Source organism: Nitrospira sp. Nam80, from assembly GCF_965152575.1.
Map to the genome: position 1 here is coordinate 3153677 of NZ_OZ224216.1, position 56054 is coordinate 3209730.

Sequence of the window (56054 nt, forward strand, 5' to 3'; positions counted from 1 at the left end):
ATAGGAGCGAATGAGGTCGGGCGCCCGTCTCTCTACGTACGTTGAGAATTACTTTGCATACACCTTGCAACGCCGCACCTGGCCTTCGATCTTGACAGCCTGTACGGCGACGGGCCGCAGGGCTCGCCGGAGTTGTACGACACCAGCGGCAACGACATCAAGCTTCGCGGCGAACCCATTCCCGGCTCGGACACCGCCTCTCGCAACCGCGAACTGCGATAGGATATCACGCGCGACTCGCAGGTCCGTCCCAACCTACCGGCTGAACTCGGCTCCGCAGGCGGCTCACCGTTCTTCGCGTTCGTGTTCGATGATTCGCTCAGTCCCGCCGGCCCGAATTGCTGGCCGATGCCGAATCCTACCTCTCCGTCGACCGCGACTGGACGCCGACATTGCCGTCGTCCCAGCCCGGCCGGTTTCGCATGACCGACCTGTTGCGGTTTGCCGGAGTCGTCCATCCCTGAATTGAGCGGCCATGCATCGATTTGTGAAGAGAGCGGGAATCATGGTATGAGACATCGCCGTCGACCCGCATATTTCGTTCTAACTGATGAAGATTTTTATCAGTTACTCCACGGCGGATCGCGATCTTGCCGATCGCGTCAGGCTGGCGCTCGTCGCACAGAAGCACAAGGTGTTCGTCGACCGGCACGACCTCGATCCGGGCCAGGAGTACGACGCCCGTATCGCTCAGGCCATCGAGCAGGCCGACCTGTTCATTTTCCTGCTGTCCCCCGAGTCGCTTACCGAAGGACGCTACACGATCACGGAATTGGGCATCGCGCAGCGGAAATGGACTCACCCCGATCCCCACGTGCTCCCTGTCATGGTTCGCGCCACTCCGATCGAGCACATTCCTCCCTACCTTAAAGCCGTCACGATTCTGAAGCCGGCCGGAGACATCCCGGCCGACGTGGCGGAGGAGGTGCGCCGCCGCAAGACCCGCTTTCCCGGTCGGCTGCGCTGGATCGCCGGAGGAGCGGCTGTCGTCCTGTTCCTTGCCGGGCTGCTGCTCGTCCTGTCCGGATCGGGCAGGCATGCTCGACAAGCCTCCGAACTCCTGCAGGCCGCCCGATCGCTTGAGACGGCCGGAGACTACGAGGCCGCCTGGTCTCAGATCCAAGGAGCACACGCTCACCTCACGGAAAGCATGCTCGGTTCGATTCTTCAACCTTCGCTCGCACAAGAGGTGGCCGGCCGACAGATCGATATCGCGATCGCGTGGCTGGAGCATATGCGCCTTCACGAAGGTCAGCACTTTTCAACGCTGGTGAATCGGTTGCTTCCATCATTGGATGAGGCTATTGCCACGGCAACGGGTGAATGGAAGGCGGACCTTCTCGCACACCGAGGATGGGCTGACTTTCTGCGCTCCCGAGATCACGATCAGGCGGCCGCACCGGAGTCTTATTACCGGCATGCGCTGGAGGTCGACTCCAACAATGTCTATGCGCATGCCATGTGGGGTCATTGGATCGCGTGGCATCATGGCAAGCTGGCTGATGTGCAGACGCACTTCAACGCGGCCTTGGCAAGCGGACGGCAGCGGCCCTATGTCCGGAGCATGCAACTGATTTCGATGCGCAACATGCGGGCGAATGATTCGGAAGCCGAAACCCTTCGCATCGTCCATGACATGCAAAGTCATCAAGAGCCGTTACTGGAGGAAGCGCGGTCGAATGTCCGGTCCATTTATTATTCCGCCTGCGGCCGAGCATCGAGAGACGACATCGCGAAGCTTCTCATGAGCTTGTCGGCGGGGGATCATGTGACGTTGCTCCGCGGCCTTTTCTTTGGCCCGAATCAACCGGACCAACCCGACATTTCTTTACGCCTCTGCCTCGCACGATTAGAAGAACAGGCCGGCCTAGCGGTCGACGCGTTGAAGACTTACCGGACCCTCCGCGCCAGCCTCACTCCCCACGACCCGATATGGCAATCGACGAACTCGGCCATCGCCCGTCTCTCACGAGTGAAATAGACAGGAGCACAGTCTCCGGTCTTGACCTCTCTTTCAGGATCATTCATAGTCCGTCGGCCATTATAGGAACATGTGTCCCTCTATAACAGAGGCGGATATGTTGTATCCTTGCCGGATCACCTGCCTGCTCTTGATTGCTGTGGCTCCTGCCCTGGCCGTATCGTATGAGGCGGCATGGTCCGCCGGCTCACACGAACAAGCGACCGCTCGGACGAAGGTCCAGGGGACCATTGTGGATCTCCAGCCGGATTGCGTGGTGGTGAAAACCTCCACGGGCAAATATCGGGTCAAAAGAAACACGATTCCGTTGAAAGCCGCTCCGGGAGATACCGTCATACTGTGGGTGACGTCCGGACATGCGGTCGTCGACCACCATCGACAGGACACTGGCCGGCGGCATCGTTTCGTCACGGGGACCTTGCTTGATGCGCCGCTAAAGGAGCAGATCCATCTCTGGACGCCTGAGGCAGAGAAGATCTATTCCCTCGCCGAGCATGAGGGCAAGACCATGCAATTGCCGGAAGGGACGATGGTCACGGTGGAGATCGATGAGACCGGCACGGTGGTCGATCTCCATCCCGTTGAAACGGAAGTGGCCGCCTGTGACAAGCGCCATCACTGCAAGGTGATGTTGCATGGCACGGTCAGGAAGATTGAGGATGCCATGATCTTCATTCAAACGCCGGTGGTCGAGTACGAAGTCCCGACGAATATCGCTCCCCCAAGCACAGCGCCCGGCGATGAGATCACGTTATGGGTGAACGAAAACGACGTGGTGCTGAATTACCACCAGGCGGGGGCCCAACCGCACCGACGCTTCGTCACCGGGCCACTTAGATATACGGACAACGCCAGGTCTCACGTCCAACTGTGGACTCCTGAGGGGAGAACGACCTTTTCCCTGGCTCACCTGACCAAGGCCGGTGATCTGCTGGAAGGACATCCGGTGACGTTGGAAGTCGGCGAAGGCGGGGTGGTTTTGGATTGCTGGCAAGCATCCTGAGACAGGCGTGTCCGTCCAAACGAACCATGGACGGATCAATCGTTCCCGTTACATCCCAACCGTCTCGATGTAGCGCATGTCCTCCTCGGACAACGTCAGGTGTTCGGCTGCCAGGTCCTCTTTCATATGATGGGGGTTCGTCGTGCCGGTCAAGGGCAGCATCCCGATCTGCATGGCGAACCGAAAAATGACTTGCGCAACGCCGGTCCCCAATCGCTGCGCGATCGCCCCCACGGTTTGGTCAGCCAACACGTCCCGATTGGCGGTCAGCAGCGAGAATCCTTGATAGATGATGGAATGCGCGCGGCAGATGTCCCGCACCTCCTTGTCCCAGCTCAGCGCGGCGTAACAGCGATTCTGCACGACCATTGGCTTATGCTTCGCGTGAGCGCAGAGCTCGGTGAGTTGTCCGGCCGCCACATTGCTGATGCCGATCATCTTGGTTCTTCCGGATTCGTAAAGCGCTTCGATCGCCGCCCACACCTCTCGGTCCGCCTTTCCCAAGCCCCACCGCTGATACGGCCCGTGGAGGACGTACGCGTCCACATGATCCGTGTGGAGATGGTGTAACGAACTGTTAAAGGATTGGTTCACCTGCGTGGTGAGATCAGCGGAAGGATCATACGGGGTGCGATGATCCTGGCCGTTGGCGGGCGTGAACTTGGTTTGAAGAAACAGCCGGTCCCGGGTGATCCCTTGCTCGGCGAGGGCAAGCAAGGCCTCCCCCACCAGGGCTTCCTGATAATGAATGAGTTGATTGGCCGTATCGATCGCGGTAAATCCCGCCGCCACGGCCTGCTGCACCAGCCGGGACGTGGCCTCTTTCTTCCACGCCGTTCCATACATGAACGATGGAATCGACACGCCGTTATAGGCAGTCAAGGACATGATGTGACCTCCATAGGCCATGCTTACATGGTTTCCCGGCTTCCTGTCTACCCAATTGGATAGAAAGCGCGAGTAGAGAGCTCTACATTCCCGGCCCGTGCGGCACTTGGGCCTCGACGACGGAAAGAGACACCACGGCGACGGGCTTCTCAGCCTGGTAGTGGGTCAGTTTCCTTTTGCGTCCTGCCCGCGAAGCTTGTCCGCGCGGAAGCGGGGAACGGGCATCCACTCCTGATCAAGGCCAAATGCTGTGGAGAAGGCCTTTGACTGGATTCCCGCTTCTGCGGGAATGACAGACTTCAGTGCTTCTGATGGCAAACTGGCCCACTACCACCCTCCGCCTGTGAGAGTGTGCCCGATAGCGCCGCTCATGCTATCATGCAAGCCGCTATGTCACTTGAGCGCTCGTCTCATCTGCCGGGAGGCTTTCAGGTCAGGCATCGAATCTTGGGGATCTACCAAGGCAGCGCCATTGAATTGGCCTTCTGGCATCCTTCCTCTGCGATGCCGGAATACGGGCTCTGCCGCTTTCCCACCAAAGAAAAGGCCGAGACGTTCATCGCGTTTCTCTGCTCACCGGCCTGCACGGAACCGATGGAGGCGGCGGACCTGACGATCGAACCCTACGATCTCATTGAACACGAGCGGCTGATCAGCGAGCACCCGCTCTCATCCGCTTGGGAAAATCCGCTGTGAGATAGGATGACAACTGAACAATCGAGTCATGAAGTGGAGCTGCGTTTTAGCTATCGCTATGTGCAGGAACATCCCTGGGTCGTCCAGGCGACCACCGGCTTCCTGTCCGCTTATTTTATGGAAAAGCCGGGCTTTCGGGTGCAGCGGCATTTTGAAGAGCTGGAGTCCGGCATGCACGTATGGGTGTGCGACGTTCCGGCTGACATGAACGTCCTCGCACTTCTGCGCCGGCTTCAGGAAGATATTCCGCCTTGCCGGTTCAAACAGGCGGCCATCGATCCGCCGGCCCATCCCCAATTTCTCATCGACTGTCCGTAAAAAGACGCCACCGTCTCAGGCGCCCGCCGGTTCGGCTTCATCCAGCGCTCTGAACTGAATGGCGGGATTCTCCTTCATGCAGTAAGCCAAAAGGCGCTCCGAGGCGAACAGCATGACCGAACGCCCGCTTCGATCGACGAGCCGGAGCGTGTCCATCGGCCAATAGACGCGAGCCAGTTTCTCGGCATCACCGGTAATCCACCGCGCGCACGTGTAGGGCAAGCGCTCAACGGTGGCCGCGACCCCATACTCGTTCTTCAGCCGTGACACCACGACATCGAGTTGGAGTTCTCCGACAGCCGCCAGAATCGGCTCCCGGCGGACATGGTCCGGCGCCAGCAAGACCTGCATGACTCCTTCCTCTTCCAATTGCCTGAGCCCCTTCTGAAATTGCTTGTACTTGGAAATATCCGCGCTGTGCAGCACGCCGAAACACTCGGGAGGAAACTGGGGAATCGGGTCGAACGCCAAGGACCCGGTGGAACACAGCGTGTCCCCGATGGCGAACAGCCCGGGATTGACCAATCCCACGACATCGCCGGGGTAGGCCTCGTCGATCGTCTCACGGTCCCGCCCGAAGAGCCGATGCGGCCTCGTCATCCGAATCTTGCGGGCCAATCGCGCGTGATACACCATCATGTCTTTTTCAAAGCGTCCCGAGCAGATGCGCAGAAACGCCATCCGATCCCGGTGCTGCGGGTCCATGTTCGCTTGGATCTTGAACACGAAGCCGGAAAACGCTTCATCGGTCGGCTCCACCAGCCCTTGCGCGCTCAGCCGTGGACCGGGGGGCGGCGCAAGTTGAAGGAAAGCGTTGAGAAACGGCTCGACGCCGAAGTTCGTCAGCGCGCTCCCAAAAAAAACCGGGGTCAACTCACCGGCAAGGAACCGCGTCCGGTCAAAAGAGGTGCCGGCGCCTGTCACCAATGCGACCTCATCCTGAAGCGGGCCGTAAGCCTCGCCCAATGTCGCCGCCAGATTCGGGTGCGGGAACGCTTCCACCTGCATCGGCGCCCGTCGCTCATTGTGGGCCGTCCGCTGAAAAAACAGCACGTGCCGCTCGCGAAGATCATAGAGCCCCCGAAAACCGGCTCCTTCTCCGATGGGCCAATTGAAGGGCACCGCCGTCATGCCCAACGTCTGTTCAATCTCATCCAGCAGGTCGAATGGATGGCGTCCCGGTTGATCCATCTTATTGATGAACGTCAAGATCGGAATGCCCCGCCGCCGGCAGACGGTGAACAATTTCTTGGTCTGCGGCTCGATTCCTTTCGCGCCGTCCAGTACCATGACCGCGCTATCCACGGCCATGAGCGTGCGATAGGTATCTTCGCTGAAGTCCTGGTGGCCCGGCGTATCGAGCAAATTCACCAGCATGCCCTGATAGCCGAACTGGAGCATGGTGGAGGTGATAGAAATCCCGCGTGCCTGCTCCAATTCCATCCAGTCCGATGTCGCCCGCCGTTGGTGTGAGCGAGCCTGCACCGCGCCGGCCAGATGAAGCGCCCCCGCATACAGCAGGAGCTTCTCGGTCAGCGTGGTTTTCCCGGCATCCGGATGTGAAATAATCGCGAACGTCCGCCGGCGGAGCACTTCACGGGATAATGTGTCGTTCGCTGCCTTGTCAATCATGAGCACACCGGTCCTTCTCGGGTCCTGTCATTCCAAGGCGCGCCGGCGGCGCCCCCGACGCAGCCTCGGCAAAACCTTTTCGGTATGGTTGATTCTTCGTCAGACGTAATCAGGTAGGTGTTTCGGTTGCGAGCGAGTCACCGAACGTGAGCGACCGTCGGCATGGCCCTCATCGTGATCTACCGGAATTAGAATACTCGATGGAAGCTCAACCTGCAATGCTTCCGGAGATTCGGCGCATGAGCGACGGGCCATACGGCATCGACAAAACGCGGCACGAGATCTACATGGGCTTATCCAATGGACGGTCAACCAGCGGCGCGAGCCGCCCGATGGCCGCCGTGTCGTATTCCTGTGTCGAGAAGACTTTGGCCACATTGATGACAGGCTTCCCAGGACGCAGCACCTTTTGCGCGAAGGTCGCCACCCACGACAGCGGCACGAGCACTACTGTCGGCAACCAGATTACCGACAGGTCGGGGTTCGCTTTACGGAGATGCCCCAAGAGCTCGCGCTTGGTCGGAGGCACCGGGTCGAGCAGATTCAACGGGCTTGGCACATTGTCCCATGCGTCAGCCATCCATGCCAGAAACCGGCCGGAGAAAGCGACATCCACCACGCCGAGCTGGTCGTCCGGCGAACCGACGGCGACGAAGACGTTGCCCAACCGCTTTCCGAGACGACCGGGCGGATCGAAATCGCGATAATCCACCAGCGCCCCTGGTCGGACCACCTTGACCGAAAGGCCGAGATCCTTTCCCAATTGGACGGCAAGCCGTTCGGACTCCAGCTTGCCCCACACGTACGGTCCTGACCCCTTGCTGTCCGGCTCGAGCGGATGATTGTCCCCGATCGGCTCGCTGCCGCCTTTCGCCAAGACCGCCAGGCTGCTGACGTGGATGAGGTGCCTAATGCCGGCGGCCGCGGCTCCCCGCACGATTTGTTCCGTCGCATCCAACGAATTGCGCTGATGCTCATCCCAGCCGCCGGCGGTTTCCGCCGCCGCATGAATCACCGTGTCGACTCCTTTAAACAGATGCGAGCCGGCTCCCGACGCCACATTCGCCACGACATACTCCGCTCCGGCAATCCGTTCCCACGGCGAGGGCTCCCGGCGAGCCGCCACGCGCACGGGGCGCCCGCGGGCCAGCAGGGCGCGCACGATTTCTTTTCCCAACAATCCTGTGCCGCCGGTCACGAGTACGCCTCGGCTGTCCACCGGCCTCGGCGCGGCGGCAATCAGCGCCTTCGCCTCCTTGTCACGCAGGATCAGCGCGACCCGCTCACAGATCCGTACCGTCTCCAGCAAACTCTCAGGCGACAGCGGGGATGGAGCACCGGTACGGATGGATTCATAGAAAGCGGTGAAGAGCTCCGCCAAGCCGGGATAGCTGCGTTGTTGCTTCAGGAAACGGCGGGCCATCGCAACTGTCGTCCCGGCCAACAATTGCCGGGCCTGTCGATAGGGCGCGAATAGCTTGTCAATGCCCGAGGAGCCGGGACCGATGGCCCGTTGCGTGGTGCTGCGGACGTAGTCGGCAAAGATTGATCCGTTCCGGCCGACCACGCGCACATAGCTTTCGACTGGACGACCTTCCAAGGTCACCACGAGCGTCCCAGTGACTCCGCCCCGGCGCACGAGCGCGTGAACCGTGCCCGCCTGGCTCACTTCGAGTGACACCAACTCCACCGCCCCTTCCCCCGCTTGTTCCAACACGAGCAATAAGAGATAGACGGGATGCGGCAGGATATCGAGCAATTGGTGATCGGCGCGCAACACCGTGCGCCCACCAGGCGCGTGGCGGACTGTGCGGAACGAGAAATAGCTTTCCACGTGCGCGACCTTGCCGATCGAAGGCAAATACTGCTTCAGCACCGCGGTGGGCGGCTCAAAGATGAGTTGATGGCCGGCACAGACCCGCAGATCCTTGGCGCGCGCCTCGTCGAGAATCTGTCGCGCGTCATCGACCCGCTCGGTAAAGGGCTTCTCCACATAGATATGACAACCGGCGTCAAGAGCCAGACGAGCCAGTGGAGCGTGCGATGCAGGAGGCGTGCAGATATGCACGACATCGGGTCGCTCCGACGCCAAGAGTTCTTCAGGCGTTCTGTACTCTTTGACATCCGGGGCAATAATCCGCATGGCCGTGGTAGCAACCTCCGAGGGATCTGCCACGGCGATCAATTCGACATGGGAACAACGGAGGATGGCCTGAGCATGATGTTGAGCATGGCGCCCGGCGCCGATCAGCGCAATGCGAAGCGGGCGGGTGGATGGAGCCGGCATGCGCTCGTTCATCACAACTCATACCTCACGCGAAAGAGTCTCATCAATTCGGCGAGTATACTACAGAACACCGAGAGCGAATAGTTTCTGATCGATAGCCGATTGTAAAAGGACAGACTCACCGGCGGTCGTTCGTTTACGACCAGGGCCTACGGCAGGATAAACGAGCGTTCGACGGCGAGGCAGGTCGCAGCAGCTTGGCACGCAGGCGAGACCTAACTCGAACGGCATATTGAACCTGACCGGCGTGCCGATGCGGCTGAGAGCATGGGCCGCCTTCGCTCGGCGGACGTCGGTTTCCACGATCTTCAACGCGGCGATGATTTCACCGGCTCGCGCCTTTTCCAGCACGATTTTTTCCCGCTGGGTTGATCGGTTTGCTCTCCGTAGCCATGCCCTATCCTAGCACTTCCAATCCAACAACGATCAGAGCAAGGCTGCATAGCCGGCTCGCTCCAATGTCCGCCGTACGGTGTTCATGACGGCCGGGCTGTCATTGTGCGGCATGACGGTTACTCCCGGCGCAGCCAGGAGTGCAGCCAGCAATTGCTCCGCTTCCTTCCCTGCCAATCCATCACACAATTCGTAGAGCCCGCCAGCCCCTTCCTCCACGGCGTTGTGGTCCGCGAGAATGCCATGAATCGTCTTGATGACCGCGGATGTGGGAGTCGGCATCAGCAATGCCGCAAGGGCTCCATGATCAAGCCGGAGCTTCGCCGCCATCGAGAGCGGTGTTCCGCCGTTCAGTCGCTGGGCCGCAGGCAGCAGGATCTTTTCTTCCATCCCGATATGCCGAAGCAAACCGGCTCGAAATTGTTCATAGCCTGCTCGATCGATGTGATGTGGGTCTGCCGCGGCCGATTGAAACAGCGCATCAAGCCGGCGATGGTCTTCCGCAAGATACCCGGTGAGCGGCCCCGGCATCGCTCGTCCCGGTTGTCTCGGCTCTGAGTTCATGCGCCTGATCCTTAGTCGATTACAGCCATCTCCGCACGCGCGAACGATAGGCTGCGAACTCTTTTCCAAACAGAGAGGCGAGCGCCCGTTCTTCCGGTTCAATCTGAAACCGGTTCATGTAGAGAATGAACAGCGCCAGGCACACAAAGCCGAGCGCATTCGATAAGAAGATCGCCCATCCGATCAAGATCACGAAAAGCCCCAGATACATGGGATTGCGGGTCACTCCATAGATGCCGGTCACCACCAACGATGAGGCACTGTCCGGCTTCAAGGGATTCACCGTGGTCTTGGCGCGGCTGAATGCGACGACGCCGAGTCCGATGATCATCGCCCCGGCAATCACAAAGAGGATCGCCACAGCCTGGCGTCCCGTAAACTCGACGGTCAACGCCGGAGCCGCCCGCTTGGCTAGCCACATAAGGCCGCCGACGATGAAGCCCACCGCGGGCGGAGGAATCTTTAGTTCAAGGGAGCGCATGACGAAGATCCTGTTTCTTGTGGGTCAGCAGGTAGAGGGCCAGCCAAGAGAGCAATCCGGCGATCGTGATAAGAGCCATGAGCTTTATCATTGTGAAACCGGCCAGGATCCATGTCGTCGTCGCATAGGAGGCCTGTGTTCCGGAAGGCTTTCTCAAAAGAAACAGGGTCAGGGCATTCTCCAGCATATCGCTCGTTATCAGCATCCACAGCGAAACCAGGCCCGCCCAATAGGCAACGGTATGCACCTTTACACTGCGACTTCGATCCGCCAGCCCGCGCCTTGCGTAAATCGCCAACCAGCACAAGGCCGATGCATAGACCCCGATGAAGACATAATCGACGATGTACCGGAGCCATAGCGTCAGCCTATCGACGGAGTCCCACACTTCTGCAATGGGCCTTCCCTTGAACAGGGCCGATAGAATACTCCAATTAAACTCTCCGCAGTCCTGTCCCAGACAAGCCCACTGATCCAGCTTGAAGATCACCACACATAGGCCGATTGCGCCAATGATGCAACCGAGCGCACGGAAATTCTCGCGCAACGGCCGCCAGACCCTCGCCGGTTGCCGGTCCCGCTCCTTCGCCTGTTGCCGGACCATCACCGACTCATGCCGGATCGCTCCGTCAGGAACGAAGCGCGTTTGCAGCCCGCTCAATGCCCACGTAGGGTGCGAAAAGACTTCATCGTGCGCCAGCCCCAACGGGTCGGGATGGATCGCTTGTACTCGGACGGGATCGCACCGTAATCCCTTGGCCATCGCCTCTTCCACCATCCATTGGAGGCTACAGTCCGATAACCCGTGCTGTGCATAGGAGCCCCCGACATCACTGTGCACGCCGGCAAACCACACTTGCTTGAGGGATCTGTCCCCCTGGTCAAAATAGACGTCCTCGTCTTCGAACAGCCGCGGGATATAGGTATGCCGGTATTCCTGGAGCGACACGGCGTGACGGACATGGTCATACCGCTTTCCCGTCACGGTGGCAGAACTGGTAATGCTTTGCTTTGACAAGCCTCCTACCGTGGACACGGTATCCCATACGCCCAGAAAATAGATCCGCGCATCGCGGCCATCGAGCGCGAAGACCTCCCTGATATCATCCCCATACTGATTGCGCGTCTTCCCGGTGCGCCCTTGCACATGGGTCGGCTCAAAATAAATCCGGGTCAGCGTGGGAATCATCGCTTCCGTGCCGCGGCGCACGATGCCGAACAGATTCACCATCCCCGCGACACAGCGGGCCGCAAAGGCGCCGCGGGAAAACCCAAAAAAGAACAGGCGATCACCGGGTTGGTAATGCTCGACTAAAAATTCATAGGCCTGTCCGATGTTTTCATAGATGCCGCCGCCGTCGGCCAGGGCCATGAGTTCTTTCGCGCGGGTCGTAAACCGGCTCCAGTATCCGATTGATGGATAGGTGTCGTTGGTCCCGACCCCCGGATCGTAAAACAGGATTTGCCGGTGATCGTTGATGAGAAGCCGCGTCAATTTGACGACATTCGTGTCGCGATCATTTCCCCAGATATTGCCGGTGCCGTCGCAACAGACCACAAGATTACGCGGTGCGGTGGTTGGGTTCATCGCGCCAGGTCCGGGTTGAGTCAGTACAGAATCGAAGGAAGGAACGAGCCGGACGGCTCCTGGTACAGACCAAGGCTCATCAACGTCGTCGGATAGACGACGCGCAATCCGTGCTTCAGACACCAGCGGAACAATTCACCGTTGCGCGTGGGAAGCAGAAAGCCCGGTCCCTGGAATGCCGGCGCCGCTCCAATCAGGGCTTTCAGTTCTTCATTCGTCCGGCCGACGGCGTGTCCGAAAAATCCAATCAAGGTCGCATAGCCCGTGACGGCGCCGCGATGTTCGACCAGCATGGCGCTCCCTTGCGTAATCGCGCCGAGCAATTCGCGCCCTCGGTCCGCCCCGTGCACTTGGAAACACAAGCGATTGCAGGCATCAAGGTCGCTTTCTTTCGCCGGTCGGACGTCATAGCCGGGAAGTTTGAGTTGCACCGCGGGCCCCTGCATCACCGAGAGCGGTTCGCGCGCATCGAATCCCAGCTTGGTATAAAGAGAAAGCGAGCGGTTGTGATACGCGCTCTGAACCAAACGCACCCCGACAAACCGCTTGGCGCGGGCACGATCCAGGACGCGCTCCATCAATTGGCGGCCGATCGAGCCGTTCTGCACCGACGGCTTGAGCGTAATCGGCCCTACCCCGGCAATTGCATCGCTTTCCCACAGGAAATTACTTCCGATAATAGTCTCGTCCGTCTCCGCGATGACGGAGTACACATCATCCCGAGAAAGAATCATCGTCAGGAGGCCGATCGCTGCTTCAAGTTCGGGGAAGTCGACAGGAAAGTTATGTTGCTCGGCTATACATTTGAAGGCCTCATGAAAGATCGTCCCACAGGCCTGAGCGTCCTCAGATCTGCCCGAGCGGAACGTTGGGTGCATGAACAAGTCTTTCATTTTCTATCCATCAATCCGATCGCTCAATTAAGCGTGCAACGAAGACAGCGTACGTATTCAGACACCTACTGTCAATGTGGAGCGCCCGTGATTCCGTGCAATGAACGGCGCCCCTACCCTCACTCATCGAGACTCGGTCGAAACAGAAACGGCCCATAGATCGCGGCAAACAGCAGATAGGCGCCGCTCCAGCAGACGGCGGCCACGCCGAGCATGAGATGAATCGGGAGATCGGTCGCCGGACCGAATACGCGCAGGAGCGCGCCGATGTTGACCAGCGTGTACAGCGCCACGGTCGCCGGACCGGCATGCCGCTCGCGTCCGGTATGGCCAAGACTGGCCCTTGTCATCACCGCCAGGGTCATCGCGCCTACCGCGCCTGTGGTCAGCGCATGAATCGCATCCGCCGGCTGTAAACCGACTCCAAGCGTTGCGGCTCCCAGCACGATCAATGAGATCGCGAGCCATCCGTACCCGACATGGAGCATCAGCACCAACGGCTCACGCCAGGTCAGCCACCCGTACCAGCGTGAGAGTCGGGCCAAATTTATGATACCGGCTGCGAGCAAGAGCCATCCTGTTCCCGTTCCCTCAGGCGCGATAATCCAGCCCAGAGCGGCGATACCGACAAGAGCGATCGACAGGCCGTCGAATCGCGAGAAGCGTGCCGGTTGCTTCATGAGGCGCTGCCCCATCAAAAATTCACGTGTAAAGTTCGGCGTGATGCGGCCACCGATTACCGCGAGGAGCATCATGACCAACGACAGTGCCGCTCGCTCAGCCGGGGCCGTCTCCCCGCCGGTCCGCGCCAGCACATGGAAGACAATGTTGGCTGCGGCATACAAACTGATGATGCCTCCGATCGGCGCATGACCCCAACTTTTCGCGGTCGCAATTTCCCGCCAAACCAGCCCCGCGAGCGCAACGAGAAACGCCGCGTCCACAACAGCGGATAGAACCGGCAACGGCCAGGGAACAACGATGGCGAGACGCCCGGCCAACCAGAGGCCGCTCAACAAAATGAGTTCCCTACCCCTGATCGGTGGACGATCGGTCCAATTCGGAATCGCGGTAAGTAGAAAGCCGGTGACGACCGCGGGCAGGAACCCGAAGATCATTTCATGCACATGCCATTGCCGGCCTGTATGGAACAAGGCCGAGTCGCCGGCTTGAATGAGCAGGAGGATCCAGGCCGGCACCGCCACGCCGGCAAACAGCGCCGCCCCGAAAAAGAACGGCCGAAAGCCGTACGAAAAGAAGGCCGGCCCGCGATAGGCTGAGCCCTCGCTTGTCTGGTCCGTCATGCCGCTTCGACCGTCACGTCCGTGGTCACCGAGTTCGCGATGAAGCACCCCTTGTGGGCGTCCTCGTGGAGCGCGGTCAATTGCTCGGACGTGGGAGTCGCGGGCCCGCTGAATGTGATCGACGGATGCAATCGCACGCGGGTGACGGCGAGCTTCCCCTCCGCGTTCTTTTCCAAGACCCCGACCGCCCGGTCGGTGTAGCGATCCACCACGAACTTCCGCTTCGCCGCCACCGCGAGGAACGTCAGCATATGGCAGCTCGACAACGCGGCGACAAACGCTTCTTCCGGATTCGCGAGAGCGGGGTCTCCGCGGTACGCAGCCGCCGCGGACGCCGTGATCTTTGATCCTCCCTCGAAGATCCACACATGATCTCGGTTGTACGTGTCGTAGGTGAAGGTGTCCGATGCCCGTTGCCATTCCAGCGTGATCTTATGCTCGGCCATTGCGTGACTCCTTTCGACTTCTCATTCTGTAAGGCTTATGCCGGGCGCGGTGTAGGCGTCGCAGCAATCAGCTCTCGAATGCAGTCTAGCCAGCCGGGAATACGAACGCAATGGAATCTCCGGCATGATTTTGATGTCGGGGCCTCATTTTGAGATCCCAACCGGCCGCATCCGGCGTCCAGGCTTCTGGTATGGCTCCAATGACTCGTGTACAATGCCCGTATGGTACGGCCGGTTGCTGATTTCTCACCTCGTTTCGGTCAGCGACGTACGAGCGCACTAAGCGAACGTTTGCGCCAAGACAAATTGACTGGAGCCCGGAACATGACTCCCGCAGAGCGAGTATTGCTCGCCCTCGAACTCTCAGATATCTGCTATGAGTTTCAGCGCGCGTGTTCGCTCAAGCGCTAGCAGAAATCATTCGCCGGCTTGATGACGCACGAGCCCGTCATCTGTTGGAACGGTATGCATTGATCGGCGGGTTTGCCGTTTCCGCCTGGGGCGCTCCACGGGCGACTCGCGATCTTGATTTTGCTCTGGCGCTCGGCTCTGCCGACCCTCTGTCTCTTTCACGCCATCTCCAGGCCGATTTCCAAGCAGGTGATACCGATGACCCACTGCGAGGCGTCTTCAGAACCAGTATTGTGGGCGACGATCGCTCAGTCCCGGTTCAACTGGTGCTGCTTCCCTCTCCATGGACATCGGTAATCTTCGGAAATCAGATTGAATCTCTGGAGATCCTCGGTTGTATGGTTCCTGTCGTTTCCTGGCAATCGCTGATTTTGCTCAAACTGTATGCCGGTGGTCCACAGGACTTCATCGATGCCCAAGAGGTTCTTGCTCTGCGACAACCGACCCGATCGGAATTGCAGACTATTTCCTCACTGGCCGCTCAACTGGATCTTTCCGCTGCGTGGGAGAGGCTCATCGCTTACTGACGACTTGCCTACGACAGCCGGACCATGGTCAAGTCAGCCGACGGTAAGCTCTATCACCGTAACAAGAGGCACGAGTCATGACAACGGCGGCGACCGCCTCTCCATCGTTGAATCAGTTAATGGCGGAACTGACATCCCATCCCCGGCAACAATTGCAGACCTTCTTCCGCCAGAACCATTACGTCTGCAAGCATTTCGTCAAAGCGCTGGAGGGACTCCTGTATGCGGCTTGCGCAGGTTGCAGCAGGCGCAAGACAAGCCGCCGACGCCTGGCATGAGTTCTGGAACAGCCTGTATCGGGAGGTCTTTCAAAAGCGAGGTCAGGGACGAGGGCTTGAAATATACGGTTCGAGAACAGCAATCTTAAATACTTGGCCCTCGTTCAACGTTGCGTCGGATGCCAAGCCGTTCGCAACCAATACCTCATCCTTCGTCCAGATCGAGTTCGACCGAACGGCCAATGCCGCGACGGTTTCTCCGGCGCGCGCCTTCACCAGACGAATGCGCTCTTCATTGATTCCGCTCCGTTCCGCTTGCGAGAAACTCTGTGCGACAGCGGCGAAGGTCGATTCGAGCGCCTCGAAGCGCTTTGTCGATGCAAGACCGGCGATCTGGTAGACAAACCCGCGGTGCGCGATCCATGTCAGATCCATCATAATCTTGCCGTCCGCGTGAATCCGCGTGTGGGCGGCGGGCAGATGTCCGATCCGAATGGTCTGCGTCTCCGACACGATGTCCGACTTGGCCGCCTGGCCGGCCACGCGGGCCCCTTCCAGCGGATCGTCGCCTTTGGCCCCGGCGCCCAGCACAACGGCGGCCCCCCATCCGGAGCCGCCGCTGCACGAGAATCAGATCTGCGTGATTGCCCAAGCCCACCTGGCACGTCGTTTCACGAGGGGTCCAATCTTTATTCCCCTATCGGGCAGTTCATACCTACCGCATGCCCAGCGGATGGCCTGGAGGAAGCGTGATGCCGTATGGCCCGAGGCGAGGACCTGCCTGGCTCTGATTCAAAGGAGTCGTCTGGCTTTGATTCAAAGGACTGACGCTCCGAAATTGGCCGCCGCCTTCAAAAGGCTGGGGAGGACCGATAGCTAAGGGATTGGACCAGGTATAAGGACTGCTCGGACTGGCACGCCCGCCGCCCTGGTTCCGGGGAGGAATCACGCTCCACGGGCCGCCCGAATTGAAGGGATTGCCGATGGAGTTGCTAAACGGATTCGGACTGAGATCGCCGACATACTGGGCAAAGCATGCAACCGGCAGGATCAGAAAGAAGAGGAGAACCAGGAGCCGCATGATGGCCTCCTTGTGAAAAAGCTAATCAGCCGCGCGCACCGAGATGCTTGTAAAACTTATTTCGAATTCGAGGCCGAAATCCTCCGCTCAGATGCTGACACGAAGTAATATTGCATTCAATAGAGCTGCTCGACACCATTGTTTCATTCTTGGCACGTCCACGTCCGGACCATTTCGATTGTCATTGGGATGCAAGCGGACCATCATCCACCTGACTATTGAGCAAATCATAAGACCCCAGAAGCCGCCTTTTTATTTTACTGTCGCGGGCCAGTCGGAGCAGCGACATGACTGTCCTCGATGCCGGGCAGTTGATTGCACACTATTCCTGGCAAGTTCCCTGTCATGGAAATTAACGATAATAGAATACAAAGGCAAAACAGATCCCTGCACTGATGATCAGACACCAAACGGCATCCACAGCTCCCAGACAGCATTTACCCCATACCCAGCGGATGGCCTGGAGGAAGCGTGATGCCATATGGGCCAAGTCGAGGACCGGTCTGGCTCTGATTCAAAGGACTGATGTTCCGAAATTGGCCGCCGCCTTCGAAGGCCTGCAGAGGACCGATGGCTAAAGGATTGGACCAGGTATAAGGGCTGGTCGGGCTGGCACGCCCGCCGCCCTGGTTCCGGGGAGGAATCACGCTCCACGAGCCGCCTGAATTAAAAGGATTGCCGATGGCATTGCTGCTGAACGGAATCGAACTGAGATCGCCGACGTACTGGGCAGAGGATGCAACCGGCAGGATGAAGCATAAGAGGAGAACCGGAAGCATGATGGCTTTCTTCCTCCTCTCTTTGGCGCAATAAGGTGGAAAATCATATAACTAAAGCGTCAGTCAAAAGACGTGTCCAGGACGAACGCTTCGATATGAATACCATCACGAGACAAAGCGACCGCCTGGGCCGCAAATTTCTCCTTGGCCTCGTCGAGAGTCAATTTTGGGGCGTCTCGTTTGCGATAGTCTTTTTCATCCCATTCGTCACAATTAAACCAACCCACCAAGTAAAGTCCGTGCTGACAATAATTGTTTCTTAGGTACTGTTCGGTCAGTTGTGTCCTCATAGCATTTTGTAACTCTCGATGCCAGGATCCTTTCACTTCAATTATCACGGATATGCGATTAACAAGCTCACTATCGCGGCATCGCACGAAGGTATCAATATGAATGTCTGTCTTCTCCTTTATATGAATCTGCACCTCGCGATTCACAATGATTTGTTTACTTTTAAGATCCTCGTCAAGGTGCAGTTTCACAAAATCTGAGAAAGCAGACTCGTCTCGAGGCCTGATGTTTCCTGGTTTCGTGGGGATCCAAAGGAATTGAACAGATGGTGTCTCGCCATGTAATTTTGCCGCGAGTCGATTCAAGGACTCTTTGATTACCTGCAAAAGATGATCACCGCTTTGAATAATCCGACTTTGAGAATTTCTAAAGATAGCCAGGAGATGTTCTGGCTGAGGTGGGTTCCAGCTGTCACGTCTTGCCTGCAACTCGGCATCCGCTTGAACCCACTTTAGCCAATCGAGTTCCGGAAGCTCACTTCTGATCCGCCTGATGGCTTCACAAGCTCTAAACGTACCTTTAAGCTTCAAGGTATTTAGGACCGCGTCTCGTAGGTTTCTTGCCCGTTCATTTGGTCCAACCCAATGTGCGCCACCGCGTTCTGGATCGGTTGAATGAGGGAACTGACGAGCAAGCCAGATGTAGAGATCCGCCAACTTCACTTCTTCAAGAGTAGACCAAGTGCCGTTCTTATTCGAATATGAATCAATTGATGACACTGCCTCCTTACCGAAGACTGGGTCCTGTTGAAGAATGGGCCAAATGACTGGCCAACCCGCATCTTTCGCTTCTGTCAGAAGCACCCGCATTGCCGCAAGCGATTTCTCCCTCAGTTCTCCACTTGATGCAATAGGAGGAGTGAGTAATCCCTCTGCGAATAATCTAGCCTCAGGAATACCCCGTCCAATGAGATCCTTCAGTAACTGAGCCACGCACCTAGGCTTAAGATTATGGTCAGTCAATTTGGCTGCAAGAGCTGAACACAATCTGCCATCCCAACACTCATCCATTTTCCGGATAACAAACACATCACCATGGTCTCGGTTCTGTACATCAATAAGGAGCAACAATGTTTGGATGACCGTCTCGGGGCAGGAGATATATGCCATTTTCACCAAACCGAGATGAATATGCTCCTTCTCTCCAAGCGCTGAGCTGGGGTAAGCCAAAATAACTGGCGCCCACTTTCGCCACGACTCCGCCGCGATGGTAGAGGTAAAATCTAGATCCATTATCACAAGAAGCATCAATGCTCGATATCCAGCAAATGCTGGTCGATAGAACGTATTCGTGCCGAGCCAATGCGTGGTACGGGGATCCTCGATCTCTATATATTTCTTCGCCGCCGACACTATTCTCTTTCTCGTCTCCATATCAGCGGCAGCCCATCCGGGCAAGGCAGTGATATCAGGCTCTAGTTCGTCACCGTCATGAGTACTTGTGGGCGTCAATGTGAGCTCTCGATTTAGACGCCACCATGCAGAGGAGTGGCCTAATTCGAACTCATCAAGCATTTTTCGAACCTGTTCTGCGGGAGCGGGTTCCAATACCGCTCGTTCAGGTCGCCTTCGCAGTATCTCTTCACGGTGGCGATAGAGGTTCTTCATCTCTTCAGCTTCTGGAGAGCGCAGAATGGTAGGTTTCAGCAGCCAGACGAACTCCTCTGCAAGAATTGGAACAATCTGAGCAGTGGAATATACCGCATCAAAATGATTTTGCTTCGATCGATCAAAGATAAAGTGTATTAGTCGCGCAATCACTCGTTGGATATGTTGGTCGTTCTCGGAACGAAGTCTTTCCATCATCCAATAGAAATCTCGTCCCTGGACTAGTGAATCACCTGTAGCTGTAAGGCATGCCACGTCAAGTTGAGGACTTGTAAGATGAGGTAGCAGAGCATCGACAACTTTTTGTCGCTTGACATCATCACTCATGACTATGGTTTCGGAGAGGTTGCCAAAACGACCTGCGAATACTTCCTCGTAGTGTTTCAACCTCGAAAACGCTGCTAGACCGAATGCCTCTGCCACACCAGGCACTTCCATCTGTTCCCAAGCTGCCCTCATGATCTGTCCAACGGCACGCTCAAACTCACGTCGCAACTCGCCTTCTTGACGTTGTAACTTAGCCACCCATTTCAATGCAGGCAGTAAATCTGCTGGCTTCAGGCCCTCAGCGAGTTCATAATACAAAAAGGCACGATACGCTCCTATGAAGCTATCTCTCTTGGGAGCAGTGAGACAGGTAAATAGTCGTTCGGCGCTGATTCCGCCTGGCCATACAGCCCTCAAACCACAGCCTTTTAATTCATCATCCGGATCATCCCCTGCCTCACCAAGAGCTAATGGCAGCAGAGCGTTGTTTGTTGACTCATCGCCAATTTTCTTAATGGCATAGGCAGCATTCTTTCTGATATCCGTCATTTGTTCTTGGTCCAGAGCAATCGCTAAAAGTTCCTTCTGCAGATCGCGCTGCTCACATCCCTCTGCTATCTCAATGGCTAGATACCTTGCAAGCGGATTCTTTGACTTGTCTACAAGGTATGGTCTTAATTCGCCAGACAACGCGGGGTGCGCGAGTTTTTTGTATCGAAATGCCGTTGCAACGTCTCGCGGATGAAAGATTTCCTTTTCGCAAGAGACGAGTAACGCTTTCACGAGTTTGGATCGATTCTCAACATGCGCAGTCGCAACAGGACTTCTGAGTAGCAAATCCGGCTCAGTTTGAATAATATGATCAAATACGGCAGCCGACATCTCTGCTAACCATGCCGCGACTTCCTGTAATTGAGGAATGATTTTTCCTTGAGGGTCACCTGAATGAATCAGCAACATCTTTAATTGGTCGAAAGGCAGTTGCTTGTCCATGAGATACCGAGCGGCAAGGAATTCTGCATAGGTTTGGTGCGCCCATCCCATACGGTATGGCCCTCTTGAGGAGAACAGACCTGTTCCTATTGCCTCAGTTATTGATTCTTCATTGACCTTAAACGCCTCTTCTCTAGCAGTCTCTTTTCCCCCGCATAACTCCAAAATCGCTACATCGTCATCTGTCACGTTTTCTTGTTCCCTGCCTGTCCAAACTGCATAGCGATTGGAAAAGCTTGTTACCGCTGCCACTCGTGCCGCTACCGCCATTCGCTGGTCGACAGAGTAGACGGGTTTCAACTTTGTTTCGCGGCGATTGTCGCTAGGCTCCTCACAAAGAAACCGACAACCCTGTTCATATAGCTCAGCTTGAGTGAATGCCAGCCGGCCTTGCCTTCGTGACTGCTTGACCAGAAATTCAAGGGTGACCGGTTTAGTCGCGAACGGCACTATCCCTGTCTTTTCCACTTCATGTACGAACTGCTGAACATCCAGTCCATTTTCTCTCGCAGCTTCTTCCACATCCTTTTTTCTCAATGGCGCAATTTCGTATGCCGCGACCTGTTTGTCTCCCCATAGTTCATTGAGTCCACTCTCCAACGAATTAGGCCACTCTGCCGTCCTACAGGCAATTCGCAGGAAGAGACGATCAACCGGACACTTCCTTAGCTCGTTTAGAAGGAGTGCAGAAAGCGTGTCGATCCTCATGAGGCATTCGTCGAGGCTATCCAGAAACAATTGCAATGACTCACCGCTATTTCTCCATTCCGCAAAACTCTGACTATGAAACAAATCTTTGACCAGCCTGTCTTCACTTCCATAGGAGCGAAGATCTTGAGACACTGTCTTACTCGTTTTTTCCTCAAGTGTATGTAGGCCACCAGATACTATGCTGGAAACGGCGTGCGTCTTCCCCATGCCTGGTTCGCCAAGTAACACCAAACATCTGAAGTCCTTAATCATTTCGAATGTGGCAATGCCGTGAAGGTCCTGATTTCGGACAACTTCAGGATCGAGAAGGTACCCTTCTGATGACAAGGGTAGGTGCCCGCTTCGCGAGCACCAGAACCTCTTCCAGTTATAATTTGTCTTACTCATGATATTTGTTGGGTCACGTAGAAGTGGATCGGCAACTGTTAATCGATGCTGTTAAATGGTTTTCGGTGGATGTAACGGATGCGCGGTGAGGCTCCCGCCATGGCGCCAATTGCCGACACAGTGGCCGACAGGGCGGCGAGTGCAACGGCATTGTGATGCTTCATCGCAGCTTTAGAGTTGGACTCGCGCACACATCAAGCTCAAACGGCCGTCACAATTCACCGCATCATGGCGCAACCGAAGCGCGCATTATTCTCACCCGCCCAGCCCCGGCTTGCCGAGACGCGCCTTCCTCAGCGTCAGCCACCAATCAGGCCTCTGCTCCGTCTCCCGCTTGCGCCACCGCCGGCGTGATGAACTTGGTGCAGAGGTCGCGTTCGCTCAAAAACGTTTTGTCAGGCGTGGGCATTCAACTTTCCAATGCCGATCAGTAGAAAGCGTGGGCCGGCGCCGTTCCGGCACTCAGCGGGCTAAAGCATACCCAGATTCACGTAGGAGAACAAGACCGCGAGGCCGGGGGGAAGCCCACACTGGCAGTTTTGAGTTAAGGGGTCTGAGTTATGAGTAATACCTAAAAGAGAAAAAGGAAGGGACCTGTATCGTTTGCTGGTGGCCGGACCAGTAAAGTTACGGGAAGCTGCTAATGCGGTGATAGACGTCCATGCGCGGCCCGAAGGGGTTCGGTGGATTGAACGGATGCGCGGTGAGGCTTGCGCCATGGCGCCAAACGACCGCACAGTGGCCCACACGGTGGCGATTCGGCCACCGGTGCGTGCTGGGTTCGGCTTAGACATTCGGCAAAGCAGCACTCATGCCGCATGGCGCGCCGCTTTCTCCAGAAGCTCATGGATCAGTGTCTGATAGGGCTTTCCCTGCTTGGCCGCCATTTTCCGCAAACTTGCCAGGAGGCGCGGAGACAGACGAATGGCAATGAGCTGCTTGGCCATTCCGGTCGTAGGCCTGCCGACCCGGCGCATGCGCTTTAATTGTTCATCGCTGGCTTCAGGAATATCAGAAAAATCAATCTGTGAATCGGGAATATGCTTCACGCTCCTTTCGGCTCGCCTGCCTCGCGCTGATGATCCGGATCGTTTCTTTCTCATCTTCCGCCCTCCTGAGCGTATACACCACGAAGAGGATTCGCCCTGTCATAGATCGTCCTATTCGCTGGGATCGATGCTCCGCTGTCGAATGTTGAAGATCTTCACCATCCAATCCATACGAATCACCGGTGGCTAGTGCAACGGCATTGCGCTGCACCATCGCAGCCCGGCCGTCACCATTCATCGCATCATAGAGCACCCGAGCCTTCGCCGGTTTCGCCTGCCCGACCCAGGCGCGCCGAGACACGTCTTCCACGATGTCAGCCACCGATAGCGTGTTCCATGGATAGACGAACAGCGCTTCTATTTAACTGTCAGGAAGGTCGCTGCTCCGGGCGGTTCAGCGCAGGGAATCCAGTGCACACGTCATGTCACTGAATCTTGTCCGCAGAGTTTTCGGCGCGAGTATAACCTTGAGACACCATACATTGTTGAAGCGCGGGCTCAAAGTCTGACTGAACATTCGGTCCAGTGGACAAAATACTGGCCTCCCGCTGACATTCTCGTAGGTCCTGCCACCGCTGGTAGCCTGATTTAGACGGATTGGTCCACCCCGGGCTGCCACAGGCAGTTCCACTGAGTATGATGAATCCTACAACGATCGCAGCCGCGGTCCGACTGATCATATGCCACCCTGTCTAGCGCGCATTATTCACGAACGCTTCTGCTGTAATCGCGGATTCGCCGCTACGATAAGCCTGGTCGCGATCCGAGCGCGTCCAGGCAGGCGGGCTCGCGGCTTGGTCGGTCGACATACTGCTTCAAGTATGCCTCCCTTCCTCACGGCTCCGCGCGTCTGTCTCGCTTGGCGACTGCGCGATTTCGCGACGAACCGCCGTGAATAATCCACGCTAGAAGCATACTCAGGTTCACGTAGGAGAACAAGACGGCCAGACTCGGCGAAGGCTGCCGGGAGTTTTGAGTTAGGATTTCGAAGTTATGACCTATTGCAAACAAGAAACGAGAGAAGGAGGCCTGTATTGTTTCCGGCTGGAGACTAGTACAGTACCGGAGGAAGCATACGCGGAGAAATGATGCTCATGCGAGGGCAGGCAGTATTTGGTGGATGGAACGGATGCGCGGTGAGTCTTGCGCCCTGGCCGATTGCCGGCCACTTAAGTTTTAGCGGGCTCAGATCGAAGTTGACGGCCTATGCCTTACAAAATACACTACAAGCGGAGGTTACAGATGCAGACCGCCAAACAAAGGATCCTTCAGGCTCTTGAGCAATTACCGGAAAACGCGACCTTCGAAGACGCCATTGAACGCCTCTGTTTTTTGGTCAAAATCGAGGAAGGTCTTCGGCAATCCAATACAGGCGAGACGGTTTCCCACGATGACGCGACACGCCAACTTCTCGGATAACCCCTCTCCTCTGGACGCCCCGAGCCATTAGCGACTCGCGATCCATTCGTCAATTCATCGCACAAGACTCTCCACAAATGGTGGAACTACGTCACGCGGTAACTGATCGCAGCGGTTGATCGCCTCTCCCAATTTTCACGATCGGGACGTATGGTGCCTGGAATTGGAGACCCAGCCATCAGGAGATAATCCATGGCTCATACCGCATCGTATATCGGCTGATCCACGAGCAGATCCACATCCTTACAATCCATCATGCGGCACGTCCTCTCCGGCCGCATCTGTAAGCCGGCAGGCCTTTGTCATTCATCTCCAGAAGTCCCGCTTGCAACCGCATCAAATGCACGTATTTCCCGAGGCGGCTGGACAGCTCATCTTCGACAGCGGTTGCGTGATTTCCCGGGGAGGAGTACCTTTCTGTCTCCCCCACTTCGAAAGGAGACTCCCATGGCCACCTTCCGATTGCTTTGCTTGACCGTCCTGCTGCTCTCTTGCTCCGCTCCTGTGTCGGCAGAACTGCTTGCCCTTCTCAATTATGAGAGCAAGCCGGACCAGTCCGTCCGGCGCGAAGGGATCGCAATCATGGACATCGATCCCGACTCTTCGGACTTCGGCAAGATTTTGATGGAGATTCCGCTTCCGCCCGATCTGGTCGCGCACCATATCTTTTTCAATCGCGATAAGACCAAAGCCTACGTGACGGCCTTGGGTCAAAGCCTGTTGCATGTCGTGGATCTCACCCGGTTCCCCTACAGGCTGCGCGCCATTTCCGTGCCAGACTGCCAGGTCTTGGAAGATCTGGTGGTGTCGGAAGACAACCGGACCTGGTTCCTGACCTGTATGGGATCCAGCACGGTGATCATGGGAGATGCGGTGAACGATCGGCCGACTAAAACGGTCCGCACGCCGGAAGGTGGGGCCGCTTTGATCCAATACCCGCACGGCATTGCGATTCACAACGGCATCGACCGGGTCCTCATCACCAGCACCATCAAGCCGGATGATATGGCGGAGGCAGGCGACACGGTTACGGTGTTGGAAGCCAGTACGGGAACCGTGCTTTCGACGCACAAGGTGTCATCGAAGCCGTCTCCGGCCAAAGCCGCTCCGGTCGAGATCATGTTCGCTCCGAACGCTGATCCGCCGGTGGTGCACATTACCAATATGTTCGAAGGCACCTTGTGGACGGGAACCTGGGATGCGACGACCAAGTCGTTTGCATTCCATCAGGTGGACGACTACGCCGCACGGCAACAAGGGATGCCGTTGGAAATGCTCTATAACGCGAAAGGGGACCGGCTGTTCGTCACTACCGCCAAGCCGGGATTCGTCAACCTGTACGACAATACCGACCCGCGACAGCCGAAGTTTCTCAAGACCATTCCCGCCGCGGCAGGCGCCCACCATAGCGTCCTGTCACCCGATGAGCGCTACCTGTTCGTTCAAAACAGCCTGCTCAATTTAGAAGGCATGAGCGACGGGTCCATCACGGTGATCGACCTGGCACAGGACAAGATCCTGGGGAGTATCGACACTTTGAAGGCGCAAGGATTCAACCCGAACTGCATCATGCTCCTGCCGAACCATTTCCGGCAGGTCGGGTCGCGTGCAAGCCTGAGTCGCGAGTGAACCGGCTTACTCTTTACATGGTGACGTGCTTCTTCAGGATCTCTGAATCCTTGATGGTCGGGTCGTTCGGCGCTAACTCGAGCGCCTTCTTGAACGACTTCGTCGCGTCCTCATGTTTTCCCATCTTATCCTGGGTCAGAGCGATGTTGTAATGCACGACGGGCGAATTAGGATCGGCTTTGACGGCCTTCTGAAAATGCTCCATGGCCACATCCCAATGACCTTGCTGATAATGGCCGACCCCCTCGTCGTTTTCCATTCGAGCGGCCGAACCAGCCGGAGCTGACAAAGGGGCATCGGCCGCTGTTCCGGCTTTTTTGGTCCCACCTCCGGTCTGGCTTGAGTCACAGGCGGCAATACTGCTGAGAATCAAAATGACAAAGCCGAGATAAAGACTTGCCTGTTTCATGGCATCCTCCTTGGTTGAAGACCTGCGATCTGCCGGAGCCCGGTATCGTAAAGAGAAAAGCAGCATTTCCTGCTTTTAGTCAGCGCGATACTCCACCTTGTCGACGAAGCGCACGGTCCGACCGGACGGGCCGGCTACACCGATCGTATTGTCGGCGACACCGGTCACGCTGGTTGACCTGACCGGGCTGCCCATGTCGTAGGAGGTCTTGAGGAGCGACAGTCCGCTGACGACACCCTTGTAGTCAAACGACAGAAACAGATCATATCTGGTGTCGAATAATCCGATTCCGTTGGTCCACAGGCCGTACAGCAAGAGGTACTCCAGCGGATTGATCGTAGCGGACGCATAACTGTAGGACCACGATTCTCTCCTCGCATCCCCGATCTCGATCGAGCGTCGCTCGGCAGGGGGGCCCAGGAATGTCAGGATGTCCGCCTTGGTCGTCTCCCCGACGGTGATCCGCTCCATGGCTTTTTCATCGGCCAAGGTGGCGTTGCCGATCGCGACACAACCCGCCAGGAGCGCGCACAGCAGACTCGGCCACACCATTTCTTTCATGATCACCCTCTGCAGTTACCAACCTATGCTTCGCTCATTGCAGCACCACGACGGACACTAATCAACGGGAAGCCCGTGGTCGAGCCCGCTGAAATTCGGGGTGTTTTGAATGGAGACGGAGATCGGCGGTGTGATAATCGATGGTGCGGATGACCGTCACGGCATGGTCGAACAGGAAAAAGGCGTGGCGGGATCTGCTCGCTTTGGGGCGAAACGTTGCCGAAGAGCGAGTACAACGAGAGCATCAACTCTTTTTGTAAGAAACGTCTCGGCAAACGAGAAACCGGACGTGATGGCGAGGCGTCCACATACCAGTATGAGCAGGACGCCGATTATCCAATTCTGCCATGCGTCCAGCTCCCAGCCATACGGCGTGTAATAGAACGTATCGCTAAGCGGCCACAGATATTGAATCGGCCATTCAACGCCGCTGCCGAGAAAATCGCAAACAAGATGGAGATGGAAGGCGGTAAACGCGAGCGCCCATACGGCGAAACGGTGCTTCGCCCACCAGCCTACGAGCAGCGCCATGACCAGTCCGGCAACAAGACCATGGGTCAGGGCGTGATGCCAACGGCCATAGGCATCCGGCCCGGCCAGAATCGCCAGTCCATCCAGATCGGCCAAGACCCCGGCCCACGCGACCAACACCCGATCCCGTCGCTCCCCCAGTCGGTGACCGACCACCCAGGACGCCATGAGATGTGTGGGAATATGCACGGCTGCCTTACCCCTACGGACGGCTCCTTGGCCGGCACTTCTGACAAGCCGTCCAAGAAAAGTATAGCAGCCAGATTCCGGCGCGCTGAGCCGCGCTGTCCCATGACGATTGATGCGTCCGTTCTCTATTGAGGGATTTCGCCGGTGGTGGCGGACACTGTGGCGCGCTTTGGCGTTTATGATGTGCGGTCAGCGAGGCCGGCCTCATCGGTGTCGCGTTTCTGTTCCAGGTAGGCCACCATCCTCCCCACGACGCCGATTGTTTAGTCCAGTTCCATGGCCCCCCATGAGCCATATCCGGGGGTCTTCTCTTCGATGGATCGCAGTGAGATACTCTGTGCGTAATGTAACCCCTGCACGGGAGCTCGACCTTGAAGCGAGCGGCGCTCATCGAACAAGAACTAGCGGTCGCCGAGGCGGCGTGGAAGGATGCTAATGAAGGACGGGCCAGAGTCTGTGCGCGTCGTGCTGTGGCATTGGCGACTGAATGGTGGTTAGACCGCCTTCATGTCCGCCGCTGGAGCGGGGATGCGATGGAACATCTCCGGCAGATACACCGGGATGCGTCCTTCCCTCTTCCCGTCCGTGAAGCGGCCGAGCGATTGAGCACCGCAGTGACGAAACGGCATGCCGCGCCTTTTTCAACCGATCCGATCAGCGACGCCAGGCTGATCATTGAACACCTGTTGCCGAAGGCAAGATCTGAATGCTGAGGGTTATCGACGCTCGACCACGATCTTCCCGATGGTCGTGGCAGATTCCAGCATCGTGTGGGCCGCTCGCAAATTCTCCGGCGACAGACCGGTGAGAACCGTGCGGACGACGGGCTTCAGGCGTCCCGCATCCGCCAGCCCGGCGACCTCGCCCAAAATCTGCCCCTGCGTCTCGGGCTTGTATCCAAACAACGATTTGGTGAACATCAGCTCCCAGCTCACCGTGATCGATTTTCGTTTGAAGTTGGCGATGTCCACCACGCCGGGATCGTCGATCAGCACGAAGCGTCCAAACGGCCGGATGATGTCGGGCAGCACCCCCAGATAGTCCTGGGAATGGGTGATGCCGAACACCGTGTCCACCTCGGCGATGTCGTGCCGTTTGAGTTCTTCTGGCAGGCCTTTCGAATGATCGATCACCAGATCGGCGCCCATGGTTTCGCACCAGGCCCTGGTTTCCGGTCGCGAGGCTGTGGCGATGACCTTGGCGTTCGTCTTTGCCTTGAGAAGTTGGATCGCGATGGACCCGACTCCGCCGGCCCCTCCGATGATCAGGACTTTCGTGCTCTTTTGATAAGTATTTTGACGCTCTTCAAGCAGCGCCTCCCAAGCTGTTAACGACACCAACGGCAGCGCGGCCGCCTCCGTGACGTTCAACCGCTCAGGCTTGCGGGCCGCCAACCGATAATCCACCGCATGAAGTTCGGCATTGGTCCCGTCGCGCATGAGGTCTCCCGCATAGTAGACCTGGTCACCCGGTTGGAAACCGCGGACCTTCGCGCCTGTCTTCACGACCTCGCCCACTGCATCCCATCCCAAAATGACAGGATGTGCGCTCGTCGAACTGCGGCTTCGCCGGATTTTGTAGTCCACCGGATTCACGGATACCGCGTGAATCTGCACCAGAAGATCGCCGTCGCCGACGGCCGGATCGGGCACCTCCATCTCCTTGATCGCAAACTCACTCACCTGATGCGCGGTGAAATAACCCCAAGCTTTCATCTCGTACTTCCTCTCACGGCGCCGGCCGTATGTTCGGCCGGCGCAATCGTCCCCCCGGCGTTCAAAACCGCGAGGCGGGCAATTGGACATCGGCCCGCGCCCAGGCTTGTTGGAATTCCTGCCCCACCGCTTTGGCCTCCGCCTGTTTCTGTTCCGCTTCCAGGCTTTTCTTGAGGCCGAACAGCGCCCAGCCATTATGCGGGTGGTGCATCAGATCTTCGCGATAGACCTGCTCCGCCTCGGCCGGACGGCCCGCTTGCAGCAACACTGCGCCCAAGGAATGGCGCACGGGAATATGCCAGAGGGGCGGTTCATAATATCGCAACCGATCTTCCACTTCCGCCGCAACCTTGAGGGTCTCAATCGCCTGCTCATAACGCCCCTGACGAGCCGCGATCTCGCCGGCCAGCACTCCCTCCGCAATTTTTGCCAGATCGACGACGCGGCTTCCTCCCATGACTCGATCCTCCGGAATTGACCCGACCAATCCCGTCAATGCCTTCAGTTCCTGCTGTGCTTCATCCGGTCGTTTCGTGGCCGCGAAGGCCATTCCGCGCGCATAGTGCCACACCACATTCGTGTAGGCCAATTCGGCCGGCGGTTTGGACACCGTGAGAACCTCGTCCCATTTGCCGAACCGCACCAATGTGAAGAGGCCCGTCGGCGCGAAATCCTCGAGTGCCGGCACTTTCACCGCCATGTCCCACGGGACAAGCTGCTGGAGATCATGAGCCGTCTTCATCGCCTCCTTGCTCCGGCCTTCCATGGATAATGCCGTCCAGAGAAAGTGCACGTTATGCGGATAGTAGCCGACCGGATAGACGCCGGTGAGTTTGCGATGCTCAAGATAATCATGATCCACCGCGGCCGCATGAACATTCCGTTCTACCGCTTCTTGATACATACCCAGTCGCAGATAAATATGACCGGGCATATGGACCAGATGGCCCGCCCCGGGCGCCAAATCCGGCAATCGTCTCGCGCAGGGCAGCGCCCGTTCCGGGTTCGATGACGCCTCTACGGCGTGAATGTAGTAGTGACATGCCCCCGGGTGGTTGGGATTGAGCTCTAATGTTCGTTCGAGCGTTGCGACGATCTGGGTGGCATTGCCCTTTGGTTGCCCATCCGATGTCCAATAGTCCCAGGGCTGCTGGTCCATCATGGCCTCAGCGTAGAGCGCGCCGGCATCGGCATCGTTCGGGTAGCGGGCCCATACCTTTCCCATCGCCTCGGCGTAGGCGGCATCGAGTTGCTCTCGGTTTTCTTGGGGCTCGGCGGAGTAGCGAACGGCCAGCGCATCGATATAGGCCCGCTCTTCCGGAGTGGCATTGGAAGCCAGCGCACGGGCCTTTTGCATCGCCTCGTACGCATGCTTGCCGGCTTCGGGACTCATCGGCAAGTTAATGTTCGGCCCAAGCGCCAAGGCGATACCCCAGTAAGGCATGGGCGCCTTGGGATCGAGACGCGCCGCCTCTTTGAATGAATTGATCGCTTCCTCGTGATTGAACGCAAACACCAGCCGTAATCCCTGATCGAAATACTGCTGCGCCTTGGGCGACGAAGTGGAGATGGGATGGTGCAGCGTCCCAAGATCGCCGAACAAGGGAGGGGCATTGTCGGGGGCCGGCTCGATGGATCGCTGGTCAGCCGGGGAAGCGCAGGCCGAAAGAAAGAGGATCGCACCGAGTCCGCACAGGAATCGTCGACGCAATGACCCGCCTGGCAATTTCATCCGCCCCTCCTTTCCATTCCTTTCATATGGGGAAACGGCAACAGGCTACGTCTCGGCAACAGTCCTGTCAACCGCATGTCATATGACGTTCTGTCACTTCTTCTTTCCTGTCTGATCCATCCCTTCAAAAACGTAGGGTGTATGCACAATTCAGCTCACGTCGAGCGCCGTGAGATAGGCCTGCAATTCCCGCCGTTGCTCCTCTTCGGTTCCCTTCAGGGTGTCGATCGTCTTTCTGATTTTTTCCAGTTCAGTCTCCTGCTGATCGAGCTTCGTGACGTAGCGGTTATAGAGCTCGGAATTGTGCTGGAGCCGCTGCATGTTGTCCCGAATGCGGCTATGCTCCGCGGTGATCTCCGCGATCCGCTGTTCCTGCCGGGCGCGCTGGCTGCGCGTGTCGTCCAACTTATTGCGGAGGATCACGACTTTCTGCAGCGCCTCCTTCACTCTCTGACTCACCTCTTTGGCTTGAAGGTACAGCAGGATCTGATTCACACCGCTGTCCATGAGCTGGACCGATTCCTGAATCGGCAGGGATTCCTTTACCCGTAGTGAGGCGCTCCCGCCCGGCTCAACCGGAACCGCAAACCGATAGACATCACGCGTGCGCTCGGCCGCTTCCTTCGGCTCGATCAGCTTCCAGTCCGCACGATAGGGATGCTCAATGAAGAGAGCCCGCTCCTTCTGATCCCGATTCCTGATCTGGTACGTCCGATCTTCCACCATGCGGCGAGTCACCCACAGCGCGCCTTTCTTGATGGCCACACTGACCAATTCTTGCTGCCCGCCTTCGAGCTTCGGCTCGACTTCCATCTTCAGATCCAGCGCGTAACTGATGAGCCGTCCCTGCCCGGGCGCAATGTCTTCGATCCTGGCATCGCCGGCGTAGGAGCCGCCATCAAACACCGTAATGGGACCCTGCATGAGATAGAGCGGCGATGAGTTCTGGAGACGGTATCCCTGAAGCGGATGCTTGACGTTCACTGTTTGGTTGTAGATCGATACCTTCCGGCCTTGAATCTCCTGCCCAAGAATTGGGACCATTGCTGATTGCTGCCGGGCGAGTGAGACCGGCGACCCAAGCCGGTATTCGAACAGTGATCCGGCTTCCCGGCCTTCGGCGACCGACTCCACGCCTTCGGACATGGCCCTCGCTTCATCGGCAAAGGCCGCGCCGGTCGCAGGCGGCGGAACGCCGGCCCGCATCGGTTTCTTGGAGTCGAGCCTCCGCCTGCCGTCCTTGACCGGATCCTCTCGCTTCTCTCCCTCCGCTTTTTCCTCCACGCGGGCTGCCTGGTCCATCGCTTCGCCATAGATTTGCGGACGCAGCGAGGCATAGAGGTCCGGTTCTACGATGGGCCGCGGATGATAGAGCGGCTGGTAGAGATCCATGATGAACGAGATCGGCCGCCCGGATACCAGCGACAGATTCACATCGGTCCAATCATGCTCGGTGGTGTTTTCGACGATGGCCCACCCTTGCAGAAACGCAGGACGGGTGTCATCGAGCACCAATCTATAGGAGGTCTTCCAGATCGGCGTTTCCGTGAGATATGCGATACGCGCCTGGCGAGATCCCGTTCCATCGAATATCACAGAGAGAGTCTTTTTCTGCGTGTCATGATTCATGGCCAACACCGCCAGCGCGGTGTGAACTTCCCGGTTCAACGCCGCATCGACCAGCGTGATCCGTTGAATCGAGGGCAGCGGAATCGATCGGAATCCGTCCTCCGTGAAAAGGTTCACATATTCCGTCTCGATCAGGCGCCGCTGGCCGCCGTCCGAAACGGATTCTTGCTTCTTTTCCACCCCGATCAAGGTGCCGGCGATGGGATTAGGCGAGGCTAATTCCACCGATTCACCTCGCATTTGCGTGAGAAGCTGCCCGAGGGTCGGATTTCCGTTCAAGTTGATGCTGAAACTTCCAAGAGTTTTCGCAACGGGATCTCGGGAACTGTACGTGACCGACGCAACCTTTCCGCCGCCAAGGTCCTGCACGACCAAACTCTTGAGTAGATCGTTGATTTGGTTCACGTTGAAACGAAGATCCAGTCGCGCGCGGTCCTGCACGGTCCCATCATGCTGGAAATAGCCCACCCCGCTGGAATAGAGAACGATCTTGGACAAGGGAAGAATGGGAGCCTCGGCCCCTTGCGCCGGTGTTCCGACACAGAGCAGTGCAAGAATGAGGATCTCCTCGGCTCGTCCGAGGAATGAACCGTTGAATCGCCACATGGAGGCCTCCCTTCGTAAGGCCGGCCCTCGACGCTGAGTTCGGTTTCTCTCAAACGTCCCGGCGTCCCTGTATGACTCATCCAACCGGTGGCGTCAACGGAGAGCCGTACGGGCCGGCACGGCTTCCCCAAGCTTAACGACTCCATTACAATGCCCAGAATCCTACACCTGCGAGGATCTATGGAAAGCGTGGGACGCATCATCCAATTTTTGAAACAGGACCTTTGGACCACCGATCTCGCGACTCTTCCCTTCCTTCAACGAACGCTCGTGCAGACGCTGCGTCTGGCCATTGCGGTGGGACTGGAGTTTCGCCATCGTCTGCTTGATGCCCGCGCCGCGGGCCTGGTCTACACCACACTGCTCTCGTTGGTGCCGTTTCTCGCCGTGATGTTTTCCGTACTCAAGGCGTTCGGCGTCCATCATCAAATTGAGCCGGTCCTGGCCCAAGCGCTGGAGCCGCTGGGCCCAAAAGGCGAGGAAGTGACCGGCACGATCATCGGTTTCGTGGACAATCTCAAGATAGGCGTGCTGGGTGTCGTCGGCGTCGCCGGACTGTTTTACACCACCTATTCGCTGATCGATAAGATCGAGCAAGCCTTGAACGCCATTTGGCTGGTGCGGCAGGGCCGGTCGTGGTCCCGAAAATTTGCCGATTATTTGAGCGCCGTCTTGGTCGGGCCGGTGCTGGTCGTCACGGCGTTTGGATTGCTGGCCTCGGTCCAAAGCAATACTTTGGTCCAGCATGTTTTGGAGATTGAACCGCTCGGCTATCTGATGGTCTGGGGCGCCAAATTGGCTCCGTTTCTGATGCTATGCGGCGTGTTTACCTTTCTCTACAAATTCATTCCCCATACACAGGTGCGGGCGACCTCGGCGCTGGTCGGCGGGATCGCCGCCGCGATCTTGTGGGGCATTGCCGGAGAGTTATTTGCCAAGTTTGTGGCCGAATCGGCGAAGTACAGCGCGATCTACTCTGGGTTTGCCGTCCTGATACTCTTTCTCTTGTGGCTCTACACGGGATGGCTCATCGTGCTCATCGGCGCACAGTTCTCGTTCTTTCATCAGCATCCCACCGCCTATCTGTCGCGCTTGCTCTGGCAGCAGCGGACGCAAGGCTTTCGCGAACGACTGGCCTTGACGCTCCTGGCCCTTCTGACGCGCCGCCATGTGGCGGGAGAACGACCATTGGCTGTCCAGGAACTGGCTATCGAGCTCAATCTACCGGTCTCGCTGGTGGAAGAGCAGGTGGACCACTTGGTGGAAAATGGTCTCCTCGGCCTCATGAACAAACCGCAGGGAGTGAGCCTGATGAAGCCGCCGGAACTCATCTCCCTCAAAGAAGTATTGGACGCGGTTCGCGACGGCAACGCGGCTGAGGCCCGCATTCCGCTTCATGACGGTGACCCGATTCTCGACGTGCTACGCCGGCGGGACGAGGCGGTGGAGCAGGCATTGTCCGGACAAACCTTGCGATCGCTCGTCATCGAGCGGCGTCACGGGACAAGAGAAGAGCCTGTGGCTTTTGGCACGCCTGAAACGTCGTTTCACCGATGATGCGAGGGTTCGACGAGCGGAATGTGGGGGCGCGATTGAGGAAGTCGGAAAGGTATCGCCGTCCGAATGGATCGAAGTGAGACTTACGGTTTGGCGGTCACGGACTTGTCCACGATATCGCTTTTCATCGGCCGGAGGGTATTCAACAATTCCATTTGCTCGCGTCTGCCGATCTCGAACTTATCCATGGTGACAACGAGATCGCCGACCAGTGCGTCGAATTCATCGCCGCCGATGGCCATATCGGCATGCGTCAATTTCATGTCCCGCCCCTCATAAGTACAGGGCCCGCCTGATGCCTGGCAGATCTGATCGACCAGCATGCTTTTCAGATGCGGGATATCGGCTGTGGCAAACCGACTATTGATGCGTAAGTCTCCGACCACGCGCGTGACGAAATCATCGACGACCGCTTCAATCCTGGGCTTCCCGCCCAGTCGCACAAACAACGATTGGTCCTGCATCGGTCTGCCGCCGGCCAACGCCATTTGAGGACGGGTGGACCGCCAGGCATACTCTCCCACGTAACATCCGGCCATGGTTGCAACCGACACGACGACTCCCAGCGGCAGCACGAATCTTCGGATCGACGCCACGATGGTCCCTCCTGAATGCATATCAATTTTTACCCTCTCACACCGCCTAGCCTTGCGCAAGAGGAAGCTGAACACTCGAGCGATCGGACGGAACATATTGAATATCATCACTATATCATAGTGCTAAGAATTCCTCAGAGAGTTCCGGCTTGGCCGGCACCGAGAACAGGCCTCCTCTCGGCAGCAGGGCGGTCGAAAACGAAATGCCGGCGATTGTCGCTTTTCCATGATTTTCAGAGGAGTTATTTCGCCCGGACCTTTGCGGCCCATATGTCATGCCTGATTCATTACTAGCCTTCCTTATTATTTTTTTGATCGGCGCGCTGCTTCGGTCTTCGTCCCTGCTCACGAAGGCCCATGCAAACCGACTGGCGAAGTTTGTCTTCTGCGTCAGCCTGCCGGCCACCATCATCATCTCACTCGATCGCATCACGTTCACCGCCGCAATCTGGAAGTTGCCGGCCGCCGCCTGCTTGGTGACGTTGCCCTTGGTCCTGATTGCCTGGGGAATCGCCCGGCTGTTGAACCTGCCTCGTCCCACGCAAGGGGGATTCCTGCTTGCGACCGGCCTGATCAATAGCCTCTATTTCGCTTATCCGGTGACCCTGGCGACGTTCGGTGAAGCGGGATTGGGTCACGCGGTGCTGTTCGACTTGGGCCAGACCGTCTTGACCTTGACCGTGCTGTACGGCCTCGCTCTCCGGCATGGAACGTCATCATTGGCTGCGTGGCCGTTCGTTGTTCGCTTTGTGTCCGCTCCGCCGCTCTTGGGCCTTTTGGGGATCCTGACGCTGAAGGCAGGGGCGCTCGGGCTCCCTGAATGGCTGCATGCTGTGCTGATGCCGATTCACTGGACCACGACGCCTCTGGCAAGTCTGGTACTCGGCCTGTCGGTGAGTTTCACGACCTTAGGGCGGAATATGCCGCTCGCAATCCTCGGCGTGGTCGTCCGCATGGGCGGCGGTTTGCTGTTAGGTGTCGCGGCTGCGTGGCTCTTACACTTGGATGGACTTCAACGCACGGTGGCGATATTGGTTGCCGCCATGCCGTCGGCCGTCAACGCAGTGATCTATGCGGCGGAAGCCAAGCTCGACGAAGAACTGGTGAGCTCCGTGGTGGCGCTTTCCATTCTTGTCGGGATCGCCCTGCTGCCATTTCTTCCACATTTGGCACAGTACCTTGTCATTTGATCCCGACCACCATTGAATCGGGCCCGGCCAACGCCTCGACTTTCGTCCGCTTGAAGCCCGCCTCCTTCATCCATCGCCGGCAATCGGCACCGGTAAAATCGAACCCGCCGTGCGTCTCGATGAGCATGTTGAGGCTCATGAGGAGCCCGAAGGCATTGCGTTTGCGCGCGTCGTCGATAAGGGCCTCATGGACAATCACCGCACCGCCCGGCGGAAGCGCCTCGTAGGCCTTGTGCAAGAGCATCAATTTTTCGTCGAGATTCCAATCGTGCAGGATGTGCCCCATGATCAAGACATCCGTCTTCGGCAACGCATCCTTGAAGAAATCTCCGGGATGGAACCGCACCCGTTTTTCCACCCCTTTGGCTCGCGCATAGGCCTCGAACACCGGCTGCACGACCGGTAAATCCATGCCTCCGCCGACCAGGTGTCGATGGGCCAGCGCAATTTCAACCGCCACGCCGCCCTGCGCGCAGCCGATATCCATAAACGAGTGATACTGTTTCCAGGGAAACTGTTTGGCGATGGCTCGTGCCGTTCCCTGGCTGAGTCCCGTCATGGCCTTGAGAAAACTCTCGAGCCGCCGGGGGTCCGCGTACAGCGTGCCGAAGAAATCCTCGCCGGTTTTCACCTCATTTTGCGGCTTGCCGGTCTGCAGGGCTTCGGTCAGCGAGCCCCAAAAACGATAGAGCCGAGCGTTCGACATCTCGAGCATGCCGCCGACATAGGACGGCTTCGCTCGATCCAGGAATAGATCGGTCTCCGGGGTATTCGCATAGCGCCGGCCGGTTCGCTGTAACATGCCCAGGGCGACGAGCGCGTCCAGAAAGTCCATGGCGCTGCGCGGATGGAGATGCAGCCGCCGGGTCACGGCCTTGAGGTCCAGCGGTCCTTTCGCCAGTTCCGTGAAAAGCCCGAGTTCGATCGCACTCAAGAGCGTCTTTGAGGCCCAAAAGCCCATGCCCAGTTGCATGATCTGATCGGGAAGCAATCGCTTGCTTGCCATAGCGCCATTCCTTTCTGATCTTTGCGAAAAACGAAGCGTAGGGTATGTGGCGGATGCGGTGGTGTCAATATGAGTTTGCGTGGAAACGGTCGGTTCCGATTGCGCCGTCCAATCTTGTAACGCTACACTCGCCGGCCGTAGCTCTATCCGGATGAGTCCCGAATAGGTCTTATCGCGGATGTTCGCATGGCTTCAATCAACTAGGGGAGACATCAATGTTTGACTGGTTGGCAACACCCCAAGCCTGGGCCGCGCTCGGGACCTTGACCGCGCTGGAGATCGTGCTCGGGATCGACAATATCATCTTTATCTCGATTCTCGTTGGCCGGCTTCCTGAAAATCAGCGCGCCCTTGCAAGACGGATGGGACTTGGTCTCGCCATGATCGCCCGCTTGGCCTTGTTGTTCTCGCTCTCCTGGGTCATGGGCCTCACCGAATCCTGGTTTACGATCTTTGCCCAGGACATCTCAGGGCGGGATGTCATTCTCATCGGCGGCGGTCTCTTCCTGCTCGCCAAAGCCACGCATGAGATTCACAACAGCCTGGAAGGAATCGAGGAAACGGGCGATCAGGCGGCGACTACCAGCCTCGGGATGGTGCTGGTCCAGATTGCGGTTCTGGACATTGTGTTTTCGTTGGATTCAGTCATCACGGCGGTCGGCCTGGTCGAACAGCTCTCAGTCATGGCGACCGCGATCATTCTGGCCGTCCTGGTCATGCTGTTTGCCGCCAAGGCGATTGGAGACTTCGTGGACGAGAATCCGACCATTAAAATGCTCGCGCTGTCGTTTCTGCTTCTTGTCGGTGTCACGCTCATGGTGGAAGGCTTCGACGTCCATGTGCCGAAAGGATACATCTATTTTGCCATGGCGTTTTCCGTAGCGGTGGAAATGCTGAACATCCGGATGCGGAAAATGCGCAAGAAACGGGGGACGAAGGTAAAACTGCACCGCCGATATGGCAGACCACGGCAGGAAGAAGCGTAAGCGCCGACGAACGGCTGCCTATTCGTCCTCCGCTTTTCCTCTCAGCGCCTTCAACCGTCCTCGCCTGGCCTTGTCGGCCAAGCGACGGCGATGCGCGGCTTGGCCGGGCTTCGTCGGCTTGCGCGACTTGGGCCGGATGGTCGCGATATAGATGAGATCACGGAGCCGATCGAGGGCGACCGCTTTATTTTGTTCCTGGCTGCGGGACTGCTGCGATTTGATAATCACTACACCGTCCCGCGAGATCCGGTGATCCCGCAGTTGCAGCAGACGGGCTTTTACCTCATTTGGCAATGACGACGCCCTAATATCGAACCGCAGGTGCACGGCTGAAGCGACTTTATTCACATGCTGGCCTCCGGCACCCTGCGATCGGACAGCGGTCAATTCGATCTCATGGTCCGGAATCGCCAAGCCGGTAGAAATCTCAAACATAGAGCGCTCTCTGCGCGAGCTTACAGGCGTTGCGCGGCTTCATCGATTGAACAGTGATAAAATGACGTTCTGGTACGAACATGCGCCCGGACCGCCGCACGGCGGCGGTCCGGGCGCTCATGGCTTCACCTTGCCACAAGCGTCGGGGAGAATCTAGGGTTCGGGATCGCGAAAGGAGTGGAAACGCAGGTGGAGCGCACGGTCCTACCGGTGATAATCACCAGCCGCTTCCGGCTGATACAGCACTTCAAGAATTCGGACTTCCTTAGCGCCGCCGGGCGGTCGCCATTCAATGACATCGCCGACACGGCAGCCCAACATGGCGGTTCCCAGCGGTGCCAGCACAGAAATTCGATTCTGCTCAACGTCGGCTTCATTGGGAAATACCACCGTGCAAACCCTCTCTTGACCCGTGGCAAGATCCACGACTCGCGCCGTGGAATTCATCGTCACGACCGTCTCCGGAATCGCCGACGACGCGACGACCCGCGCGTGATCCAAGATCTGCTCCAAGATCTGCCGGGATTCATTGTCTTTTCTTCTGGATGCCAGTCCGGTGTGGACCAAATCTGTCAATCGGTTCAGGTCTGTTTCAGTGATGCAGAGTTCATGCCCCATGACAACGTCTCTCCTTTGGCAAATAGAAGGAAGGCCGCCAGCGACAAACGGCCGTCATACTGGAGCATACCCGATCCGCCCGGCAGATGCTGCCCCTTAAGGCGATCCTGAATCGAATTTCATGAAATATTCATAGGCTCTTCATGGAAGGAATTAACTAAAGAGTACTGATGGGCTGACCCCGTTCACACGAGTCCTTGAGGACAGCGAGACTCCAGTTCGGGAAACTTGGCCCGATAGTCGACATGGCTGGCACGAATGACTTTCAATGCTTCGTCCCGTCCATACAGACTCGTAATTTCCACCTTGTGATGAGGTGAGCCGGGCGCGTGTTTATAGGTAAGGAAATAGTGCTGCAGTCGATCCAGCAGGCTCACCGGGCAATCGGCAATATCGGTGAAGGCTCCGTAAACCGCATCTTCCTTCATGACCGCCACGATTTTGTCATCCGCCTCGCCCCCATCCGACATGCTGAGTCCGCCGATGGGAAGCGCGGTCAGTAAGATATCGCTGTGCGGAATGGTTTTTTCTGTCAGCACGCAGATATCCAGCGGGTCTCCGTCTCCAATCATCCCCGGCCGTTTCGCACGAGCGGCAAAGAGCGCCGCGACCCGTTCGCCGCAGAACGTCTGCGGGACGAGTCCGTAGTACACGGGGCAAAAATTCGAAAACCGTTGCGGGCGATCGACTTTCAGGAAGCCGCTGACTTTGTCCACCTCATACTTCACCGTATCGGTGGGGACGATTTCGATATAGGCCGTTACCACTCCGGGCGCGTCGTCGCCGATCGACACGCCGTGCCAGGGATGCGCCCGGAATGTGAGGCCCATGAGTCGCTCTGCGGAATTATCACCGGTCCCGCTCATTCTCTTCTTCCTCCATTGTGTTCATGAGACATATCTTGCATCTCACCGCTCGCCGGCCAGCCGTCAGTCGCGAAACAGCCGCACCGTCACCTTGTGGCCTTTGATCCTGGTTTTGCCGAGAGCGTCGATGATGGCGCCGGCCAGAGCATCCGGCACGTCGACCAACGAAAATCGATCGGACACCTCAATGGCTCCGATCCGGCTCGAGGCCAGCTTCGCTTCATTGGCGATGGCGCCGACGAGGTCTCCTGGGCGAATGCCGGCTGTCCTGCCGGCTCCAATATACAATTTCGCCATGCCTTCGGACTGCCCGCCCCGTCCCAACCTGCCCGTCGCGCCTTTGGAATCCCGCATACGGCCATACGCGCGATCTCTTGGTCCCCAAGCCGGTGGTCGCGCCGTCCGATGCAATTCATCGCCCCGTCCCTGCACGGCCGGGATGTCGGCTTCCTTCGTTTCACCGCCTCGCGCGCGATAGGCGAGCTTTACCGCCGCAGCCGCGACATCCGCCGGATCGAATCTCCCCGCCAACGATTCCACCATGGAGCGGAAGAGATCCAAATCGCCGGCTGTGAGGCATTGCTCCACCGCTGCCTTTGTTTCTTCCAGTCGCTTCTTTGTGAGATCGCCCACCGTGGGCACCGGAGCCAATTCAATCCGAGATTTGGTGAGCTGTTCGATGTTTCGTAGCAGCCGTTGTTCACGTGGCTCCACAATCGTCACCGCCGCGCCTTCCCGACCGGCCCGGCCGGTGCGCCCTATGCGATGGACATACACTTCAGGCGAGGAAGGCACATCATAATTCACCACATGCGACACGCTCGGAATATCCAGTCCCCGTGCCGCCACATCCGTCGCCACCAGCAGGTGAGTCTGACCGGATCGAAACGAATGCATCACGCGATCCCGTTGCGCCTGACTCATGCCGCCGTGAATGGCTTCAACTCGGTAACCGCGCTCCTTCAACATGGCCGTCAATTCATCAACTTCCAACCTGGTCCGGCAGAAGACGAGCGCCGATTTCGGTCCCGCCATATCCACGATCCGAGCGAGGGCCGCCACCTTGTTTGGCCGGGCCACCAGATAAGCGGTCTGGTGGACACGCGGAGCGGCACCTGCTTTGACCGGCTCTTTGGCGATCTTAACCTCTACCGGGTCCTTTAAATGACGATGCGCGATGGCGGCAATGCGCGGCGGCATGGTGGCGGAAAACAGCGCGGTCTGCCGATCGGTCGGGGTCTGCTTCAGAATGGCGTCGAGGTCCTCGGCAAATCCCATATCAAGCATCTCATCCGCCTCATCCAGCACGACGATTCGGAGATGTTTCAGATTCAATGTCTGGCGGCGGATATGATCAAGCGCCCGGCCTGGAGTGGCGACCACCACATCAACCCCTCGTTTGAGCGCATGAAACTGGGGACCGATCGCCTGCCCTCCATAAACCGGCAGCACCGAAATGCGCAATTCCTTGCCGTAGCGCCGGACCGCTTCACTGACTTGAATGGCCAATTCCCGCGTGGGCACCAGAATGAGCGCCGAGGGATGACGCCGGGCTGAATGGGCGATCCGCTGAAGCAGGGGCAACGTGAAGGCCGCCGTCTTGCCGGTTCCAGTGGCGGCTTGTCCCAGCAAATCACGACCAGCCAACAGCGACGGAATGGCTTCTCGCTGAATCGGCGTCGGCTCTTCGTATCCCAATGTGTCGAGGGTCGTCAGTAGTGTGGCCTCGAGGCCGAGCGCGGCGAAGCCGGGGGAGAATCCTCTGACAGGAGGACTCGTGGATGGACGGTTGCTATCCTGTTTCATAGATTGTTTGGGATGACCTTTCTTCTTCACCGTGTGGCTGATGTGAGATTGCTGCTCATGATGGACTATCGAACCATGGGATCTTGCCGGTGGAGAGTATACCAGGCTGAGCGGCCGCTCTCATCTTTGTTGAGCTGGCAGACTGACTCAGGCATACTGCGTCATTGCGCCCAGTACGAAGTGTTTCAGCATAGGCGGCTCTCCTGCCCGAACCTCGCGCATGCCGATACCGCGTAATCGGGATATCGCCAGCCTCACGACTTCATTCTTATTTGAATTTCTCCGGTAGCGCGCCGGTGAAGTATACATTTTTGCTTTCGCTCAAGGGGAGCATGAACATGCTGGAAATGATCGGTCTCGGCGCGCTGGCGGGGGTTGTGCCCGTTTATTTTGGCATCCTAGTCGCACTGTTCACAGCCCGCATCACCTCACGCGCTATGGAAGGATTATTGATCGGGCTGGCCGCGGGCATCCTAGTCTATCTTTTCTTCGACCTGATGCACGAGGCAGTGGAACTGACGGGATCCCGCGACCCTTTATCCTGGGGCATTTTTCTGGGCAGCCTGTGTGTCAGTTTCGTCGGCCTGGTCGCGCTCGAGCAAAGTCAACTCCGCGGTAACCTTGCCTTCAGCCGGTTTCTGACCCTGCCGTACATGATCGCGGTCGGCATGGGCCTGCACAATCTCGGGGAAGGCTTGGCCATCGGCGCGAGCTATGCCAACGGAGAATGGGTCCTCAGCGGCCTCCTCGTGGCGGGCTTCGCTCTCCATAATGGCACGGAAGGGTTCGGCATTGTGGGCGCGGCCGGACGAAAAGCGCTCGATTGGAAAGAAATTGTCTGGTTGGGGGCGATTGCAGGCATCCCGACGTGCATCGGGACGCTGTTAAGCGGAGGGGAGCCGTCGCCCTATGCGACCATCGTCTTCTATACCTTGGCAGCCGGATCGTTACTCTATGTCATTCTATCTTTGACAACGATTGCCTATACCGCCACCCGGCGACTGCAAGTCGCAGTTGGGATATTTCTAGGAGTAAGCCTCATGTATGTGTCCGCCATGGTGCTGTCGCTGGTATCCGGCATCCGAAGCTAAAAACCGCATTTTGCCATGCGACAGGGCGCCAGCACAAATGTTGATGCGGTCCAATTACCGGCTTGGAAGCATAGTCTGTGATGCCGATGCCACTGGCAACGACCGGGTATCGTATTTTTTTCATGGTTGCAGCCCGGCATGAGCCACGTACAGACATGAGTGTGGCAGTCCGTTCCGACATCGATTAGTGCCCACGCAGCCACCAACCCACCAGACTGACCGCGATCAAAATCAGCGAGACCGCTAAACTTATCATTACCGGGTACTCTGCCCGGATATGAGGAGACGACCGCACCATGGCTTACTCCTTTCCATGTGCCTCGACCGGAGCTGCTGCATTGTTCAACGAGGCCTTCGCTTGCCGTTGTTCATCTTTTCCGGATGATATCCCAGATCCACACTCAAGGCTTGTCCGGTAATGGCAAAGCTACAGGCATAGCATGTCCAGAACGCGCCGGTGGAAATCAGCATCTGTTGTTGGCATCGGGGACATTGCCGAATCTTCATGTTCCTTCCTTTCATTCTGCTACAGTCCCGCACCTCGTCCCAGCGCGAGGGAATAGGCAGCGTGCCGGGCAATCGGTTGCGAGCAACCGGGGGTGCGGCGGTGAAAAGCCTGCCTGGGGCGGGCGGGTGAGATGGCCTCCTCTTTACATGTCATAACGTCGCTAATGACACTTCGTCGTCGCCTGAGGGAAAGGCCGAGTCGTGCGTTGAAGGCCGGCCAGATAATCGGCTAATCGTTCCACGTCGCGAGCGAATCGCAGGAACTCCTCTCGTTGAAAATTTAGCGTAACGGCGCCATACGTAAGATGCAATCGGCCACATCCGCAGACATCGAGCATCGTATGTCCATCCTGATTTACGTGCGACATCCATGACTCCTTTCGAGGTCGATCGTATCAGCGCCGTCATCTTGCCTCGGACTGCGCGTCAAGAGCCCTCTGAGCGCTTCCATGTCCCAGGTGGCGAGTTCGTGGACGATGTGATGCCTCAGGATACGCGCAGGATCGATCAAGAACGTGCTCGCTTTCGCGGATTGAGAAGACATCCCGTAGGCTCGATGAAGTCGATTCAACGGATCCGTCAATAATGGCACCGCCATATCCCGCCATTCTTGATGGGCACCGGGCTGAAGCAACATCCGATCGGACACGACTCCTAACAAGACAGCGCCCGCACGACTGAAGAAGGTCGCTTGGCTGTTGAGACAAATAAGATCGTCCGTCCGCAACGAGCCAGGGAAACACAGGGCAACCCATCGACCCGCGATGAAGTCCGGGTCCAGGCACCGGTACTCTCCTTTCACGACCGCAGTGAGGCGCAATTTGGGAATGGCTTTCCCAATCGAGACCGTTATGCCTCGCCTCTCGATTGGACCGGCATGGACAGAATTCGATGCGACACCGTCCAGGCATCGGTCTGTGAGTATTGGTGGTAATAGTTTCATAGTGATATCCCTTCCTGGGTCAGTACCGCCCTCTCCTAAACGGACTGAAATAAAAGATTCAGGAGCGGGCACACCCTGCCACACCGCTGTCCTCAATCATCTCGTCGAGGTTTCCTTCGCACCGTCCGCAACACCCTTCATCAAGGCCCATCGCCTGCCTCACACGTTTTGCACATCCGGCGGTCCGTACGACGATGTCCTCAAACTCGGATTCACGGATGCCCTTACACAGACAGATGAACATAGTACCCTCCTAGATCCTTCCTTCACGCTTCATAATCCTTGAGGCTCCGGCGATGCCGGGCAGTTGTTGATACTAGTTATCAATATCATAACATGCCTGTCAAGGTTGAAAAACGGCCCTATCGAAGAAGGCGGAATTTAACTCATGCCGGCGCGTCGATTCCGTGCCGCAAGCCGACATTCCGCCTTGACACAAGATTGCGCATTTACCAAGATGGTTTTCATGGCACCGTGGCGAGATCTACTGAAGAGAGGGAGTTCGAGATGCCCTGGGAAACACCATACTTCCGTGAAATCAAGATGAGTTCTGAGATTGGGGCCTATCAGGAAGACTTTGACGAGCGCGTCCCCGAAAAGATGGTGCCGGCGCGGCCGTTGAATGAACAGGCGGCGCAGATCCCCGCACAACCCGGCACAGGGACATAGCCCCATGTGGGTACGAGTGTTGGGATCGGCCGCCGGCGGCGGATTCCCGCAATGGAATTGTGCCTGCCATAATTGCCATGGCTGGCGACAGGGAGCCATTCAAGCTCAAGCGCGAACACAAACCTCGATCGCCTTCAGCGCGGATCGACGTCATTGGTTCTTGCTCCACGCTTCACCGGACATTCGCGCACAGATCGAGAGCTTTGCACCGCTCCATCCGAAAGCGGGCCGCGAGACGCCCCTCGCCGGTATTTTCTTGACCAATGGAGATCTGGATCAGTGCCTTGGTTTGCTGTCATTGCGTGAATCCCAACCGCTCCACCTGTATGCGACCGCTCGTGTCCGCGACGGATTCATTCAGGGCAACGTGTTGTATCGAACGTTGAATCGAACACCGGATCAAATCACCTGGCATGCATTGAAACTTCACGCGAGAGAAGAACTCCTGCCTCTCCCGGACGGTCGGCCGAGCGGGCTGCTGATGACGGCGATTCCGGTCCGAGGCAAGGTACCGCTTCATCTGATGGGTGAACTCCCGCCCGATGAAGAAGATACCATCGCGCTTTCGATCCGCGACGTCGCGTCCGGACGCACGCTGGTCTATGCTTCCTGCGTGGCTGGTCCGAGTCCGGACTTCCTACGCCTGCTTGACGGTGCCGACTGCCTCTTTTTTGACGGCACTTTTTGGACCGATGATGAATTGATTGCACTGGGTCTGGGACAACGGTCTGCGCGCGAGATGGGTCATTGGCCGTTTCAAGGTCAGGACGGCAGCGTCCGTATGCTCTCGTCGCTCCGGATCGCCAGGCGGATTCTTATCCATATCAACAATACCAATCCCATTTTGGATGAACGGTCGCACGAACGGCAGCTCGTCGACTCGGCTGGGATCGAAGTAGCGTACGACGGCATGGAGATAGTCCTTTGAGTACCGAGAAAAAGCGGGCTCCTCTCAGCCAGGCGGAATTTATCGCCCTGCTTCGCACCGAGGGGCACCGTCGCTATCATGACCAGCATCCGTTTCACAGGCTGATGCACGAAGGCCGCTTGACACGTCATCAACTGCGGCAATGGGTCTTGAACCGGTACTATTACCAGACCAGAATTCCCATCAAAGACGCCCTCATTCTTTCGAAGTCGGAGGATCCCGCCTTTCGCCGCTCTTGGATCCGTCGCATTCAGGATCATGACGGGATCGGAGACGACGACGGTGGTCTGGCTCTTTGGCGGCGGCTTGCTCGTGGGGTCGGCCTTGACGACAACGAGGTTCAATCCCTTCGCTCCGTCCTGCCCGGCGTGCGGCTCGCGTGCGACGGCTATGTCTCATTCGTGCAGCACGCCTCGCTTGTCGAAGCCGTGGCTTCCTCGCTTACCGAACTTTTTGCGCCTGATCTCATGTCGGCTCGCCTCGCCGCGTGGGAACGCCATTATCCTTGGGTCGACCGTGCCGCGCTGGAGTATTTTCGAACCCGAGTGCCGCGCGCCGCCCGTGACTCGGAAGAGGCCCTTTCGTTTGTTCTATCCCAGGCCGTCGATTATGAGAGCCAGATGCGCTGTGTATCGGCGCTCATTCGTAAAACTGAGATTTTATGGGACCTCCTCGACCACCTGTACGAGACCTTTGTGATCGATGGTTCCGGGGAGAACGATTGCCATGACCCGATACAGCCGTCCTGCATTGACCAGAAAAGCGCGGCTTCGGTTCGATCCGATCTCGCATGACTATTTCTTGCTTTGCCCGGAGCGGGGTCTCGTCCTGAACCGCACGGCGAGCGAGATTGTACGGCTCTGCACCGGAGCCAATACGGTCGCCATGATCATCGAGATCCTTGCAGCCGCCCATCCGGACTCGCCTCCCCCGGCCCTGGCGCATGACTTAGCTGAGTTTCTGTTTGCGTTGGAACGGCGGGGCCTTATCAAGGAAGCAACGGCATGACGTGCGAACGGCCCTACACACTGATCGCCGAGTTGACCTATCGATGCCCCCTTCGTTGTCCCTACTGTTCCAATCCGACGAATTATTTGCACCGGCCCGCCTTGGAGACCGGCACATGGCGGCGATTATTCCGGGAGGCGGACGCGCTGGGCATCGTTCAACTCCATCTGACGGGAGGCGAGCCGTTATTGCGCGATGATTTGGAAGATCTCATCCAGGCAGCGCATGGGCTCGATCTGTACACCAATCTCATCACCAGCGGCGTCCCCCTCGACCAACCGCGGCTTGATCGGCTAATACAATGCGGGCTCAACAGTGTGCAATTGTCTATTCAAGCGGCCGCGGTTCCTTCGTCCGACCGAATCGCGGGCATATCGTGTTTCAATCGCAAGCTTGCCGCCGCTCGATGGGTCAAGGAATCGGGACTGCCGCTCACGATCAATGTGGTGATGCACCGGCAGAATCTTGATGAAATCGAGGACATCATTGCAATTGCCGAAGAGATGGAAGCGGATCGCTTGGAATTGGCCACGACGCAGTACGCCGGTTGGGCTTTCATCAATCGCGGCGCACTGCTTCCGAGTAAAGAACAGCTTGATCGGGCTCGGCTCCGGGCGCGGGAGGCAAAGGCCCGGCTTTTGGGTCGTATGGAAATTCTGTACGTGCTGCCAGATTACTATTCCGACGTGCCCAAGGCCTGCATGGATGGGTGGGGGCGACGCTATGTGGTCGTGACACCGGATGGACTCGTCCTCCCCTGCCACGCGGCCCATACATTACCGGACGTCACACCCGATCGCATCACGGATCTGCCGCTCAGCGAGATCTGGGAATCATCGGTACTATTCCAGCGCTTTCGCGGCGAAGAGTGGATGCCGGCGCCTTGCCGCACCTGCGAGCGGCGCTCGGTGGATTTCGGGGGATGCCGCTGCCAGGCTTTTCATCTCACGGGAAATCCAGCGGTGACCGACCCCGCTTGTGCCCTTTCGCCCGATCACGAGATTGTTCTCCGGGCCAGAGCCGATGCCGCGTGCTCCGACACCCCTTCGTTTCGGTATCGCGCTCTGACAATGATCCCATGAAGCGCCTCATGGATTTGAATTTTTTGATTCTGCTGGCCGGCACGATGCTCCTCGCGCTGGTTGTGTTCAGTAAACATCCGCCGCTGTTGGGCGAGGCCATCCGGACATCCGCAAAGCTGCTCGGCGGCGTCTGGCCTGAGCTTGTGCTCGGATTTCTTCTGGCAGGGCTCTTGGAGGTTTTGATTCCGGAAGGACAATTGGTGCAATGGCTCGGCGGACAGAATCTACTGTACGGCATTCTCATGGGTTGGGGCATCGGACTTTTGCTTCCCGGCGGTCCGTACCTGATTTTTCCGATCGTGGCGAATTTGCTTCGACAAGGCGCGTCGCCGGGGCCATTGATCGCGCTGATCACGGCCAAGGTGCTTCTGAGTCCTATTCGCATGCTGAGCTATGAAGCGCCGCTCCTCGGCTGGCCCATGACCCTCTCGCGGCTGCTGCCGGGCTTGCTCGTCCCGCCGCTATTGGGATGGATAGGACAATGGCTGTACGATCTTTTTGATCGTCGATGGTAGGCGCTACGACGCCGCCCGAGGAGCCGGTGGACCCAGCACCTGAATCGGCATCGCCGTCGTTGAAGCTGTGGTGTCCCGTCCCGTTCTTGGCGATGAAATCTTCCCTCAGAATGGAGAGGCGTCATGAAAACTCCCTTGGCCTTCCTTGCCGCCGCCGGCTGCCTCATCTTGACGGGTGTCGCTTGCGCGAGAGCGGGCTCTCTTCCGCTGGACCAAATTAGACTCCCGCCGGGATTTTCCATCAGTCTATATGCCACCGACGTCCCGAATGCGCGGGGCATGGTCCTCGGCGCGAACGGCACCCTGTTTGTCGGGAGCAAGCAAGACGGCCGGCTCTACGCGATAGTGGATGGCGGTGGAGACCGTCGGGCGAACCGCGTCTATACCATCGCGCGCGATCTCCACATGCCGGTTGGCGTGGCGTTCAAAGACGGTGCTCTCTTTGTGTCCTCGGTGGACCGCATCCTGCGCTTCGACGCGATCGAACAACATCTGGCCGATCCGCCGGCCCCTGTGGTCGTGACTGATCGCGTGACCAAGGAAACTTCCCATGGATGGAAATATCTCGCATTCGGTCCGGACAAGAAACTGTATGTCGCGGTCGGCGTGCCTTGCAACATTTGCGATCCGGAACCGGATCGCTTTGGACTTATTGCGAGGATGAACCAGGACGGAAGCGATTACGAAATTGTCGCCCGCGGCATTCGGAACTCGGTCGGGTTTGATTGGGATCCAGCGACCGGTCACTTATGGTTCACGGATAACGGCAGGGACTGGCTGGGCGACAATCAGCCGCCGGACGAGTTGAATCATGCTCCGTCTGCCGGCCTGCACTTCGGATTTCCCTATTGCCATGGCGGCACGATCGCCGATCCCAAGTACGGCGCCGATCAGCCCTGTGATCGGTTCACGGCGCCGGTCCTCAACCTGGGGCCCCATGTTGCGGCCTTGGGCATGCGTTTCTACACCGGCGCCATGTTCCCGCCGGAGTATCAAGGCCGGATCTTTATCGCGGAACATGGGTCTTGGAACAGGAGTGAAAAGATCGGCTATCGGATTTCATTGGCCTCGCGGGACCAGCAGGGACAATGGCGATACTCCATTTTCGCGCAAGGCTGGCTGCAAGGAGCGGAGGCTTGGGGAAGGCCGGCCGATGTCCTGGTCATGCCGGACGGCGCCCTGTTGGTATCGGACGATCAAGCCGGGGTAATCTATCGCATCGGCTATCAGGAGGCCCGATAGCGCGCATTGTTCTTCCAATTCCCTTGATCAGACTTTTCCGCTTCCGCACACTCTGGCGTGTACACAGCCCTCATTCGCCGGGTTCAGGATCAACAGCCATGGCCCCAGGTCGCCTGATTTTTCTTCTCTCCGTCGCCAGCATTGCCATGGCCTTGGCCCCCGCATGGGGAAAGGGGCCTGACTTTCCTCCGCCCGCCCATGAAAGCCCTCCACCCCAGGATGTATTCCTCGTCGACAAATTGAACGAAGGCGTGCCGCCGTCTGGCGGGCCGCTCAATCTTCGCACCCCTCAAGAGACGCTCAAAAATTTCTTCGACGCCTCCCGTGAAGGAGATTTCGCAAAGGCCAGCCGGGCGCTGAACCTCGCCTCGATTCCGATCGCCGACCGGCCATGGTACGCCCCCTACTTGGCCGAACGTTTTTATTATGTCTTAAATAAACAGCCGTGGATCAATCGATCCACGATTCCCGACCGTGAAGACGGGCAACTCGACGGCGACAGCAGAGCATCATCGCCGGACGCAGGTAAGCCCCGACGCAGTATCAAAGTCGCCACGATACCCCTGAACCAATGGGATGTCGAAATCAGGCTCGAACGATTCAAGCCCTCCGACGGGTCGGCCGTCTGGCTGTTTTCGCCCGCGACCGTCGAGAAGATCATTCCCCTCTATCAAACATACGGACCAGGCCCGCTCGTTCAGTATTTTCCTCCTTCCGTGCGCCGGCATTTGTACAACGGCGATCCCGTCTGGCAAGGGTTGATCATGCTGGTGAGTACGATTGCGGCGGCGGCACTCGGCCTGTTCATGGAACGCCTCATTGTGTTTCTGCTTCAGCGGTTCGGAGGCACGTTCGTCAAAGTCGCCGCGTCGCGTACTCAAGGCCCCATCGTGCTGCTGATGTCCGCCTTCGTCTTCTACTATGTGACGTACACATTGTTGTCGTTGTCCGGGCCGGTATTCGGCCTCTTCGAACCGATCGTTTCCGTCGTCTTGATCATCGCGGTGACGTGGCTGGGCATCCGAGTGATCGAATTGTTGGCTGAAGTCTATAGCAATATTTACCGGGATAAGATCGCGCTCGAGGAAGAATCGGAAGCACGCAAACTGCTCACTCATGTTTCCGTTATCCGCCGGCTTGTGATCTTCTGCGCGGTTTGCGCCGGCGTCGGCGTGGGAATCTATCAGGCCCGCATCTTGGACGGGTGGTCAACGTCGTTCCTGGCCTCGGCCGGCATCCTCAGCGTTATCATCGGCATCGCCGCTCAAAATGTACTGGGGAATATCCTGGCCGGCGTGCAGATTGCGATCACTCAGCCGGCTCGAATCGGGGATAGCGTCAGTTTTGAAGGGAATTGGGGTTATATTGAGGATATCGGCTTTACCTATGTCACGATCCGCACCTGGGATGCCCGGCGACTGGTGGTCCCGGTCGCGTATTTCATTTCCCACCCGTTTGAAAATTGGTCCATGCGCGAATCGAACGTGCTCAGCGTCATTCACTTGTTCGTGGATTACGGGACAAATATCGAACTTGTGCGCGCCAAATTCGCCGAGCTCTTGAAGACCTGCCCGCTATGGGATGGACGGGCCGAGCCCTCCGTGCAAGTGATTGGTGTCCGGGAGCAATGCATCGAACTTCGCGCTATCTGCAGCGCGAAGGATGGACCGACGGCATGGGATTTGAGCTGTCTATTGCGGGAACAACTCGTGGCCTTCGTCCAATCGCTTGAAAACGGACGGTTTCTTCCCAAGTACCGTGTTGTGGAAAGTCAGGGAGAAGCCATCCCAAACGGTCAACCGAGGCCGGCCCAACCGACTCAGTTCACCGATGATTCCGATCGCGCGCCGCGGCGAGCCTATGCGCGCAATCCTTCGGCCCCACCCGAGGGCGGACACTCTTGATCATTTCCATCGCGGAGACACCTGCGCGGCTATTGCCGTGGTCCGCCGTTCTGCGATTGAAGCAAGTCCAATAAATCCGCCAGCGCCGCGGTCTTCTGCCTGAGTACGTCACGTTCCATTTTTGCCTGCTTCATGGCGGCGGAATATTGTGTACCGTTCGAAAAACAGGCGGAGGTAAGGGAAAGCAGACGTTTGCATTCCTCCTCAAACTTCCGTTTGACCGCCTGATTCCCCGCGAGGATATCACTGATCTGTGCCCGGCTCGCAGAGAGGTGGGCCTGCAGTTCATGCTCCTCAACCATGCCGGTGCCGATTTCATTCAAGCAATGATCGAGGCTCTGCCCAAGAGAAACGTAGAGTCTGATGACCGTTTCGATGATTTCGATATGGATTTGAGCCGCCGTGGTTCCGCGCATAGGTGTCTCCTCGCTTTGCATTGCCGCGGCCGCCGATGCTCCGACCATCGTTCCGGCAGCCCGCGCAGAAAGCCTCCCTCCTGTTCATCATAACGCATAATGTGGCTCTTTATTGTCAGCCGTTGAGCGCTATTCGACGATAGCCCGGCGATATTCGAACTTGAAATCCCGACGGCTTCAAGAGAAAATCGCGTGCGATCATGTCTCTCGTTCACCTCTGTCCGATCGCATTGGTCAGCGTCCCGAACAGGCACACAGTTTTCCCTGCCTCTGCATAAGACCAACGATGCAGCACCTGCAATCATTGTCGTCAGTCAGAGCCGCGCACGTGCTTCCAGCAGCAATCATCCTCCTATGCATCGTATTGATTCCACTGTCGCTCGTCCATATTCCTCCGTTGGTGGACTATCCGAATCACATGGCCCGTATGCAGATCCTGGCCGATGACGGCCATTCCGAGTATCTCAGCCGGTATTACCGAATTCGCTGGGATATTCTTCCTAATCTCGCGATCGATGTCCTCGTCCCTGCGCTTGCCCGCCTTGTCGGAATTGAGATCGCCGGAAAGATCTTTATCGGCCTGACATTGTTCTCGCTGTCCGGGGGTGTCATCGCGCTGCACTACGCGCTCCATAAACGTTGGTCATGGTGGCCCCTCACGGCCTTTTTGTTCCTTTTCAACAGCATTCTGCTGTGGGGATTCCTCAACTATCTGTTCGGACTGGGCTTGGCGATCTGGTGTTTTGCCGGCTGGGTTGCCTATCGCCATCGACCTGTTTGGCAAACTATGCCGTTATTTTCCGTCCTGACGGTTCTGCTGTTTTTTTCTCACCTGTTCGCCTTCGGCGTCTATGTTCTTCTTCTGTCGGGATATGAACTTGGACAGCGATGGCGGCACCGGCCGGCTTCGCCCCGACTGGTCGAATCAACGTTGGCGAAGGCAGCGCTGTCATTATTGCTTCCGACCGCCCTGCTATTGGCCTCCCCTACTTTCTGGCCTCGCTCCGATCAGCTCCCATTGGCCATGAAAGGAACCTCAACCGTTTCTTCGGTGACCTTTGTCCCATTTTCAACCAAAGTCGAAGCTATGAAGGGGACGATCAGAACGAATCATCAGACCTTGGATCGTGCGACGGTCGGCGTTTTGCTTGCCGTTATCCTCGGCGGATTTGCGTTCAGACGACTGTCGATCTGTGGACCGATGTTTGTCCCGCTGGCCATTCTCGGCATCGCCGCCCTGGCCATGCCCAGCACTATCGGCGCCATGTCGATGGTGGAAATCCGCATGCCGATCGCCTTCGTCCTTCTTGCGGTGGCGGGCTCCGACTGGAAGCCTGTTCCTCGGCGGTGGGCCGTAGTCCTCGCCGTTTCGCTTGCGTCCCTTTTTCTTCTTAGAGTCGGCTATGTTTCCCTCCGATGGCAGGAAGCCGATTTTCATTACACCCAATTCGTAGAGGCCTTGGACCGGTTACCGCAGGGCGTGCGCTTATTTTCGGCGATCAAATTGGGTTCGACCAATCCGGTGGACATCAGCGAGACTCGTCATCCAGAACCGATTCCAATGGCGAATTTGGCTTGCTGGGCGGTGATCACCAGGGCGGCGTTCGTCTCCAATATTTTTTCCGCCCCCAGCCAGCAACCAATCGAACTGACTCCTCCCTACAGCGCGATGCCGGCCATGGAGGAATTTATCAGCCACCGGCGGCCTATCCCTTGGAATATCATCGGGAAACACTACGATTATCTCGTCGTACGTCGCGGACAAAATTTACAACCGCCGCTTCCCGCTGAATTCGTTGCCGCCTTTTCAGGAGATGAGTTCCAGTTCTACCGCTTGCCCGGCCGCTAGCCTGTCCCTTTCTGGCACTCTACCGTCTATTTGCGTTCTCTTGACGATTTTGCTACGATAAACCCTGTTCAACACGCAGGACCTCGTGTTGAAGCTTGACATAAGCAGGTCTGTCACCGATGTTGTTCGATCCGGGAGAGTGTTCGGAAGCCAGACCAAGGTTGCCCACGTCGCTTCGCGCCTTCGGCCCGCTACTTCCTATCGACCCTTCTCGCGTCCGAGACAATGTCATCTTTAGAAGGAGAATCCCGATGGGTTCAAAGTTGTATGTCGGCGGGCTGCCATACTCTGCCACCGAGTCACAGTTGAACGATTTATTCGCTCAACACGGCACGGTGGAGTCGGCGCGGATTATCACGGACAAATTCACCGGGCAATCGCGAGGCTTCGGCTTCGTCGAAATGTCCAGCCAAGAAGAAGCCCAGGCAGCCATTTCGGCCGTCAACGGGACACAGATGGAAGGCCGCACGCTGACCGTCAATGAAGCCAAGCCGCAGGAACCACGTTCCGGCGCTGGGCGATTCGGCGGCGGAGGCGGAGGCCGGGGCGGAGAAAGCCGCGGTCGCGGTCGTTTCTAAGCGAACGCCCGTTTTGACTCATGGAGAGGGAGCGCCCGCTCGGCAGGCGCTCCCCTCTTATATCGGAAAGCCACTACTCCCCGCGTGATCGCCTTCTCTCAACGACCGGTCCCTATCACCAGAGCGTGCCACAACATCTGGACCAGCGTCCTATTTGGCATTATTACCGTCAGCGCCATGGTCGTCGTCCCGGCGTTCGGATATCTGTATGGCTACACAACGCTCGACTGGGTGCTGTTCGTGTGCTTGTACGTCGTCTCCGGGCTCGGAATCACGGTCGGGTATCACCGGTTCGCCGCACATCGCAGCTTTGACTGTCCGAACGGAGTCAAAGTGGCCTTGCTCGTTGCCGGTGGCTGGGCGCTCCAAAACACCGTGCTCAAGTGGGCGGCGGATCATCTCCGGCATCACGCGCAGTGCGACAAGCCGGGGGACCCTTACAATGCCCGGCGCGGATTTTGGCACAGCCATTGCGGCTGGCTGTTCGCCACGGACCGCTATACCGATGAACGGTATGCCGCACGTCTGAGGCAGGACCCGATCGTCATATGGCAATCCCGCTATTACGTGCCGATCGTGCTCTCCGGACTCGCCTTGCCGTTTATCGTGGGCCTCTTGGCCCATGGTTGGATGGGAGGGATCGGTTGCTTTTTGCTCGCCGGCGTCGGACGCACGTTTGCGGTGCTCAATTCAACATTCTGCATCAACTCCGTGTGCCATCTTTGGGGAAGCCAACCCCATAGCGAATCCAACTCAAGCCGCAATAACTGGTGGATCTCGTTGGTCACATTCGGAGAGGGATATCACAATTATCACCATGCCTATCCGAGTGATTATCGAAACGGCTCACGCTGGTACAACTTCGATCCGTCCAAGTGGCTGATTTTCACTCTCTCGAAAATCGGCTTGGCCAAGTCGCTCCGCACAGTCTCCACTACATAAAACTTATCCTTCGTCGCTCAATCCATTGAGTCGCGGGATCGCCGTGCGATGTCTGTCGGCCGGCAGGAGGTGGTGAGGAAGAAAAGCCAGGCCCGCGATCATCGT

The 56054-nt window shown here is 57.6% G+C and carries 59 protein-coding genes (2 of these 59 running past the window's edge); 25 read left to right on the forward strand and 34 right to left on the reverse strand.

Annotation, left to right across the window (positions count from 1 at the left end; all coding sequences use genetic code 11):
- Nucleotides 1–2 carry a 2-nt sliver of a TIGR03862 family flavoprotein gene (locus tag ACWGXE_RS14725; protein ID WP_447598619.1) on the reverse strand. The gene continues 1234 nt to the left of window position 1, outside the view, so a 2-nt sliver of its 1236-nt coding sequence is all that appears in the window; only part of the start codon is in view: it crosses the left edge, with 2 bases visible at nucleotides 1–2; the stop codon falls past the left edge of the window.
- Between the two features lie 548 nt (nucleotides 3–550).
- Here ACWGXE_RS14725 and ACWGXE_RS14730 point away from each other — a divergent pair.
- Nucleotides 551–1981, forward strand: coding sequence for a TIR domain-containing protein (locus tag ACWGXE_RS14730; protein ID WP_447598620.1), 1431 nt, complete (start codon nucleotides 551–553; stop codon nucleotides 1979–1981).
- Between the two features lie 97 nt (nucleotides 1982–2078).
- Entirely contained in the window at nucleotides 2079–2984 is a 906-nt protein-coding gene (locus tag ACWGXE_RS14735) for a hypothetical protein (protein WP_447598622.1), read from the forward strand.
- A gap of 48 nt (nucleotides 2985–3032) precedes the next feature.
- On the opposite strand, the gene ACWGXE_RS14740 is transcribed toward ACWGXE_RS14735, so the two are convergent.
- The gene (locus ACWGXE_RS14740) at nucleotides 3033–3872 is read right to left on the reverse strand and encodes an aldo/keto reductase family protein (protein WP_447598623.1); all 840 of its coding nucleotides are present in this window, start codon (nucleotides 3870–3872) and stop codon (nucleotides 3033–3035) included.
- A 390-nt stretch (nucleotides 3873–4262) separates the two neighbouring features.
- On the opposite strand from ACWGXE_RS14740, the gene ACWGXE_RS14745 reads away from it, so the two are divergent.
- Both ACWGXE_RS14745 and ACWGXE_RS14750 read left to right on the forward strand, forming a co-directional pair.
- Nucleotides 4263–4568, forward strand: coding sequence for a hypothetical protein (locus tag ACWGXE_RS14745; RefSeq protein ID WP_447598624.1), 306 nt, complete (start codon nucleotides 4263–4265; stop codon nucleotides 4566–4568).
- 6 nt (nucleotides 4569–4574) lie between these two features.
- Nucleotides 4575–4886, forward strand: a complete 312-nt coding sequence (locus ACWGXE_RS14750) for a hypothetical protein (protein WP_447598625.1) — start codon at nucleotides 4575–4577, stop codon at nucleotides 4884–4886.
- 15 nt (nucleotides 4887–4901) lie between these two features.
- Here the strand turns inward: ACWGXE_RS14750 and ACWGXE_RS14755 are convergent, their stop codons facing one another.
- From ACWGXE_RS14755 to ACWGXE_RS14795, 9 genes are all read right to left on the reverse strand, one after another.
- On the reverse strand, nucleotides 4902–6518 hold the full coding sequence (locus ACWGXE_RS14755; RefSeq protein WP_447598627.1) for a peptide chain release factor 3: 1617 nt from the start codon (nucleotides 6516–6518) through the stop codon (nucleotides 4902–4904).
- A 283-nt stretch (nucleotides 6519–6801) separates the two neighbouring features.
- Nucleotides 6802–8817 (reverse strand): Gfo/Idh/MocA family oxidoreductase, encoded by a 2016-nt coding sequence (locus ACWGXE_RS14760; RefSeq protein ID WP_447598628.1) that lies wholly within the window; start codon nucleotides 8815–8817, stop codon nucleotides 6802–6804.
- Between the two features lie 48 nt (nucleotides 8818–8865).
- The gene (locus tag ACWGXE_RS14765; protein WP_447598629.1) at nucleotides 8866–9156 is read right to left on the reverse strand and encodes a hypothetical protein; all 291 of its coding nucleotides are present in this window, start codon (nucleotides 9154–9156) and stop codon (nucleotides 8866–8868) included.
- Between the two features lie 75 nt (nucleotides 9157–9231).
- Nucleotides 9232–9762 carry a hemerythrin domain-containing protein gene (locus tag ACWGXE_RS14770; protein ID WP_447598630.1) on the reverse strand — a complete coding sequence of 177 codons (531 nt, stop codon included), beginning with the start codon at nucleotides 9760–9762 and terminating at the stop codon, nucleotides 9232–9234.
- A 19-nt stretch (nucleotides 9763–9781) separates the two neighbouring features.
- Entirely contained in the window at nucleotides 9782–10243 is a 462-nt protein-coding gene (locus tag ACWGXE_RS14775; RefSeq protein ID WP_447598632.1) for a methyltransferase family protein, read from the reverse strand.
- Entirely contained in the window at nucleotides 10230–11831 is a 1602-nt protein-coding gene (locus ACWGXE_RS14780) for a DUF2235 domain-containing protein (protein WP_447598634.1), read from the reverse strand. The genes ACWGXE_RS14775 and ACWGXE_RS14780 overlap by 14 nt, the downstream gene beginning before the upstream one ends.
- 20 nt (nucleotides 11832–11851) lie before the next feature.
- Nucleotides 11852–12724 (reverse strand): GNAT family N-acetyltransferase, encoded by an 873-nt coding sequence (locus tag ACWGXE_RS14785; RefSeq protein ID WP_447598635.1) that lies wholly within the window; start codon nucleotides 12722–12724, stop codon nucleotides 11852–11854.
- 119 nt (nucleotides 12725–12843) lie between these two features.
- Nucleotides 12844–14028, reverse strand: coding sequence for an NnrS family protein (locus ACWGXE_RS14790; RefSeq protein WP_447598636.1), 1185 nt, complete (start codon nucleotides 14026–14028; stop codon nucleotides 12844–12846).
- Nucleotides 14025–14474, reverse strand: coding sequence for an OsmC family protein (locus ACWGXE_RS14795; protein ID WP_447598637.1), 450 nt, complete (start codon nucleotides 14472–14474; stop codon nucleotides 14025–14027). Before ACWGXE_RS14795 ends, ACWGXE_RS14790 begins: the two co-directional genes overlap by 4 nt.
- Before the next feature lie 392 nt (nucleotides 14475–14866).
- On the opposite strand from ACWGXE_RS14795, the gene ACWGXE_RS14800 reads away from it, so the two are divergent.
- Together ACWGXE_RS14800 and ACWGXE_RS14805 are read left to right on the forward strand one after the other, a co-directional pair.
- Complete coding sequence (locus ACWGXE_RS14800; RefSeq protein ID WP_447598638.1) at nucleotides 14867–15412, forward strand: hypothetical protein; 546 nt, start codon at nucleotides 14867–14869, stop codon at nucleotides 15410–15412.
- Nucleotides 15413–15489: 77 nt separating this feature from the next.
- Nucleotides 15490–15690, forward strand: a complete 201-nt coding sequence (locus ACWGXE_RS14805; protein ID WP_447598639.1) for a hypothetical protein — start codon at nucleotides 15490–15492, stop codon at nucleotides 15688–15690.
- 42 nt (nucleotides 15691–15732) lie between these two features.
- Here ACWGXE_RS14805 and ACWGXE_RS14810 read toward each other — a convergent pair whose 3' ends face one another.
- The 6 genes from ACWGXE_RS14810 to ACWGXE_RS14835 form a co-directional block, all read right to left on the reverse strand.
- Nucleotides 15733–16221, reverse strand: coding sequence for a hypothetical protein (locus tag ACWGXE_RS14810; RefSeq protein WP_447598640.1), 489 nt, complete (start codon nucleotides 16219–16221; stop codon nucleotides 15733–15735).
- Between the two features lie 124 nt (nucleotides 16222–16345).
- The gene (locus ACWGXE_RS14815) at nucleotides 16346–16711 is read right to left on the reverse strand and encodes a hypothetical protein (protein WP_447598641.1); all 366 of its coding nucleotides are present in this window, start codon (nucleotides 16709–16711) and stop codon (nucleotides 16346–16348) included.
- A gap of 437 nt (nucleotides 16712–17148) precedes the next feature.
- Nucleotides 17149–17490, reverse strand: coding sequence for a hypothetical protein (locus ACWGXE_RS14820; protein ID WP_447598642.1), 342 nt, complete (start codon nucleotides 17488–17490; stop codon nucleotides 17149–17151).
- A gap of 59 nt (nucleotides 17491–17549) precedes the next feature.
- Nucleotides 17550–21491: an NACHT domain-containing protein gene (locus ACWGXE_RS14825; protein WP_447598643.1), complete on the reverse strand. Its 3942-nt coding sequence runs from the start codon at nucleotides 21489–21491 to the stop codon at nucleotides 17550–17552.
- Between the two features lie 1064 nt (nucleotides 21492–22555).
- A complete protein-coding gene (locus tag ACWGXE_RS14830; protein WP_447598644.1) occupies nucleotides 22556–22849 on the reverse strand; it encodes a BrnA antitoxin family protein in 294 nt (97 codons plus the stop codon).
- Entirely contained in the window at nucleotides 22767–23033 is a 267-nt protein-coding gene (locus ACWGXE_RS14835; RefSeq protein WP_447603749.1) for a BrnT family toxin, read from the reverse strand. Before ACWGXE_RS14835 ends, ACWGXE_RS14830 begins: the two co-directional genes overlap by 83 nt.
- A 795-nt stretch (nucleotides 23034–23828) precedes the next feature.
- Between ACWGXE_RS14835 and ACWGXE_RS14840 the strand changes: the two genes are divergently transcribed.
- The 3 genes from ACWGXE_RS14840 (at nucleotide 23829) to ACWGXE_RS14850 (ending at nucleotide 25843) form a co-directional block, all read left to right on the forward strand.
- Complete coding sequence (locus ACWGXE_RS14840; protein WP_447603750.1) at nucleotides 23829–23975, forward strand: type III-B CRISPR module-associated Cmr3 family protein; 147 nt, start codon at nucleotides 23829–23831, stop codon at nucleotides 23973–23975.
- Nucleotides 23976–24037: 62 nt separating this feature from the next.
- Nucleotides 24038–24214 carry a hypothetical protein gene (locus ACWGXE_RS14845; protein ID WP_447598646.1) on the forward strand — a complete coding sequence of 59 codons (177 nt, stop codon included), beginning with the start codon at nucleotides 24038–24040 and terminating at the stop codon, nucleotides 24212–24214.
- Between the two features lie 447 nt (nucleotides 24215–24661).
- Nucleotides 24662–25843 carry a YncE family protein gene (locus tag ACWGXE_RS14850; RefSeq protein ID WP_447598647.1) on the forward strand — a complete coding sequence of 394 codons (1182 nt, stop codon included), beginning with the start codon at nucleotides 24662–24664 and terminating at the stop codon, nucleotides 25841–25843.
- Between the two features lie 13 nt (nucleotides 25844–25856).
- On the opposite strand, the gene ACWGXE_RS14855 is transcribed toward ACWGXE_RS14850, so the two are convergent.
- The 3 genes from ACWGXE_RS14855 to ACWGXE_RS14865 all read right to left on the reverse strand — a co-directional run bounded on the left by ACWGXE_RS14855 (nucleotide 25857) and on the right by ACWGXE_RS14865 (nucleotide 27533).
- Complete coding sequence (locus tag ACWGXE_RS14855; protein WP_447598648.1) at nucleotides 25857–26252, reverse strand: tetratricopeptide repeat protein; 396 nt, start codon at nucleotides 26250–26252, stop codon at nucleotides 25857–25859.
- A gap of 75 nt (nucleotides 26253–26327) precedes the next feature.
- On the reverse strand, nucleotides 26328–26813 hold the full coding sequence (locus ACWGXE_RS14860; RefSeq protein WP_447598649.1) for a hypothetical protein: 486 nt from the start codon (nucleotides 26811–26813) through the stop codon (nucleotides 26328–26330).
- A gap of 156 nt (nucleotides 26814–26969) precedes the next feature.
- Complete coding sequence (locus ACWGXE_RS14865) at nucleotides 26970–27533, reverse strand: metal-dependent hydrolase (RefSeq protein ID WP_447598650.1); 564 nt, start codon at nucleotides 27531–27533, stop codon at nucleotides 26970–26972.
- A gap of 371 nt (nucleotides 27534–27904) precedes the next feature.
- On the opposite strand from ACWGXE_RS14865, the gene ACWGXE_RS14870 reads away from it, so the two are divergent.
- Complete coding sequence (locus ACWGXE_RS14870; protein WP_447598652.1) at nucleotides 27905–28246, forward strand: hypothetical protein; 342 nt, start codon at nucleotides 27905–27907, stop codon at nucleotides 28244–28246.
- 3 nt (nucleotides 28247–28249) lie between these two features.
- Here the strand turns inward: ACWGXE_RS14870 and ACWGXE_RS14875 are convergent, their stop codons facing one another.
- The 3 genes from ACWGXE_RS14875 to ACWGXE_RS14885 form a co-directional block, all read right to left on the reverse strand.
- On the reverse strand, nucleotides 28250–29248 hold the full coding sequence (locus ACWGXE_RS14875) for a zinc-binding alcohol dehydrogenase family protein (protein WP_447598653.1): 999 nt from the start codon (nucleotides 29246–29248) through the stop codon (nucleotides 28250–28252).
- 61 nt (nucleotides 29249–29309) lie between these two features.
- Nucleotides 29310–30980: a hypothetical protein gene (locus tag ACWGXE_RS14880; RefSeq protein WP_447598655.1), complete on the reverse strand. Its 1671-nt coding sequence runs from the start codon at nucleotides 30978–30980 to the stop codon at nucleotides 29310–29312.
- A gap of 150 nt (nucleotides 30981–31130) precedes the next feature.
- Nucleotides 31131–33215, reverse strand: a complete 2085-nt coding sequence (locus ACWGXE_RS14885) for a hypothetical protein (protein ID WP_447598656.1) — start codon at nucleotides 33213–33215, stop codon at nucleotides 31131–31133.
- A 180-nt stretch (nucleotides 33216–33395) separates the two neighbouring features.
- Here ACWGXE_RS14885 and ACWGXE_RS14890 point away from each other — a divergent pair, with 180 nt between their 5' ends.
- Nucleotides 33396–34772: a YhjD/YihY/BrkB family envelope integrity protein gene (locus ACWGXE_RS14890; protein WP_447598657.1), complete on the forward strand. Its 1377-nt coding sequence runs from the start codon at nucleotides 33396–33398 to the stop codon at nucleotides 34770–34772.
- Between the two features lie 83 nt (nucleotides 34773–34855).
- Here the strand turns inward: ACWGXE_RS14890 and ACWGXE_RS14895 are convergent, their stop codons facing one another.
- Nucleotides 34856–35368, reverse strand: a complete 513-nt coding sequence (locus ACWGXE_RS14895; RefSeq protein ID WP_447598658.1) for a group I truncated hemoglobin — start codon at nucleotides 35366–35368, stop codon at nucleotides 34856–34858.
- A gap of 275 nt (nucleotides 35369–35643) precedes the next feature.
- Here ACWGXE_RS14895 and ACWGXE_RS14900 point away from each other — a divergent pair, with 275 nt between their 5' ends.
- Nucleotides 35644–36558, forward strand: a complete 915-nt coding sequence (locus tag ACWGXE_RS14900) for an AEC family transporter (RefSeq protein WP_447598659.1) — start codon at nucleotides 35644–35646, stop codon at nucleotides 36556–36558.
- Here ACWGXE_RS14900 and ACWGXE_RS14905 read toward each other — a convergent pair.
- Nucleotides 36551–37564, reverse strand: coding sequence for a methyltransferase (locus ACWGXE_RS14905; RefSeq protein ID WP_447598660.1), 1014 nt, complete (start codon nucleotides 37562–37564; stop codon nucleotides 36551–36553). The genes ACWGXE_RS14900 and ACWGXE_RS14905 overlap by 8 nt on opposite strands.
- A gap of 215 nt (nucleotides 37565–37779) precedes the next feature.
- On the opposite strand from ACWGXE_RS14905, the gene ACWGXE_RS14910 reads away from it, so the two are divergent.
- Nucleotides 37780–38550 carry a TerC family protein gene (locus tag ACWGXE_RS14910; RefSeq protein WP_447598661.1) on the forward strand — a complete coding sequence of 257 codons (771 nt, stop codon included), beginning with the start codon at nucleotides 37780–37782 and terminating at the stop codon, nucleotides 38548–38550.
- Between the two features lie 18 nt (nucleotides 38551–38568).
- On the opposite strand, the gene arfB is transcribed toward ACWGXE_RS14910, so the two are convergent.
- The 4 genes from arfB to ACWGXE_RS14930 form a co-directional block, all read right to left on the reverse strand.
- Nucleotides 38569–38985, reverse strand: coding sequence for an alternative ribosome rescue aminoacyl-tRNA hydrolase ArfB (gene arfB, locus ACWGXE_RS14915; RefSeq protein WP_447598662.1), 417 nt, complete (start codon nucleotides 38983–38985; stop codon nucleotides 38569–38571).
- A gap of 204 nt (nucleotides 38986–39189) precedes the next feature.
- Nucleotides 39190–39603: a nucleoside diphosphate kinase regulator gene (gene rnk / locus ACWGXE_RS14920; RefSeq protein ID WP_447598663.1), complete on the reverse strand. Its 414-nt coding sequence runs from the start codon at nucleotides 39601–39603 to the stop codon at nucleotides 39190–39192.
- Between the two features lie 185 nt (nucleotides 39604–39788).
- Nucleotides 39789–40469: an inorganic pyrophosphatase gene (locus ACWGXE_RS14925; protein ID WP_447598664.1), complete on the reverse strand. Its 681-nt coding sequence runs from the start codon at nucleotides 40467–40469 to the stop codon at nucleotides 39789–39791.
- Nucleotides 40470–40532: 63 nt separating this feature from the next.
- On the reverse strand, nucleotides 40533–42275 hold the full coding sequence (locus ACWGXE_RS14930; RefSeq protein WP_447603751.1) for a DEAD/DEAH box helicase: 1743 nt from the start codon (nucleotides 42273–42275) through the stop codon (nucleotides 40533–40535).
- A gap of 338 nt (nucleotides 42276–42613) precedes the next feature.
- Here ACWGXE_RS14930 and ACWGXE_RS14935 point away from each other — a divergent pair, with 338 nt between their 5' ends.
- Nucleotides 42614–43366, forward strand: a complete 753-nt coding sequence (locus ACWGXE_RS14935) for a ZIP family metal transporter (protein WP_447598665.1) — start codon at nucleotides 42614–42616, stop codon at nucleotides 43364–43366.
- 342 nt (nucleotides 43367–43708) lie between these two features.
- Here ACWGXE_RS14935 and ACWGXE_RS14940 read toward each other — a convergent pair whose 3' ends face one another.
- The 3 genes from ACWGXE_RS14940 to ACWGXE_RS14950 form a co-directional block, all read right to left on the reverse strand.
- Entirely contained in the window at nucleotides 43709–43873 is a 165-nt protein-coding gene (locus tag ACWGXE_RS14940) for a hypothetical protein (RefSeq protein WP_447598666.1), read from the reverse strand.
- Nucleotides 43874–44034: 161 nt separating this feature from the next.
- Nucleotides 44035–44241, reverse strand: a complete 207-nt coding sequence (locus tag ACWGXE_RS14945; RefSeq protein WP_447598667.1) for a hypothetical protein — start codon at nucleotides 44239–44241, stop codon at nucleotides 44035–44037.
- Entirely contained in the window at nucleotides 44229–44816 is a 588-nt protein-coding gene (locus ACWGXE_RS14950; protein WP_447598669.1) for a redoxin domain-containing protein, read from the reverse strand. Before ACWGXE_RS14950 ends, ACWGXE_RS14945 begins: the two co-directional genes overlap by 13 nt.
- A gap of 336 nt (nucleotides 44817–45152) precedes the next feature.
- Here ACWGXE_RS14950 and ACWGXE_RS14955 point away from each other — a divergent pair, with 336 nt between their 5' ends.
- From ACWGXE_RS14955 to ACWGXE_RS14990, 8 genes are all read left to right on the forward strand, one after another.
- The gene (locus ACWGXE_RS14955; RefSeq protein ID WP_447598670.1) at nucleotides 45153–45485 is read left to right on the forward strand and encodes a hypothetical protein; all 333 of its coding nucleotides are present in this window, start codon (nucleotides 45153–45155) and stop codon (nucleotides 45483–45485) included.
- Nucleotides 45486–45489: 4 nt separating this feature from the next.
- Entirely contained in the window at nucleotides 45490–46413 is a 924-nt protein-coding gene (gene pqqB, locus ACWGXE_RS14960) for a pyrroloquinoline quinone biosynthesis protein PqqB (protein ID WP_447598672.1), read from the forward strand.
- Nucleotides 46410–47207 carry a pyrroloquinoline-quinone synthase PqqC gene (gene pqqC / locus ACWGXE_RS14965; RefSeq protein WP_447598673.1) on the forward strand — a complete coding sequence of 266 codons (798 nt, stop codon included), beginning with the start codon at nucleotides 46410–46412 and terminating at the stop codon, nucleotides 47205–47207. Before pqqB ends, pqqC begins: the two co-directional genes overlap by 4 nt.
- Nucleotides 47140–47421, forward strand: coding sequence for a pyrroloquinoline quinone biosynthesis peptide chaperone PqqD (pqqD, locus tag ACWGXE_RS14970; RefSeq protein WP_447598675.1), 282 nt, complete (start codon nucleotides 47140–47142; stop codon nucleotides 47419–47421). The genes pqqC and pqqD overlap by 68 nt, the downstream gene beginning before the upstream one ends.
- On the forward strand, nucleotides 47418–48503 hold the full coding sequence (pqqE, locus tag ACWGXE_RS14975) for a pyrroloquinoline quinone biosynthesis protein PqqE (RefSeq protein ID WP_447598676.1): 1086 nt from the start codon (nucleotides 47418–47420) through the stop codon (nucleotides 48501–48503). The genes pqqD and pqqE overlap by 4 nt, the downstream gene beginning before the upstream one ends.
- Before the next feature lie 8 nt (nucleotides 48504–48511).
- Nucleotides 48512–49018 (forward strand): permease, encoded by a 507-nt coding sequence (locus tag ACWGXE_RS14980; protein ID WP_447598677.1) that lies wholly within the window; start codon nucleotides 48512–48514, stop codon nucleotides 49016–49018.
- A 123-nt stretch (nucleotides 49019–49141) separates the two neighbouring features.
- A complete protein-coding gene (locus tag ACWGXE_RS14985; RefSeq protein WP_447598678.1) occupies nucleotides 49142–50260 on the forward strand; it encodes a PQQ-dependent sugar dehydrogenase in 1119 nt (372 codons plus the stop codon).
- A gap of 98 nt (nucleotides 50261–50358) precedes the next feature.
- Nucleotides 50359–52164 (forward strand): mechanosensitive ion channel family protein, encoded by a 1806-nt coding sequence (locus ACWGXE_RS14990; protein ID WP_447598680.1) that lies wholly within the window; start codon nucleotides 50359–50361, stop codon nucleotides 52162–52164.
- A gap of 29 nt (nucleotides 52165–52193) precedes the next feature.
- Here the strand turns inward: ACWGXE_RS14990 and ACWGXE_RS14995 are convergent, their stop codons facing one another.
- The gene (locus ACWGXE_RS14995; RefSeq protein ID WP_447598681.1) at nucleotides 52194–52580 is read right to left on the reverse strand and encodes a hypothetical protein; all 387 of its coding nucleotides are present in this window, start codon (nucleotides 52578–52580) and stop codon (nucleotides 52194–52196) included.
- A gap of 286 nt (nucleotides 52581–52866) precedes the next feature.
- Here ACWGXE_RS14995 and ACWGXE_RS15000 point away from each other — a divergent pair, with 286 nt between their 5' ends.
- From ACWGXE_RS15000 to ACWGXE_RS15010, 3 genes are all read left to right on the forward strand, one after another.
- Nucleotides 52867–54429 carry a hypothetical protein gene (locus ACWGXE_RS15000; protein ID WP_447598682.1) on the forward strand — a complete coding sequence of 521 codons (1563 nt, stop codon included), beginning with the start codon at nucleotides 52867–52869 and terminating at the stop codon, nucleotides 54427–54429.
- Nucleotides 54430–54680: 251 nt separating this feature from the next.
- Nucleotides 54681–55007 (forward strand): RNA recognition motif domain-containing protein, encoded by a 327-nt coding sequence (locus ACWGXE_RS15005; protein WP_447598683.1) that lies wholly within the window; start codon nucleotides 54681–54683, stop codon nucleotides 55005–55007.
- Between the two features lie 84 nt (nucleotides 55008–55091).
- Entirely contained in the window at nucleotides 55092–55949 is an 858-nt protein-coding gene (locus ACWGXE_RS15010) for an acyl-CoA desaturase (RefSeq protein ID WP_447598685.1), read from the forward strand.
- 3 nt (nucleotides 55950–55952) lie between these two features.
- On the opposite strand, the gene ACWGXE_RS15015 is transcribed toward ACWGXE_RS15010, so the two are convergent.
- On the reverse strand, nucleotides 55953–56054 hold the end of the coding sequence (locus ACWGXE_RS15015) for a cation:proton antiporter (protein ID WP_447598687.1). It continues 1101 nt past the right edge of the window; only the last 102 of its 1203 coding nucleotides appear in the window; the start codon falls outside the window, past its right edge; it ends in the stop codon at nucleotides 55953–55955.

Bases quoted from the DNA above. Each gene is read 5' to 3' on its own strand.
- ACWGXE_RS14730 (WP_447598620.1), top strand. From the start codon at position 551: ATGAAGATTTTTATCAGTTACTCCACGGCGGATCGCGATCTTGCCGAT.
- ACWGXE_RS14735 (WP_447598622.1), top strand. From the start codon at position 2,079: ATGTTGTATCCTTGCCGGATCACCTGCCTGCTCTTGATTGCTGTGGCT.
- ACWGXE_RS14740 (WP_447598623.1), bottom strand. From the start codon at position 3,872: ATGTCCTTGACTGCCTATAACGGCGTGTCGATTCCATCGTTCATGTAT.
- ACWGXE_RS14745 (WP_447598624.1), top strand. From the start codon at position 4,263: ATGTCACTTGAGCGCTCGTCTCATCTGCCGGGAGGCTTTCAGGTCAGG.
- ACWGXE_RS14750 (WP_447598625.1), top strand. From the start codon at position 4,575: ATGACAACTGAACAATCGAGTCATGAAGTGGAGCTGCGTTTTAGCTAT.
- ACWGXE_RS14755 (WP_447598627.1), bottom strand. From the start codon at position 6,518: ATGATTGACAAGGCAGCGAACGACACATTATCCCGTGAAGTGCTCCGC.
- ACWGXE_RS14760 (WP_447598628.1), bottom strand. From the start codon at position 8,817: ATGAACGAGCGCATGCCGGCTCCATCCACCCGCCCGCTTCGCATTGCG.
- ACWGXE_RS14770 (WP_447598630.1), bottom strand. From the start codon at position 9,762: ATGAACTCAGAGCCGAGACAACCGGGACGAGCGATGCCGGGGCCGCTC.
- ACWGXE_RS14775 (WP_447598632.1), bottom strand. From the start codon at position 10,243: ATGCGCTCCCTTGAACTAAAGATTCCTCCGCCCGCGGTGGGCTTCATC.
- ACWGXE_RS14780 (WP_447598634.1), bottom strand. From the start codon at position 11,831: ATGAACCCAACCACCGCACCGCGTAATCTTGTGGTCTGTTGCGACGGC.
- ACWGXE_RS14785 (WP_447598635.1), bottom strand. From the start codon at position 12,724: ATGAAAGACTTGTTCATGCACCCAACGTTCCGCTCGGGCAGATCTGAG.
- ACWGXE_RS14790 (WP_447598636.1), bottom strand. From the start codon at position 14,028: ATGACGGACCAGACAAGCGAGGGCTCAGCCTATCGCGGGCCGGCCTTC.
- ACWGXE_RS14795 (WP_447598637.1), bottom strand. From the start codon at position 14,474: ATGGCCGAGCATAAGATCACGCTGGAATGGCAACGGGCATCGGACACC.
- ACWGXE_RS14805 (WP_447598639.1), top strand. From the start codon at position 15,490: ATGACAACGGCGGCGACCGCCTCTCCATCGTTGAATCAGTTAATGGCG.
- ACWGXE_RS14815 (WP_447598641.1), bottom strand. From the start codon at position 16,711: ATGCGGCTCCTGGTTCTCCTCTTCTTTCTGATCCTGCCGGTTGCATGC.
- ACWGXE_RS14820 (WP_447598642.1), bottom strand. From the start codon at position 17,490: ATGCTTCCGGTTCTCCTCTTATGCTTCATCCTGCCGGTTGCATCCTCT.
- ACWGXE_RS14830 (WP_447598644.1), bottom strand. From the start codon at position 22,849: ATGAGAAAGAAACGATCCGGATCATCAGCGCGAGGCAGGCGAGCCGAA.
- ACWGXE_RS14835 (WP_447603749.1), bottom strand. From the start codon at position 23,033: ATGAATGGTGACGGCCGGGCTGCGATGGTGCAGCGCAATGCCGTTGCA.
- ACWGXE_RS14845 (WP_447598646.1), top strand. From the start codon at position 24,038: ATGCAGACCGCCAAACAAAGGATCCTTCAGGCTCTTGAGCAATTACCG.
- ACWGXE_RS14850 (WP_447598647.1), top strand. From the start codon at position 24,662: ATGGCCACCTTCCGATTGCTTTGCTTGACCGTCCTGCTGCTCTCTTGC.
- ACWGXE_RS14855 (WP_447598648.1), bottom strand. From the start codon at position 26,252: ATGAAACAGGCAAGTCTTTATCTCGGCTTTGTCATTTTGATTCTCAGC.
- ACWGXE_RS14860 (WP_447598649.1), bottom strand. From the start codon at position 26,813: ATGAAAGAAATGGTGTGGCCGAGTCTGCTGTGCGCGCTCCTGGCGGGT.
- ACWGXE_RS14875 (WP_447598653.1), bottom strand. From the start codon at position 29,248: ATGAAAGCTTGGGGTTATTTCACCGCGCATCAGGTGAGTGAGTTTGCG.
- ACWGXE_RS14880 (WP_447598655.1), bottom strand. From the start codon at position 30,980: ATGAAATTGCCAGGCGGGTCATTGCGTCGACGATTCCTGTGCGGACTC.
- ACWGXE_RS14885 (WP_447598656.1), bottom strand. From the start codon at position 33,215: ATGTGGCGATTCAACGGTTCATTCCTCGGACGAGCCGAGGAGATCCTC.
- ACWGXE_RS14890 (WP_447598657.1), top strand. From the start codon at position 33,396: ATGGAAAGCGTGGGACGCATCATCCAATTTTTGAAACAGGACCTTTGG.
- ACWGXE_RS14900 (WP_447598659.1), top strand. From the start codon at position 35,644: ATGCCTGATTCATTACTAGCCTTCCTTATTATTTTTTTGATCGGCGCG.
- ACWGXE_RS14905 (WP_447598660.1), bottom strand. From the start codon at position 37,564: ATGGCAAGCAAGCGATTGCTTCCCGATCAGATCATGCAACTGGGCATG.
- ACWGXE_RS14910 (WP_447598661.1), top strand. From the start codon at position 37,780: ATGTTTGACTGGTTGGCAACACCCCAAGCCTGGGCCGCGCTCGGGACC.
- arfB (WP_447598662.1), bottom strand. From the start codon at position 38,985: ATGTTTGAGATTTCTACCGGCTTGGCGATTCCGGACCATGAGATCGAA.
- rnk (WP_447598663.1), bottom strand. From the start codon at position 39,603: ATGGGGCATGAACTCTGCATCACTGAAACAGACCTGAACCGATTGACA.
- ACWGXE_RS14925 (WP_447598664.1), bottom strand. From the start codon at position 40,469: ATGAGCGGGACCGGTGATAATTCCGCAGAGCGACTCATGGGCCTCACA.
- ACWGXE_RS14930 (WP_447603751.1), bottom strand. From the start codon at position 42,275: ATGAAACAGGATAGCAACCGTCCATCCACGAGTCCTCCTGTCAGAGGA.
- ACWGXE_RS14935 (WP_447598665.1), top strand. From the start codon at position 42,614: ATGCTGGAAATGATCGGTCTCGGCGCGCTGGCGGGGGTTGTGCCCGTT.
- ACWGXE_RS14940 (WP_447598666.1), bottom strand. From the start codon at position 43,873: ATGAAGATTCGGCAATGTCCCCGATGCCAACAACAGATGCTGATTTCC.
- ACWGXE_RS14945 (WP_447598667.1), bottom strand. From the start codon at position 44,241: ATGTCGCACGTAAATCAGGATGGACATACGATGCTCGATGTCTGCGGA.
- ACWGXE_RS14950 (WP_447598669.1), bottom strand. From the start codon at position 44,816: ATGAAACTATTACCACCAATACTCACAGACCGATGCCTGGACGGTGTC.
- ACWGXE_RS14955 (WP_447598670.1), top strand. From the start codon at position 45,153: ATGCCTGTCAAGGTTGAAAAACGGCCCTATCGAAGAAGGCGGAATTTA.
- pqqB (WP_447598672.1), top strand. From the start codon at position 45,490: ATGTGGGTACGAGTGTTGGGATCGGCCGCCGGCGGCGGATTCCCGCAA.
- pqqD (WP_447598675.1), top strand. From the start codon at position 47,140: ATGACCCGATACAGCCGTCCTGCATTGACCAGAAAAGCGCGGCTTCGG.
- pqqE (WP_447598676.1), top strand. From the start codon at position 47,418: ATGACGTGCGAACGGCCCTACACACTGATCGCCGAGTTGACCTATCGA.
- ACWGXE_RS14980 (WP_447598677.1), top strand. From the start codon at position 48,512: ATGGATTTGAATTTTTTGATTCTGCTGGCCGGCACGATGCTCCTCGCG.
- ACWGXE_RS14985 (WP_447598678.1), top strand. From the start codon at position 49,142: ATGAAAACTCCCTTGGCCTTCCTTGCCGCCGCCGGCTGCCTCATCTTG.
- ACWGXE_RS14990 (WP_447598680.1), top strand. From the start codon at position 50,359: ATGGCCCCAGGTCGCCTGATTTTTCTTCTCTCCGTCGCCAGCATTGCC.
- ACWGXE_RS14995 (WP_447598681.1), bottom strand. From the start codon at position 52,580: ATGCGCGGAACCACGGCGGCTCAAATCCATATCGAAATCATCGAAACG.
- ACWGXE_RS15000 (WP_447598682.1), top strand. From the start codon at position 52,867: ATGCAGCACCTGCAATCATTGTCGTCAGTCAGAGCCGCGCACGTGCTT.
- ACWGXE_RS15005 (WP_447598683.1), top strand. From the start codon at position 54,681: ATGGGTTCAAAGTTGTATGTCGGCGGGCTGCCATACTCTGCCACCGAG.